A 57,671-nucleotide genomic window follows, 5' to 3' on the forward strand; every position below is an offset into this window, starting at 1 on the left:
AGCTACATTCTCCTGGTTTTTGGGTGCCATGCTAATACTTTCCCTGGTTTTCATCGGAGAGTATTTTGATGCGGCACAGCTTGATAGCAATAGTGCACTAATCAGCATTATGCTTTGTGCTTTAAGAAAGGGGGGATTCATAAAAAACGATAATATGTATTTGTATATATTTTATTTGATGGATCAAGTGAGGCGGCCTGTTTGTAATATTTAGTTGCTTCAGCTAAAAAGTGGTGTTGCTCAAGCAAGAAGCCCGACATAAAGGCGGTTTCGGCATCTGTGGTTTTTATTACCTGTTTGAGTATGCTGATTACCCGTTCGTTGTACGATTGTTTCTCAATAACTTCAAGGTAATTCAAACTGCCGCATTCTTTACCATCCGGATGGCACAATTGCCACAGGTATGAACCGGGTTCAAGCCTTGCAGCAACAGAGCCAAAAGGCAATGTTTTTTCAAGATTGATTGTCTTTTCAGTAACCTGCGCCAAGCTGTCGGCATAAAGCTTAAACAACAGTTTTTGCTCTTTCCAGTTAATATTGAGCGCTCCTGATGAATAGTAAATAGTATCAACAGGCAGTGCCAGTTCAACAGGTTGTTTGCCGCGTGCTACGGCTCCGGCTGTTTTCATGAACTTTTCAGGGTTGTCCTCTACTTTTTCATGATGGTGCGACATTTGGTGCCATATATAATGGAAGTACGCCGCGGTAAACGCCTCGCCGTCAGGTTTACATCTGCTTATCAGATTTTTCACCGCATAGCTGCCCGCAGTTACTTTTATCAAACTGTTTTGTGCGCACAGCAGCATCACTTCGCCGCCCTTGGCTACAGTTATTTTATCAGCCTGATAAAGGTTGTCAGATTTTTTTAACGCTGATATTTGACCTGCCTTGTTAAGCGTGCCTTTCCCCTTTACATAATACACCAGAAAGTGGGGCGAGGCGCTTTGCGCCATAGCGGCGGTATTCCACAAAACAAAAAATATGGCCAGGTATTTAGTGATGCGTTTCATGATGGAATATTGATTTATACCGTGTCTTAGTTTGAAGCCACACTACAAAAGCTTCGTAAAAGTATAATACATCTACAGCCAGCAGCACTACCGCGAGGGTAGGCGTCATGTTTATTTGGATATCGGCTTTAGCAAACAGCAGCAGGCCAAGGTAGATGAAGAATATAGTAAGTATAAGCTGTGCCGCCTTAGCTGCCAAATGAAACCAGATGTGCCTGTGGATATAGAAGTAAATAAATATAGCCATGTGCAGCCAGCAAAGAACAAATGCCAGCAGCCAGTTAAACCAGGCCGGCGGATGTGAAATGTAATTACCTTTGATAATCATCCGCACAATGTTTGCATGGATAAACACCCCGTTCATATCAGGTACGCCACGACCGGTTACTATGTTATTCGTAGGCGTGTAGTGCTTATCCAATATGTTATTCGGATCATTGGAAGTATAACCCACCAGTACTATTTTATTTGAAAAGACTTCGATATCGCTGTTGTTAAGCAGTTCGGCGCCGTCAATAACTAAAAAGTTTTCGGCTTTGCGGGAGTAGTTGATCACCTCAGCCTTATGATCGCGCCCGATTAATTCATTGTAAGCAACTTTATCAGCTTTTTTAACTATTTCCGAAGCAAACGACTCAACCTTCCGGCCGTCAAACTCCCTCTCAGGCACAAAATGACGCATCACGCCGTACTTTTCACCTGCGAAATTGGCAAAGCCCTGCGCAGTTGTTCCGGTAGCGAAATGGTTGGACTTATATTCTTCGTTATCCTCTTCACCTGTGAGGCGGCTGGCCAAAACGATATTATTGTTAGCTTTTATGACGCTTTGCAATAAGCTGTCAGCTTCCTGCCCGCGAGGTGCTTCAAGCAATACATCAAGACCTGCAACTTTTGGTTTACCGGCGCAAACTTTTGATAAGATGGCTGCAATTTCGGGCCTTGCGGCATCGCCGATATTTACTACAACAATATCTTTGTCAATACCTTGATTTTCTGCTTTGCCCATCTCCGACCATGCCAGATCATTATAATTAAAATCGCGCATGGCCATTTTAAACGGATCGAGTATGTGAAAATTAAGCGGTACAAATGCCAGCAGGCCCAGTACAACAAACACGGCGGTGGTTGCAAAAAAAGTGTCTTTATAAAATAAGTATTTCAGCATGATGTTCGGTTGCAATTAGTACCACAGCGTTTGCTGTACCAGTTTATCGTTTGTTGATAAGCCTATGCGCTTTTTAAAATAATTCTGTTCCTTTTGCGGATCGGCGCCTGCCCTTAGCAGTACCATATCGACAACGCCTGTCATGCCTGTAAGCCGTGCGGCAGTACCAACGTCGGCAAGGTTGGCAACGCGCCAAACCGATTCATATCCTTCGTCAAGCAATCCTATACCTACCACCTGGAAATTTCCGGCAGGAATAACCTGTGCACCACTGTTGCTCACAGTGCTGAACTGGCTTCCGTTTTGTTGCGCAGTTGTGGAAACCAAAAACTGGTTGGGTGCGTTTTTGTATGTAAAGCCACCCTGGTCAAGAAACGCTTTACCAATCCGTGCCGAGTTATCCTCATTAAGTACGCCGCCTTTTACTTTAACTTTGCTTACCTGTCCGCTCTTTATAAGCGTAAACTCGGTTTCTTTGCCGGGCGCTATTCTTTCAAATTCGCCTAAAGCTTCTTCAAGGCTACGTACAGGTTCACCGTTTATAGCTTTTAGTTGCGCGCCTTCAAAAGCTTTTAATGTGGCTGCAGGTCCGGCGGCATCAACGCTTTTAAGCAGGGGCAGATCATCGGTTTCATACATACGGGAATAATAGGCGTACTGCTGTGTCCCGGGTGGATAAGGCAGCTTCTTCTGTACCAGTTCGATGCCGAAATACGAACGGCTTATCAGTCCGTCGTTGGTTAAAATATCGTTTACCAAGCGGCTTGATAGCTGCGCCTCAAGCGCGAAGTTGATTTGCGGTTGCCATATGCTGCTGTTGCCCTGGTTAGCAAAAGCTATTTGTGAGTTAATACCTACTACCTTTCCATTCACATCAACCAGCGGACCGCCACTGTTGCCCCATATAACGGTTGCGGTACTTTGCAAAAATCCAAACTTGCCTGTCAGTCCGCCACGTACTCGGTTTTTAGCGCTGATGATGCCATCAGAAACAGAATAAGGATATTCGCCCAGCGGATTGCCCACCGCATAAACCGGCTCGCCTACGCGCGCAGGTTCAGCCCTGAACTCGATGGTATTTATCTCCTCGCTCGGCTTGTCAATAAACTCAAGCACGGCAATGTCGTAAAATGAATCACCGCCCATAACTTTTGCTTTATATTTCGAGCGGTTTATGCTGTACACATAAATGCTTCCGTCGGTATCGGCAGCCTGTTCAATAACATGGGCGTTGGTAACTACATATGGCTTGCCGTTATAAGTAATGATAAACCCAGATCCTGAGCCGCTTGCACCGCTTAGGTCGAGCATTTTGGCGTATGCCATTTCAGACGCGTTTCCTCTAAAGCCAAGCGATTTTTTTGCAGCGCCCGTTTCAAAAACACCTACTGTTACTACGGCGCTCAGTACATTTTCAAGCACATCAGGAGAAGCTTTTTGAGCGAGTGATGCAAAAGGCTTTGTTATTAAAATAAGCCCTAATACAATTGTGAGAAGTTTGGTTTTCATGTAATAAAGTCTGTGAAATACTGCCGTTACAGCGTGGTTAAACTATGCTCCTAAAGTATAACAATATGGCAAGGTTTAAAATACTCAGGAATAAGTATTTTTTTATGGCTAATCAGGCTATAGCTTTACATCGTGATAATGAGGCATGTTTCTGTGAAGCTGATAGTTAGGGAAGCTTATAGCCTGAGGATGTCGGGAAATAGCCTCGATTTTTAATAAAAAAATAATAAACAAAAAATACTCACAAGTGGGTATTCTTCAGGCTGTATAAATTAAATAGTTTAGTAAAATAATAAACCTCAAAACAAAATGAAAAAAGCAATTCTAACCTTATTTGCAAGTGCTGCGTTTGCGCTGCTTACCGTAACCAATGTTTCGGCGCAATCAGCTAAAAAGCAAGAAATTAAAACTAAAGCTTCTACCGAAAAATCTGAAGAAGTAGCAGCCCTTAAAAAACCTAAAAACGTAAAAGGTAAGCCGGCTGCTAAACGTGGCGACGAGTGCGGCGCCAGCTACAGTGATATTATTGTAAAAAATTATACCGGCTATTATCTGGATGTGTTTGTTGACGGCGAGTTCAGGGTATCTCTTGCGCCGGGCTATCAAACTACAACCTGTGCAGTACCCGGTACTACAAAGCTGTATGCTAAGGCATCGTTTGATGATGGCAGCTATCTTACATGGGGGCCTGTCTATCCAAAAACCGGTTATGTTTATACCTGGAGCCTGTGGCCATAACAGTTAATTAATTCTGCTAAGTTCCGGGAAGCAAACGCTTCCCGGTGCTGTTTTATACCATCCCCATTTAAGTTAAATGATGATCGTTAAACCTGCCTTTTATCATGAACCGCTTCAGACTTTACTGCACCCGCATTTTCAAGATAAGCTTTTGCATTTTTTTTCTAATAACTAACCTTATCACACCTTCCAGGGCACAAGAAGGTATCAAAGGGTTTGGAAATGCTAAAACAACAGGTGCCAATACATCTGTAAAAGGAAATACTTATGCTATAATAGCCGGAATTACACCTTATCCGTATATAAAGCCTCTTCAATATGGCGCTGAAGATGCCGAACTGTTCAGGGATTTTTTAATGTCGCCGGCGGGTGGTGGTCTTAAACTGAATGATAATATTTTTTTTAAAGAGAATGCCGAAGTAAAGTGGCTGCCATGGCTAACAGAGGCGCAAGGCTGGTTAAAGAAAAAAAATCTTACCGAAAACGACCGGCTTTTCATCTATTTTTCAGGTCATGGTGATGCTTATGAGGATGACTACTTTCTGCTGACGTATGACTGTAATCCGCAAAATGATCCTAACCTCTATAAGGCTACTGCCCTTAATATGGATTATCTTAAAAAAGGGCTTGTATTGCCACCATTACGCAAAGGGGTACAAGTTATACTGATACTTGATGCATGCCGCAGCAATGAACTCCCCGGAGGCGTTGCTGGTCTAAAAAAATTTGTTGAGCTGGCGGTTGAGCCAAATGCCATCTATCCGGGCGAACTGCAAATGCTTTCAACTGAAGCAGGTACCGAATCATATGAACATTCAAAAGTGGGTAATGGCCATGGCTTGTTCACATATTATTTAATAGATGCCTTGTATGGCGCTGCCGACATAGAAGGCGAGGCGGCTAACAACAACGGTAAAGTTGAGTTTGAAGAGTTGAGCAGTTGGGTGCGTAATAAAGTACGCAAGGATGCTATGCTGTACTTTAAAAAAGAACAGCGGCCTGTATTTAAACCGGTTGAAAAATACTCGGAGGTTATATCTGTTGTAGATAAAAACTCATACGAAGCATGGGTAAAAAATAAGGAGTTATCCAAACTTTCGGGCACAGGCGAAATGCTTGCTATAAATAAAAAATCCACTGGCGGTAAAGCCGGTGCTGCTGGTGCTAAAGTTGATACCGTGCTGCTGTCGGTATATAATAAGTTTATAGCGGCTATAAAGGCCGAAACGCTTATTGGTGAAAACTCCGCAGAAACATTTTACGACCAGATGCTGAAGCAATGGCCCAATAACACGATTACCGAAGATGCCCGGTATGATTTAGCTGGCGAACTGCTCGACTTTGGCCAGCAAAAAATCAACCTTTACCTGAGCGGTAAAGGATTTGCACAATTACATTCTTTGGAAGAGCGGATGAAAAAAGATAACATCAAGGGAGGTGAAGTAGATAAAGGAATATTGCCTGAAGGTGCCCGGCAGTTAAGCAAGATGAAGATGGTAGTGAATACCACTTTTAGTAAAGCAGCGCAAATGATGGAAAAAGCTACCACTTTACTGAAGGATGAACCGACATTGCTTGAAGCTGTATATCCTAAACTCTATTTTTTAAAGGCCGCTGCTGTTAATAACAGCGAAAACAAAACAAAACTTCGTGAAGGTGTAAAATACGCCCGTAAAGCAATGGCTCTTGATAAAAATGCGGCTTATAATTATAATATGATGGGAATGTTGTTGGCAGATTTGGATGATGATTCATGTGAATACTACTACAAAAAAGCTATACAACTTGCACCGAAATGGGCTTATCCGGTAAACGGGCTTGGCCTTTATTATTTTGATAATGGTAAAACCAATCTTGCCTTACAGTATTATACACAAGCTTTCGCGCTTGATACACTTAACAGCTTTGTAAGCCAAAATCTTGGAAGTGTACATCATACTTTAAATCATATTGATTCTGCAAAATACTATTATTATAAAGCTTTAAAAATTAACGACTGTGAAAGTACGGCTAATGGCAATTTGGGAAGCCTTTTTATCGATTCGATTGATTTGGGCAAGCCAACCGCTAAGCACTATACACAATTAGCTTTATCATACTTAAAAAAATCCCTTAAATGCAATATAAACAATACTTGGACATATAGAAGGCTTGCTTATTTATTTGCTAAGATAAATAAGCCTGACAGCGCCATTTTTTATCTGCAAAAAGGCGTTGAGGCTAACCCTGAAGTTGCGCTGGCGCACCGCAATCTGGCTGATGAGCTACTGCTGCAAAAAGATACTGTTGGAGCTGAAAAAGAGTATTTAGCAGCTTACAAGGCAGACCCTGATGATGTAGCCGGGCATTTATTGCTTGGTGATTTTTACAACAAAACGGGTAATAGAACTAAAGCAATGGATGTATTTACGGATGTGGCTAAAAAGCATCCTGAAGAAGCCGAAGCTTATAACTACATGGGTATTGCTTATCATAAAACAGACCTTAAAAAGGCACTGCAATATTACTTAAAAGCTGCTGAGATTGACCCCGGGCAAGCTTACATACAATCAAACATAGGTAATACATATTCCAGTTTGAAAGATACGGTACTAGCTAAAAAATATTACGCTAAAGCAATTGAAATTGATTCGGGATATATACCTGCATACCAGGGTTGGGGTAGTATGTATATCAAAAGTAATCAGTATAATAAAGCATTTCCATATTATATGAAGGCTTATAAATTGGATAAGGATAACCTTACAACAAATTACAACATTGGCCATATGTATCGAATGCAGGATATGTATGATGAGGCAATTCCATATTATGAGAAGACCATACAACTTGACCCCAATGATCCTGATCCTTATCATGCGATGGGTATGATATTTCATGGCAAAAAAGATCTTGATAAAGCCGCAATGTATTTTGAAAAAGCTGTTAAGTTAGATAGCATCGACTCAGATTATTATTGGCATTTAGCTAACGTAAATTATTCGAGGGGTTATCAGTCAGATAAAAAAGGCGATAAACAGACAGGAAATAAGTACTATGACCTGGCAATTGTACAGTTTACTAAGGGAAGTAAATTAACCACTACGCCCACCGACTATTTTGCCAAGGTAGGAGGTATATACTTTTATAAAGAGGGTGCTGAAAGAGCAGTGTTGTATTATACTGATTTGATAAAGCAATACCCGCAATACTCGGCTGAGATATATAACTACACAGGCAATATTTACCGGTCAATGGCTAATGATTATTTGCCTGCTATAACTTATTATAAAAAAGCATTGGAGTTTAAACAAACCGAAGAGATTTATACCGGTCTGGGTTATTCATATTTGTATTCAGGACAGATAGCGCCGGCTATCGGGGCGTTTAACAAATCAATTGATTTAATGCCTAACAGTGCCGATTGCTATTATAATCTTGCCTGCGCATATTCGATCCAAAAAAATGCCGTCAAGGTTATTCAAACTCTTGATATGGCATTTGCAAAAGGATATAAAAATTATGATCACTTTATGGAGGATAGCGACCTTACTTTTGCAAGGCAATTGGCCGAATTTGGGCCGCTTGTAAAAAAATATTTCCCCGGAAAATAGTAGCGGGACCGATAAAATACTCATTATCAGGTATTGGGTACGTTTATCAATAAGCGGAATATTATATAAAATATTTTAACGAAAATGAAACTGATTAAACTTATTAAACAAGCATTGGGTGCTATGCTGCTCATGCTTGTTGCCCACAGCAGCTTTGCTGAAGGCATTACCTTCCAGGAAAATAAAACCTGGAAAGAATTACTGACCATGGCCAAAAAAGAGCATAAAATTTTGTTTTTGGATGCTTATACCACCTGGTGCGGCCCTTGCAAATACCTGCAGCGAAATGTGTTCACTCATGGCGATGTAGCAACCTATTACAACGCCAACTTTATAAACGCGGCCATTGATATGGAAAAAGGTGAAGGCCCAACCATCGCCGAAAACTTTGGGGTTACTGCTTACCCTACACTGTTTTTTATTGACGGCGACGGTAAGTTACTGCACAAATCGGTAGGGGCCCTTGAGGCGCCTGAATTGATTGCGCTGGGTAAAGAAGCTGTTGATCCGGCCAAACAGTATTATACAGTTAAGGCAAAAGCGGCCGCAGGGCAGCTTTCCGCTTCTGCCCTGGCTGCATGGGCTGCTAAAGCTGAACAGATGGAAGATAAAGATGTTGAAAAGATTATTACTGATTATGTAAATAATCCGGCGCATAACTGGCTGAGCAAAGATGTATTAACACTTGTATTTGATTACGGCGGCGCCATACCTGACGAGAAAATGGCCTACCTGCTAAAAAATAAGGCACAGGTTAAAACCTTAATGCAATGGACCGATGAGGATTTTGATGCGGAGTTTAAGCGTAAGGCTACCTTGTTAGCGTTTGACAAGGCTTCAAAAGGCGAAACATTGGATTTCGATATTTATAAGTCAACGCTTACCAAATACATTCCTAAGGAAGCTGAACTGGAAACCCGGAAAGTAAAAGTTAAATATGCTTTTATCAACAAGAAAAATGAAAACGGTGTTAAAGAGTTTATATCGTTGGTGAATGATGGTACGGCGCTTAACCTTAAAATATACGATGTTGCCAGCATAGTAATTGACAATGCCGAAGGTATAGCACCCGAAGAGCAATCAACCGCTTTAATTGACAAGATAAAAGCATATAAGCTGATTGCTGATGATGCAGGTAAAGAATACTACCGCAATTTCGCCTTAATGGTACTGTATTATTATAAAGAAGATAAAGACACAGCGAAACAATACGCTGAAAAGATCAAAGCCGATCCTGACGCTCCTGAAAATTTAACCAACGTTGCCGACAAGGTGATTAACGGATAACCAACTGAGCATTATCATATCAAGGCTCCTCGTTTGAGGGGCCTTTTTTGTTGGCGAAATCAAGGGTTAAGCCTTTGTTAAACCAAAACCGGCGCCAACATCAATTACTTTAAGCGATATCATGCTGATACGTTTAACTTGGGTTTGGTGTATCATAGATTTGAATTGCTTGTGCAATCAATCTGAATTAATGGGAGTAAATCCGTCATTGAAAATATTAAACAAAAATTCCCTGCGGTTTGCCGCAGGGAATGTGATAAAGGAATAGGTAGAGAAAATATCTTAATGCGTTGTTTTAATCGGCACGCGCTTAATGTTCCAGGTGGCAGGAGTTTTTTTGAAGCTGCGTGTGCCCGCTGTATTACCCATATTCAGCAGGTCGGCAAGCGGGTTGTCGCCACCTTTTGAACCTTGCTTTATGTCCCTTACACCTTCCTGGTTAAACAGGTAAGCGTAGCCTTGTATAGGGTCGGCAGTAGCAAGCAGGTAAAGGTTATCGGTACCAACAGGCTCTTCTACGTCATAGCCAAAAAGCTCTATGTCGGTAGTATCGCTCGATGGTATCTTGTTTTCTACATTGCCGTTTCCTTCGCCCGGGTAAAACAAAAACATGCTGCCGTTTTTATCAATACCGAACACATACACATATTTTGGCGCGACGTTAATGCTGTTATAATTTTCGTCGGCTACCAAATGTACGCTCACCTCGTCGCCAACTTTGTAGATGCCCGTGGTGATCTTCTGCTTCGTCTTGGCGTTTATCACCTCCAGATGGAACGGGAAAGCGTTCCCCTTGCTGTCTGACGGTCCCGAAAGCTTCATCCACCCGTTTATTTTTGAAAGGCGCATGGCGTATTCCAGCAGGCTGTCGGCCACGTTAGCAGCGCCTGTTTTAATATTGAAGTTTTTAGTTTGCAGCGGCATGGCTTCAAGGCTGTCGCGGCTGGTTACCTGCGCACGCAAAAAGCCGTATGAAGGCGAGCCATCATCAGTAATAGTGCCGTACAGGATATAATTCGCCGAACTTGGATCGGTTACCACGCTGATACTTTTATTTGTTCCCAGCGATTTCTTAACAGCCGCAGTAAGCGCTGCTGACGCCGGCAGGTTAAAGAAAACGGTATCGTTTTTTGTAACTGCGGATGTTACAGCGGTAAGGTCACGTCCTTTAAGCTCGGCTATAGTGGTTCCGTTATTAGCTAAAAACTTATTGCCGCTGAAATACAGCGATACTGATGGCTCATACTCCTGCAGGTTGTTTATCCATTTTTTGGCCTTGCCAGATGATTTTAACTGGCTGTTGATTTTTGCGAGTTGCATTACATCAGCCTCAGTAAATGCGGTTTCGGGGATGTATATCTTCAATAGCGGCGCGTCAGACGATATCCAGTTGGACACCTCGAACATGGCGCCCGGCTTTATACCTTCAAGTTTTCCTTTTTTTACTGAGCATAATGCGGTGCTGATGCCCGTAACGGTTTCAACTCTTATTACAGTGTTAGTATCACCTAACAGAGTAAGCTCATGTTCACGGTACAAACCTTCAGCGAAGCCGCCGGAAATCTCTACCTGGCCTTTTTTAATACCGCGTACCGGTATTAGTGTTTTATCCTCAAGCTTGCTTTTATCCAAACCAAAAAGGGTTTGGCTTTGCCTGTGTTTTGAGCCAGCAATAACCGGTTCCTGCTTTTTGCCGTTACCTTTTAGTATGGCATGAGCGCTTTTAAATATGTTTATAGCCTGAGCGTTTACCGATTGCTGCTGCATAGCGCCAAGCAACGCCAGGGTGAAAGCGCCGTGCGGCATATTCTGATCATCCAACTGCTCTACTGCCGACTCAAAGTCCTGCGCGGCTGAGATCAGCAGGAAATCAAATGATTCCCTTAACTCAGGCGCTGCAGGATTTGAGGCATCCTTCGCGTCGTAATTGTTGGCTGCTATATAACGTTTACGCTCGTTACCAAATACCGGTCCACGCGACATGGAGCCGCTATGGCAGCAATCCAGTATAACGGTCAGCTTTACTCCCTTGTCAAGAAAAGCGTTGTAAATGGCTGCCTGTTCTTTGTCGCGTATATCTCCAATGCCCTCTTTCCAGGTATCTGAAGGCACCATTGACTCATCGCGCTTATCTTCTTCTTTTGATAACGAATTAACCTGCTGGCTACCATGGCCCGCATAATAAATGAATACGATATTGCCCTTTTGCGCTTTGGCAAGCAGCGCTTTCATGCTGCTTAGTATGCCTTCGCGGGTGGCTTTCTCGTCATACAGTTCGGTAATATTGTTCGCTTTGAAGCCATAACGCGTTTGTATGATGGATTTTATCGACATGGCGTCGTTACGGCAGCCCTGCAGGTCGGGAAAATCAGATCGTGTATTGCCTGTTATTTTAGTGCCTGCCGGCGGATTATATTTATCAACGCCGATAACCAGCGCATACTGCGTTTGAGCGAAAAGCTTTGCAGTATATAAGGTTAATGCGAAAAGGAAGGTTATTTTTTTCATTTGAAATGAGTTTTTTGGTTTCAAAAGTACAGTATCACAATAGTTTAACCCATACCTGATAGTGAGTATTTATTGGGGATAATCATTGATTTTTTACCATATCTGCCAGTCGAAACCGAGGTTTTCTTCACGGGTGGTAGGCTGCTGCCTGCCGCCGGTTTCTTTGGAAACCTTTTCGTAAACATACTGCCGCAGTTCAGACAGGCTGATGGTTTTATTATTATCCCTGTCAGCTTCACGGTTTTTTAATCCGCTGATAACCGAGTAGGTGAAAACACCATTGTTCCATTGCGGCGATTCAAGCGCAAAGCTGTCGCCTGCCGCAGCCGATATTACGACAGCACCCGAGCCTTCGTTTAGGTCCATAAACAGGTTCTGCATCAGCGAGAATGAATTTTGAACTCCCGTTTGTTTGGTCACTGTTTTGCCAAATCCTTTTGCACCTGGTGTAAGTGTTGACTTCACATTTGCCGCAAGCATTGTAGTTTCAGATTGATTTATTTTATCCGATTCGCCGCTATGGCAAGCATCTATCATCACCAGTTTTTTGCGCGCCGGTACGCCGTCAAGCAGCCATTCAATATCCTTATAGGCAAGGGCGGTCACGTCGGGGTTGGTAAAGTTGGTCTCATACGCGGCATAGAAGAAATCGCCTGAAGCATTAAGCAAACCATGCCCTGAAACGGATATAATAATAATATCATCAACGCCTGTTTGCATAAATTTTTGCTTAAGTAGCTTAATGTTAGCTACCGTAGCATCGGTGTTCAGCAAGTTTATGACATCCGCATCAGGATATCGGGCCTTAACCATATCTGATATATCCCTAATATCTTTATCGGCATATTTGAGGTTCATGCGGGTATCTTTATACGCTGATACGCCTATGCCTGCAAAGTAAACTTTAGGCTTAACAGGGGTGGTGGGTTCGTGAATTACTTCGATATTTTCCTTCAGTGATTGTGAACCTGTAGAGTTATATACCGAATAGCTGATGCGGTTAATGCCGCTCATCAGCTTAACTTCTATTTCGTTGGTATAGGTGCTCAGGTTATTACCCGGAATCCTGAAGCCTTTAATACCATAAACAGGCACATCATTCACGCTGATGCTTATCTTGTCGAGCGTACCCAACGGGGTGGTGCATTTGAGTTTCAGCGTTACGGTGCTGGCTGTGGTTTTAACCGGTATGGCAGAGCGGTTAAGCAGTTCGATAGTGGGCGGCTCGCTTTCATTGTTCACACCTTCTTCGGTAAAGTTCAAGCGCTGCAGGCGTTTAAGGTAGGCCTTACGGTATAAATCGATAAGCTGAGCAGGAGCATAGCCAAGCCGTTTAAGTACAATATCAGGACGGTTGTATTTCAGGTCAAATTGTTCAACGCTGTACACTTTCCCTTTTGTACGGAAACCGATATCGGTAAGCTTGCTGCTGGCATAGTAGTAGTTATCGGGCGTGTAGATGATGAACTTGTTGCCGGGTAATATCACAAGCGTAGCCATTAGGCTGCCGTTGGGTATGGCACGTATTTCAACCTCACCGGCGTATTGTACATATATTAGCTTATTATCACGACTAAAGGTTATATTGTTTACTTTGCTATATTTTAAAGGGAAATCAGCAACCGGTTTAAGCGTTTGTGTGTTAATGATAACCGCCCGGATAAATTCCTGATGAAATGTCCGCAGTGTATCATGCTCGTAAACAGCTGCGGCATACTTGTCATTGCTGAACAGGCCATCAGAGCTATATTCTGTGCCAAATCTCAATGCAGGTTTAGCTGAATTTACACTATCGAGCTTTTGGCTATTAAAATTATACCGGAATAGCTGCTTGTCAATAGCAAAAAGCGCGTTATCACCCGAAATAGTAAGCCTGTGGGCAGTCTTTAGCTCAGCAGGAACTGTTAGCCGTTTTATAGCGCTGGTTTTCATGTTATAACTATGGAATGATGCGGCGCTACCGGTCTGTGTACGGCCTTCATCATCAAACTGTGAATATGAAAACCTGGCATATAATACAGATGAATCAGAATTAAACGACCATTTATCCATTTCGAAGCGGTGCTTGCCTTTCAACGGAAAATCGTCAGGAAATTTCGCCTGCTTTACCTGTTTGCCATTCTCAAACCACTGTAATGTTTGGTCTTTTTCAAAGTAATAGCACAGGTTTTTCTTTCCTGCATATAGTAAATGCACGTCCGAAAATTCTAAACCACCATCTTTTGAAAAGAAGTTTTTGTTAACCGTTTCCTGTTTCGATTGCAGGTTTACGGTAACCAATTCGTTCGCGCTGTTTGTCAGCAGATTTTTATCGGGCAGGGTATAAATAAACTCTGTAGAATAACCGCTCCGGGTTAATGATAGCGCTTCGGCGGTGGCAAAATCGAAACGCATAAAATCCTGCCGAAGACCGTAGTTGATTGACGATCGTCTCGAATTTACAGTCATGGTGAGGCCGTCCATGTATTTATTGGCCTCAATAAGTTTGGGCATACGGCTGTCGCCGCCAAAGATGGCCGCCTGCTTTTCAAGCTTCAGATCCCACAGGTATAATGAGCCATCCTCGTTACCCGTCCACAGGTAATCGGTACCGGGTTGCATTTGGTTTGATACTACCGGACTGTTTCTTAGCGGTTGTTGGTAAGCAAAGGGTTCGCCAAGTTTTAGCGTTGATCTGTTAAAAGGAGTGGTTATAAAACCAACCTGTTTCATTAGCCGCTGCCGGGGAGTGGCAATTTCTATCGCAAATATAAATCCCGAATTATCAGGTTTTACCTTCACCATATGAAGCATGGGTATGTTTATCGGGTCTCCGCCATTAGGATTTAGCTCAAATGTGCCCATCGGCCTAATGGCAGCTTTTGATATTATTGCAGTTTGCCCGGAGGAGATATCAATATACATCATTTCCATATATTCGCTTACTATAATTGCCGAGCGTTCGTCGGGCGAAACATCAACCAGTACAATCTTTTGATTTGCTTTAACCGGTACTTTAAGCTCAATTTTGCCGTTAAGCAAATTAATTTTCAGAAGCTTGTTATTCTCGGTATCATAATAGTACTGATTATCGTAAAATACATTGGCGCCTAACATACCGCCCGTGCCAAACTCGGCATTAATATAAGTGTCTATTATCCTCTTCTGTGCAATATCGTACTTTAATAATGTGCCCGGCCGTGAATAAGTTGCCATAATTAAATACCGGCCATCGGTAGTAAAACGTAGTAGTTTGCAAAATCCGTCAATGGTTATTTTATCCAGTTCGTTGTCGTCAAAATCAAGTATGCTCACATAATCTTTAAAAAAGTTAACTGCAAATTTTCTTTGTGTTGGATGAATGGTTAGCTGCAGACGGCTATTTGAGGTAAATTTATTATCACCACTTCCTCCGAGGAATATTTTATTGTAGATAAGCTTGCTTTTGGCATCCCAAACGTTTACCCGGCCCGTTAAATCGCCTGATACCATCCAACTGCCGTCCTTGTTAAATGCTATGGCCGATGCCCTTAGGTTATGTGTATCTTGTAACACTATACCGGGCGGCTGTACGATTGTAGCTTGCGTTACAGCTGTGGGAGGTTTGTTTTGAATTGCCACTTCAGATAAGCTTATAACCCCAATGCTTATGGAATCTGATTGGTATTTAGTACCAAAAGCAAGCATTCGTTTTGTTGGATGCCATTGCATGTCAATGACTTCATTTGCCAGAGGTGAAGCGCTGTTAAAAGTAAACTGCTGTTCAATTTTTTTATTGAGGGAATTATAAATTATTAAATTTTTTTCGTTACCATAGTAAAATGCTAAAAGTCCGGTATTCGGTTGTACGCTGATGTTTTTGGCTATTTTGTAGTTTGTACCGGGTATAATATTTTCTAATCTTTGAACTCCTAAGCTATCAATAACCCAGCTTGTGCTGCTGCACGCATACAGTTTTTCATCAATTTTGGATGGAATCCAATCAATGATATAACCATTTATTTGATACTCCCGGATTATCTTTTCGGTACGAGGATTATAACACAATGCAAATGACTTTTGATCAGTAATCGATCCCCCTGTACCCATTAACCATAAGTAGCCTGAGGGCATAGCTTCAATTTGCAACGTTGTGTATTTCCCTGGAAGTTTAACGTGTTTTTCCGAAAGATCGTCGGTATTTATAATTTGTAATAACTGTGTAGTTGGATCAAATCCACCGTCTTTATGCATACATGTTTGATATATTTTTCCAGCGCTGTAGCTTAGGTTTCCATAATACAGGTAATCATTCTTAACATGTGGCTTTCGCTTAACTATACCTTTGTTTCTTTCATAAACATACATGGAATCAGCAGCAAGGCCAAATACAAGAGTTTTACTGATAAAACAAGCGTTATTAAACATAAGAGGTATCGAATCTACTTGTTTGCCGTTTTCATCCAATAGCGCTGTGTAGTTAGTTGTATAATGGCCGGGTGAAAGCTTTTTACCAGTGACATTTGTCAGCATTAGCTTTAACTGCTCGTCAGTACACAACAAAAAATTAGGTTCAGCTAACACAGCTTTATTTGTTTTACTTTTTTTGTCGAATTCAAAAAGGAACGACTTGTAGGTAGAATAATCTATTGCATGCTGAAAAATAAGCCCTTTGCCATCAGGTGTGAACTGCAGCCTGGTGTTGTACCTGTTTGCCCAACCATTAAAATTTAGCCCTTTGCGCAACATTTGAATGTCTTGTGCCTGGCAATGTCCAGCTGATACAAATAAAAGAATAAGTATAAACAATAGTTTACAAGGGATAAGGCGCATATGTATTTAATTAGGATTCGGCTTACAAAATACAAACTGCCACAGGTATTAAACAATACTTACTTTGCGGTATTTTACAGGGTTGAAGGCTGAAAAAGAAAAGGTTATATAATGCCTTGCTGGCGGGCGAAGTTCAATAGGGATCCGGTGTTTTTTACTTCGAGCTTAAGCAGTATGTTGCGCCGATGGGTGGTAACGGTATTTTCGGCTATAAACAGTTTTTCGCCAATTTCATTGCTGGTAAGGCCTTGGGCAATCAGTTTGATGATTTCTATCTCGCGGCGGGTAAGCTGGTATTTCTTTTTGAAATCGTCGGTGAATACCGATTTCTCTGCATCGTCTGCGGCTTCGCTTATACCGCTTTCAGGGAACCATGTGCCATCACCTGCTACTGCTTCAATAGCATTAAGCAGTTCGGTTTTAGAGCCGTTTTTTAACAGGTATCCTTTAGCGCCTTTTTTACGTGCATCGTTTATAAAATACGACTGATGATAGCTTGACAAGACGATAACTTTGAGGCGCGAATGGTCTTTTTGCAGAGCGTCAAGAGTGGCCATGCCATCCATTTTGGGCATGTTCAGGTCGAGCAGTAAAATATCAGGCTGCAGAAGGTGTACTTCCTGCAATAATATCTGGCTGTTGTTAGCCGTGCCAACAATCTCAATACCGGATACGGTGCTAAAAAAAGCCGATAGCCCGTCAATAAGTATCTGGTGATCATCAACTATGTATAAGCGCAGAGGTTCCAATCAGTAGTGCTTTTGCGCCTCAATATACGGCAATTTTACATCCTTCAAAAACTTCTGCGTTTAAATAGATAGCTTTAAATTTTAAGGTCGATTACAAACGTTGATCCCCCACCGTTACGGGTATCAATAGTAAGGCTGCCGCCATAATACTCAGCACGTTTACGCATCATTACAAGGCCGGCGCCGGTTAGCTTTTCTTCGGATATTACTCCAACACCGTCATCCTCAAAAATTATGTTTAGGCTGTCGGTGTGCTGCGCTACCTGTAAAAAGGCATGGCGCGCGTGGGCGTGTTTCAGCATGTTTTGAAAAAGTTCCTGCACCATGCGGTAGATGTTAATCTGCATATCATCAGGCAGGGCAGCGCTGTTTACATTCACAAATAGGGTTTCAACCCCAACCATACCAGTCTGGTTTATCTCTTTAGCAATTTCGTTGATGGCCGCTTCAAGCCCCATCTGCTTTAGGCCCAATGGCATAAGCCGATGGCTCATGTCGCGGATGGTTTGTGTGAGCCGTGCAAGTATGTCTGCTGCCACTCTGATTTGTTTGCCGTTTGCTGGTGTAGCCTGCCTTTCATCGGCCGACAGGTTAAGCCGCGCCACGGCCAGCATGGCTGCAACTTCACTGTGCAACGTTTCGGCTATGGCGGCGCGTTCTTCTTCCTGCGCTTTGGTAAGCGCTTTTGCCAATATAGCTTTGTGCTCATGTTCAAGCCGCAGCTTTTCGGCTTCGTGTGTTTTTCGGGCCTGTTTGCGGCGCCAGTTCATTAACAATATTATGCCCGCCGTTACTACAATAATAAGCGCAAGTATCAGTATATATAAAACATATTGCTGCCGCTGTTTCGCATGGATTATCGCCTGCAGTTGCTGCCGCTGTTTAAGCAGGGCGTTGTCCTGTTTTTCTTTAAGCACCTGGTACTGATATTCCAGTTCGCGTGTTGCCACTGATAAGCGGTTCTGATAAGCGGTATCTTGCTTTATCAATGGCGAAGTGTTGCCGCTTTTATATGCCGCTAAAGTTTGTCGGTAAAGCTTACCGGTTGGTGTCTGCAGCAATCCACCGGTAAGCTCCTTTTTTAATAGGTCGAAATAATATGAAGCTCTGTATGGCGCCGTTTTAACATACAAATTAGCCAGCCTGATCATGCCTTCAATGTTCGTTTGTGTAGGGCCATGTTGCTCGTAATCGGTAACAAGTTGGATGTATGCAGCTTCTGCATCTTTATTGATGCCGAGATATTCTTTGTATAAACCGGTGGCCAATAGACTTTCATTTTGTAACTCTTTGCCGGTTACCATATTGTTCAGCTTTTTAAGCCGGCTATAGTATTCTGTCAGTTTGCCAAATCTGCCTGCTTTTACCGAGTAAATAATAAGGCGGCTATACAGCTGTTTTGTTTGGGCAGCGGTAAAGCCGGTGTCTGATATAAGCGCATCAAGTACTTCAAACGCTTTGTTAGTATCTCCTGCCTGCAGAAAGCTTTCGGCGAATAGGTTGTTAACTCTATATAAGGGCTGGGCACCCGCTTTCCGGGCCATGTTTGCAGCGCCGTTGTAATCAAGCTGCAGCGCTTTATTATCGTTAAGCAATGCATTGGCTTGTGCGCGTGCGTGTATTGTAGATAGCCATTCATCTGAGAAGGTCACCCTGTCGCGTCCTCCCAATGCCGATTGTCTTAACAGGTTTGTGCCACGGTTTTTGTTGCCTGCCCTGATGTACAATGCCGCCAGTAGCGCCTGCGAATTGCTCACAGTACTTTCATTGTCGATATAACTTAATAACCCGACTGCTTTATTTATCTCAGTAATGGCAGCAATCGTGTCGGCGGCGTGAAGGTTTAATTCTGCTTTAATAATATACACTTTAGCCAGCATGGCAAATTGTTTATCCTGAACTGCCAATTGTTCTATCCATAAAAGCGATATATTAAATTGCCTTGTCTGCTTAAAAAAAGGCTCGTGTGCAATGCTAAATAAACTGTCGATGCGTTGCTGTGTATGCGGCGTTAACTGAGCAATGCAGTTTATACATACGCCAAGGCTAAACAATAAGAACAATTGTAAACGTCGCATCAAGTGGGTAAGGATATAATGCAGGTTACCTAATAATAGCATGATAAAGCTATGTTTATAAACCGGTTATTAAAATACCAACTTTTAAGTATTTATTTGCAGAGAATAGGTGTGCCTTAATACAGTGGTTGTGATAATGCATTAAGGCGTTATTAATTATTTATTAATGGCTTAGTGTTGATTTGTAGCTTGATTACATATCATAAACCAATTTTAATACAAATAAAATTTTAACTTAGTTTAGCACGATGCATATTGTGATAACAGTATGTTTAACATTTAAAAACAGCAATAAGGCTTAATAATTGGCTTTTTAACAATACATGTTTTGTAAACATAAATTGTTAAGATAGCAGACATTACGCTAAATTTGTTGCTGTTATAAATCTAATTCGGGCATACTTTACATGGGGCTTGTTTTGCTGGCATGTTTGCTGCCATAGGGCGGGTTTATTTGGTAACCGTTAACTTACTGATGAGATTGAGGCAATTTTTACTTTTTTTATATACGATACTTTCAAGTTGTTTTTTTTCAGAGACTGTTTGCGCACAATCTTACGGACTTGGTTTTTTCTCGCACGAAACAGTTCAGGATAAACGCACCGGGCTTGATCTTAGTCCGGCAAAGCCTTTGTGCTTTAAAGATAACTTTGAGCTGTCATTTGATTTTGCCTTTCTTCCCAACCGCGAAAACTATTTCGGCTACATTGTAAGATTAATTAATAACGACAAGCAAAACATTGACCTGCTATATGACAGGCGAACAGATAATAAACACTTCCGACTGATTATAGGCGATCAGTTTTCTAAAATATCTTTTAATCTTGATGAAAAGAAACTGCTTACCGACTGGACAAAATTTACATTCCGGTTTGATGTGCGCAAACAACAGCTTACCCTTATAGTAGGTAATTCATCGTTTACCCAGCCGGTAAAATTCAGCGATAATAATTGCTTCAAGGTGTTGTTCGGTTCTAATGACTACCTTGACTTTAAAACCAATGATGTGCCGCCCATGAAGCTGCGCAATATCTTGATAAAAGAAGGGCAGCGCGTTACTTACAACTGGTTGCTTGATGAATTAGACGGGAATGATGCTAAAGAGGAAATAAACGGCAACACCGCAAAAGTTGTTAACCCATTATGGATAAAAAAGCTGCATTGCAATTGGCAGCAACTGCAATCGTTTAACATTAAGGGCGCGGTAAGCGTGGCGTTTGATCCGGAAAAAGAAGTGGTTTATATTACCGGTAGTGATTCGGTGATCAGCTATTCGGTGCCTTCTTCAAAGTCGGTATCACAAGGTTATACATCGGGTAAACAGTTTTTAATAAGAGGCAACCAATCTTATTACAGTACCGACCTGAACAGGCTGTTCAATATTAATGTCGATCAAAAACAGGTAGCGTTTTATAATTTCAACACGTCAAGCTGGGATATTAAGCATAACAGCTCGGCGTTTGAAACCAACTACTGGCACATTAATAAATTTTACTCACCGGCCGATTCATCATTGTACATGATAGGCGGTTACGGGCAGTTTTCCTATAAAAATGATGTGCAGCGATATAATCTCAGTACTAAAAGCTGGGAAAAAATAAAAGTTGGTGGTGAAACCCTGGTGCCTCGATACCTTGCCTCACTTGGCGCAACAAAAAGTGGCGCTTATATTTTGGGTGGGTATGGTAGTACCACCGGTCAGCAAATTTTGAATCCGCGGAATTTATATGATCTGATCTATTTCGACGTAAAATCGAAAACATTTAAAAAAATATACGAGCTGAATATCAAAGGTGAGGATTTCGTTTTTGCCAATTCAATGGTGATCAATCAAAAGAACGACTCCTATTACGCCCTGATTTTCCCAAAACATAAATATAATTCAAGGTTACAGCTGATATCCGGTTCGCTTAACAAAGCAACTTTTACCAACTTGGGTAACAGCATACCTTACACCTTTCATGATATTAGCTCGTACGCCGACTTGTTTTACTGCCCGCAAAGCAAACGCTTTATAGCGGTAACCCTGCTGCTTGATGATAAAGGTCGACAAACCCGTGTAAACCTGTATTCGCTTTACGGTCCGCCTATTGCCGCGCGTGATACCGATGTTTTGGCCAAAGCCGGCGGAGAAAATGATTATATATGGTATATCATAGCAGGTGTAGTGGTTGCGGCTTTAGGAGTTGTTTGGTATAAACGAAGCAAGCGTAGTAACGTACTAAACCAGGCAGTAGCACCCATCGTTACAACTGTTACCGAAACACCCGGTGAAAACAGCACTACGGCAATGGATGATATTCCGGCTGAACCTGAAGTCATTAAAAATTCGATATTTCTTTTTGGCGATCTGCAGCTGTTTGATAATGAAGGTGCTGACATCACTAAAAATCTTACTCCTCTCACTAAGGAGCTGTTTCTCATCATATTATTATATACCATACGCTGGGGTAGGGGTATTACATCTGAAAAGCTTAAGGAAATACTTTGGTTTGATAAAACTGCCGAGAGCGCCCGTAATAACCGCTCGGTAAACATAGCTAAACTGAAAAACGTGCTCGACAGGTTATCATCCTGCCAGATAGTTAAGGAAAGCGGCCACTGGAAGATAGATATGAATCCTCAGCATGTTTATGTGGATTATAAAAAGTATCTTGACATTGTGAACGACAAGCGCAAGCTTGATAAACAGAAAATATCTGATCTGGCCAAAATTATTCAGCGTGGCAATTTCCTGGCCGATGTAGAATACGAGTGGCTGGATACCTTTAAGTCGGAAATATCCAATGAGATTATTGATACCTACCTTCATTTTGCCGGCTCAGTTAATATTAATGACGATCCTGAGTTTTTGATAAAACTGGCCAACTATATCTTCTACTTCGACCCGGTGAATGAAGAAGCGATGGTGCTTAAATGCAAATCACTCATCAGCCTGGGCAAACACTCGCTGGCCAAAAACGCGTACGATTCTTTTTGCCGTGAATACAAGATTATTTACGGTGAAAATTTCGAGAAAAATTTTAACGCCGTTTTGGAATAATTACACTTCCTCTTACTATAAAAATGCATTTTGATCTAAATTAATGCGGTTTAAACGGCCTTGTTAATGGGTTTGTTAAGCAATTATTAATGCCTGCATGACAATTTTGATTGAATTATAAACCCGCGTACATGCTTTGCAGATGACTTTAAATAATAGCATCCTGTATATACATGATACGTATAAAAGCATTTAACCCGTGATGAGATCAAGATCTATTATTGCGCTATTGATTCTTTTTACCGTATGCTCGGCGGTAGCGTATGCACAATCCAGGCACAGTCAGCAAACACAGTATCCAACCTACAAAGGGCTTATAATGGCCGGCTACCAGGGCTGGTTCAGGGCCGAGGGTGATGGTACTTCCGCGAAACGTTACGCCTATGGTAACGAAAGCCGCAGCGGTATTGATATGTGGCCTGATGTGAGTGAGTACGAAAAAACCTATAATACCCCTTGGAAGCTAAGCAACGGCCAGCCGGCAAAATTTTTCAGTTCGCACGATAAAAGCGCCGTTGATCTACATTTTAAGTGGATGCAGCAATATGGTGTTGACGGCGTTTTTATGCAACGGTTTTTTAGCAACGCGCGCGATAAGGATAAAGAATCGCTTACAATACTAAAAAACGCTTTTGAAGCTGCATCAAAATATGAGCGTGCCATTGCTATAATGTATGACCTTTCCGGCTTGCGCGGCAGTAATGAAGATTGCTCGGTTATAATAAATGATTGGAAGAAACTCGTTGACAGCCTTAAGGTAACTAACCAGGCAGGTAAAAAAACATATCTGCACCATAAAGGCAAACCGGTAGTAGCTATTTGGGGTATAGGTTTCCCAGACAGGCCATATAACATCCGCAATATCGGGCTGGAAAGACTTCTGGACTTTTTTAAGAATGACCCTGTTTACGGCAACTGTACCATTATGCTGGGCGTACCTACCGCGTGGCGTACTTTAAATGCCGATTGCATAAACGACCCATACCTGCACCAGATAATTAAAAAAGGTGATATAGTTTTGCCATGGGCAGTACAACGCTACAGTCCGCTGCTGCATAATGACATGGACAGGCTGCGCGATAATACCATTGAAGACATAAAATGGTGCGCTGAAAATAACCTTGATTATGTACCATGCGTTTACCCGGGTTTCAGCTGGCACAACCTGAGTCGTTACGAGTTTCCGGATGATGTAAAGCCCGTTGGCTCGATACCCCGTCAGGGCGGCAGGTTTTACTGGCAGCAAATAGTTACTACTATCAACGCAGGAGCTTCAATGCTTTACGTGGCGATGTTTGATGAGGTGAATGAAGGCACCGCTATTTTTAAAGGAAGTGATAACCCACCGGTAAGCAATGTAACTTCATTTATCAACATGGATGGTAAACCTTCCGACCATTATTTGTGGCTGACAGGGGAAGCCACTAAAATGCTGCGTAACCAAAAGCCGCTGGAATTGAAGATACCGGAAAGGAAATAGAATAAAATCTGCAATCGATTGCAAAAAAAATAAAAAACCATGTTTTCAAGCGAGTTTAAAGCGGAAATTAATGTTTTGTTAATTAATTATTATTTGCCGCAAGCTTTAATTGTACAAAATTATGAACCCGCAGCACCAGTCGGCCCTCATTAAGCCAGGTGTTAATACAACAACCATTTAATATCATGTATAATTATAAGCTTAACCCACCGTAGGTGTGGCAGAACCATGAAGCATATTACCCGCAAGGGTTATAGAACAATTTAAACTTAAATCCAAAAGAGAACAATATGAAAAAACTTAGATACTTATTTATTTTATTTTTTCTTTACCCGCTCAGTTTGCTTGCCCAGCAAACAGTTACTATAAGCGGTAAAGTAACAGATAAAGCCGACGGTACAGGCCTTCCGGGCGCTACTGTATCAGCAGGCGGCATTTCGGTTGGTACCGACGCTAACGGCGATTATAAGATAATAGTTCCGCAAAGCGCTACCCAATTAACTTTTAAGTTTGTTGGTATGGCTGATGTTGTTGAACAAATTAACAATCGCAGCGTAATAAATGTTAGCTTATCAACCACACAGGCGCAACTACAGGAAGTGGTTGTAGTAGGCTACGGTACCCAAAAAAGGGAAACCATTACAGGTTCGGTATCCACGTTAAAAAGCAAAGATATCGTAGTAACCAAAAATGAAAGCGTTGTTAACTCATTAACGGGCAAAATTCCGGGTTTACGTATTCAACAACGTACGTCTGAGCCGGGTGGTTATGCAAATGCCTTTAACATACGTGGCTACCGCGGCGCGGATCCGTTGATAGTTATTGACGGTGTTATAGCAGATGGCGGTCAGGAAATATTAGGAAGGATGGATCCGAACGAGATTGAAAACATTTCGGTGCTAAAGGATGCTGCCGCTTCAATATATGGTATAAGGGCCTCGGGTGGTGTAATCCTAGTAACTACAAAAAAAGGCGATAAAAATAACAAATTTGATATCAGTTATTCTATCAATCAGTCGTGGCAGCAATTTTTAGGTATGCCGGAAGGTGTTGGCGCTATCGACTATATGATGCTTACCAATGAAAAACGTAAGCACAATTTCGATAATAACTTCCTCAGCGTTCAGCCGCCTACATTTAACTATTCAGATTTTGAGCCATTCCTTAACGGTACCAGGCAAACTTCTGACTGGACCGGTATTGCTTTCAGAGAATTTGCCGGACAGCAGCAACATAACCTGAATGTGAACGGTGGTACCGAAAAGATAAGTTATTTCTTCAACTTTGGTTATCAGAAACAGGATGGTGTATTCAAATCAGGCGATGTAAATTACAACAAATACAACTTCCGTTCAAACGTAACGGTTGACATTGTTAAAGGTTTAAAAGCGCAAGTACTGGCATCAGGCTGGTTAGATAAGAAATACACTCCGTTTCAAAGTCAGTGGACTGTTTACAAATATGCCTGGAACACCATTCCACGTAATCCGATATTTGCAAACGATAACCCGCTTTACCCGGCTGTAATTAAAGATAACGTTAACCCTGCTGTTGTTACCGACGCCGAAAAAGGTGGTTGGAGAGATTACAGGAAGAACAACTTTACCGGCCAGCTTAATCTCCAATACGAAATTCCTGGTGTAAAGGGCTTAACAGCAAAGGCCTTGTATAACTACAGCTATGGTACCGATAATTTTACAGACAACCAAAGGGCATATGAGTTATATACATATGAACCTGAAACTGATACTTATATTCCGCAAACTGTTTCAAGCCCGTCAAGAATAACCCGTACTTATCGTAATCGTATTTATGCTCAAAGCCAGTTATCGTTAAATTATGTGAATACATTTTTTGATGATCACAATGTTTCAGCAACGTTAGTATATGAGCAAAGCCATCAAACCGGCGATAACTTCTATGCTGCAAAAGATTTATTAATACCTTCTGACTATCTTTTTGGTGGCGTACGTAATACAAATATGTTAGGTGATATGGATCAAGGCGGTCTGTATGATGTAGGATTCAGAAGCGTGATAGGCAGAGTGAATTATGACTATAAAGGCAAATATCTAGCCGAATTCAGCTTCCGCCGCGATGGTTCCAACAAGTATATGCCTGGGCCAGACCAATGGGGGTTTTTCCCAGCGGTGTCTATAGGCTGGGTATTAACCAAAGAATCTTTTTTCCGTAATATAGTATCAGAAAATATACTTACAAGTTTAAAGGTAAGAGGTTCTTGGGGCGAAACCGGTGATGAACAAGGTAATGGTTTTAACTATATTAATGGTTACACTTATCCGGTTAACCAATATATATTCGGTAGTTCTGCTGTCAATGGTTCGGTTCAAAAACTAGGTAACCCAGGCTTAAGTTGGACGATTAATACAAAAAAGAACATTGGTTTAGACTATACTTTACTTAATGGCAAAATTGATGGTACTATAGAGGTTTTTAGAAGTGACCGTACAGGTTTACCCACCACACCGGCTATAGCATTGCCTGGAACTGTTGGGGCGCCTGTACCGCAGATTAATTATGAGGCTGACAGAGTACAAGGTTTAGATTTCAATATCTCTTATCGTAACAAGTTTGGCGATGTTGGCCTAAACGTTAGTGCAAACATTGGAACCACTCGTGCACAAAGAACCAAAATATTGCAGGGTCCACAAGGTAATGCTTACCAAAACTGGAGAAATAACCAGTTGGATCGTTATAGTAACATCTGGTGGGGGCTTGAATATGCCGGACAGTTTACCAGTTATAACCAGATATATAATCATCCGGTAAACACAGGTGGTGGTAACCAGGGCGTTATACCTGGCGATTACTATTACCAGGATTGGAACGAAGATGGGGTTATTGACGGTAAAGACGAACGTCCTATAGCTACATATGATATACCGTTGTATAACTATGGTGCAAACATAAGTGTCAACTATAAAAATTTTGACATGACTGTATTATTACAGGGTGCGGCAGGCGTGTATGTGCAATACGGTGAGCAATTTGCATCGCCGCTAATGTATGATGGTAGCGCGTTAACCCGTTTCCTTGATAGTTGGCACACTGTAGATCCTGAAGCAAATATTTACGATCCAAATACACAGTGGGTACCAGGCTTTTATCCCGCCATGGGCTCGCCTGATGCAAGAGGAACAAAGGCAGTTCAAAATGCAAGCTATTTGCGTATCAAAACACTTGAGTTCGGATATAGCCTGCCTACTTCTTTCCTGCAAAAAATCGGTGTTAAAAGGTTTAGGGTATATGCAAACAGCTATAACTTCTTAACTTTTACCGGATTGAAAAACTATGATCCGGAACACCAGGGACCAGGACCAAATGATAACGGCTTTGGAGACGTAGCCTTAGGAGGGTACACTTATCCTATGAATAGAACTTTTAGTGTAGGTGCTAACATTTCCTTTTAATTTATTAAAATATGAAAAGTATACATAAAATAATTATAGCGGTAGCAATAAGTATCGGGGCATCAGTAACATCATGCCAGCGCCTTGATATACCGCCAACAAATATTGTAGGTGCTGATGTAATCTTTGGTAGCGAAGCAGGGGTTACCTCGTATGTAGCTAATCTTTACCGCGCACTGCCAATTGAGGATTTTAAATACAGGCCCGATGGAAATGGCGGCGACAACAACAACCCTCCGGGTTTTAAAAGAGGTGGTAATGATTGGGAAAACTTCTACAACTCGGCTTCGGCGATAGGTGAAGAGGTTGGTCCTTATGGTGGCTTTGACATAGGCGGAGGTTTTGGTTATTGGCCATATAATGATATTCGTGCTGTCAATATCCTGATTGAAGAACTGCCAAAGCACGTTACAGAATTAACACAACCAAGAGTTGACCAGTTGTTGGCCGAAGGACATTTTATCAGGGCTTATTTTTATTATGGTATGGCAAAACGCTATGGTGGCGTGCCTATTATTACCGTTCCTCAGGATCCGGCTTCACCGGTAAGCGAACTTCAGGTTCACCGTAATAAAGAAGAGGAAGTTTGGGATTTTATCAGCTCGGAACTTGATTTGGCTATAACCGGCATGTCTGAAACCAGCGAAAAAGGCCGCGCTAACAAGTATGTAGCCGCCGCTTTAAAATCAAGGGCTATGTTGTTTGCTGCATGTGTGGCTAAATATGGCTCTGAAAATTTTGTTGAAGGCCCTGCACGGTCACAAGGTTTTGTTGGTATACCTGCTGAAAAAGCACAGGAATATTTTCAACAAGCCTGGGACGCCGCAAAATTACTGGAAGGCAAGTTTGATCTTTACAACGCTAACCCTGATAAAGAGCAAAACTATGTTGATTTGTTCCTTAAATATGATGGCAATCCGGAGGTTATTTTTGTTAAACAATACTCGGTTGCTATTGGTACCGCACATAGTTGGGATGCTACCATGTCTCCGCGTTACTTTACCGCCAACGCGTTATCACGTTCATATCCAACCTTGGAAACTGTTGAGCGCTGGGGCGCTTTAAACGTAACCAATCCTGACGGCACACCAAAACGCTATAGCACACGTGCCGAAGTACAGGCAGGCCTTGAGCCAAGGTTGCTGGCAAGTATCTACTTCCCCGGGGATGTATTGCGCGGTAAAGAGTTTGATATGCAGCGCGGTATTTATCCGTCATTCAGCGGTACTGCTGCTAACGAGGTTGCCAAGCCCGCTAACACACGCAGCTATGTATTAGCTGGTGGTACCGATGTTTTGTACAATGGAAAACAAGTAATAGGTTTCACCGGTCCATTTACAGGTGGCGATGAGCTTACCCGTACCGGTTTCTATGTACGTAAGTATGTTGATTATAACAAAGCACAGGCAGCGGTTGATCTTAACAGGAGCGAGCAGCCATGGTATGATTTCCGTTATGGTGAAATCTTGCTTAACCGTGCTGAGGCCGCTATTGAACTGGGTAATACAAGCGACGCTTTAGAGTGTGTAAACAAGATCAGGTCAAGAGCAGGCGCATCAACACTTGGTTCAGTTGACCGTGACGCTGTACGTTTGGAAAGAACTAAAGAGCTGGTTTTCGAAAATCAATACTACTGGGACTTAAAACGCTGGAGAACTGCCGACGTAGTGTTGAACAACGCAAGGTTTAAAGGTTTAATGCCATACTACGTATTCAATGAAGATAAGTTCATCTTCCTGAAAGAACCTGAATTGTTTCAGCGTAACTATAACTTTGATAAGAGGTTTTATTATGAGCCAATTCCGGGCGGACAGTTAGCACTGAACCCTAACCTTTATCCTAACAACCCTAATTATTAATAATATAATTTTTAAGAGATGAAAAAACAGATAAGCAGATTATTATTGTTAGGCATAAGTGTACTGGCTGTATCTGCCTGTACAAAAACAGATAATTACGAAGGGCCAAACGCATCGTTTGAAGGCCGCATTATAGACGCTACCACGGGTGAAAACCTTCAAAGCGAAACAGGAAGTACACAAATACGGCTTGAACAGCAGGATTGGGAAACTACAGCGTCACCGCAAACCATCCCAAGCAAATACGATGGTACTTTTAAAGATACCAAGCTGTTTAAAGGCAAATACAAGGTAGTGCCTACCAATGGTGGTTTCTGGCCGGTTTATGATACCGCAACAGTAGATATCGGCAGTAACACCCAGCATAATTTTGAGGTTACACCTTACGCCAAAATTACAAACTTCAGTTCTGAACTTGTTGATGGTAACACTCTAAGATTAACATTTACAATAGATCCGCCGGTTACCGCCGGCTTGCCAACCCTGCGTACTATACAGCCATTGGTAAATATTACCAGTATGGTTGGTACAGGTGCAACTATTCGCGATTACTCGGTTACTGAAAGGTTGAATATGAATGGTAAGGCATTTGCCGAATTGCCGGATGTTTCAACGGATGTAGATGTAGCCGGTAAAACCATGACACTGGAAGTACCTAACCTGAAACGCGGTACCAAGTTTTATGTAAGGGTAGGCGTTCAGTGGAATGACAGTTTTGCTTCGTGGAACCTGTCGAACATATTGGAAGTACAGGTACCTAACGAATAATTATTACCGGTTATAAATGCCAAAACTTTACCCGGGAATTATTATGCTATAGTAAAATAGTTCCCGGGATAGTCTAACTGAAATATATTGATGAAAAAGCTTACGATATTATTTTTCTCCTTCTTTGCAGCAGTTGCTGTTGTTTCATGCGGAAGCAAAAAAAATGACCCGGCCCCCGGGCCTGATGATGAAAAGCCGGTAGTGACAAACCCGGGTAAAGTATATGATACTGTAGGCTTAAAATACAAATCATATACCGGGCTTGTAATGGCTGGTTATCAGGGATGGTTTGCAGCCGAAGGAGATGGTTCAGAACGCGGCTGGTACCATTACCAGGGTAACGGCGGATTTTATCCGGGCAATACCAATGTTGATTTCTGGCCTGATATCACCGAGTACACCAAAAAATATAAATCGCCATTCAAATTTGCCAATGGTGACGATGCTTATCTGTACAGTCCGTGGGACGAAGAAAGCGTTGACCTGCATTTCAAATGGATGAAAGACTATGGCCTTGATGGTGTACACATGCAACGTTTTGTGGGCGAAATAAAACCATCAAACGCAAAAGGAAAAAGGCATTTTAATAAGGTACTGGCCAATGCTTTAAAAGCCGCTAAAAAGTATGAAAGGGCCATAAGTGTAATGTATGACCTTAGCGGTAGCAACAGCGCCGATGTTGCCTACCTTGAACAGGACTGGAACGAATTGCAAACCATCTTTAAGCTGTTTGATAACAAAGAAAATCCAACCTATTTATACCATCGTGGCAAACCGCTGGTTACCATATGGGGCGTGGGCTTTAATGATAACAGAAACTATACTATTGAGGATGTTAGCAAACTGGTTGACAAGCTGAAAGGCCCCGACAATAAAGTTTCAATAATGCTTGGGGTACCGTTTTACTGGCGCACCTTTGGTAACGATACCGAGAAAGACCCTGCATTGCATGCATTGATAAAAAAGGTTGACATTATTATGCCATGGGCCGTAGGTCGCTTTAACTCAAGTGGATACACCGAGCAAAATGTACTTGCCGATATACAATGGTGCCATGCCAATAAGGTTGATTATGTGCCGCTGGTGTTTCCGGGTTTTACCTGGGGCAATATGCACAAAGATGCCAGCCTGTATTACCAGATACCCCGCCTGAAAGGCGACTTTTTATGGCAGCAGATATCAGGTGCAAAAGCCGTTGGCGCCAAATCATTGTACGTAGCCATGTTTGACGAGATTGATGAAGGTACGGCCATATTTAAAACCGCGCTTGAAAAAAATACGCCGCTTAACGGCGATGCAGGTTTGCGGTTTGTTGGAATTGAAAACGACCTGACGTCAGATTATTACCTGTGGCTAACTGGGCAGGGCGCAAAATGGTTTCATGGCGAGCCGGGATATTCAAGGTCAAAACCTGTACGAAAATAAATTATAAACGCCGATTCATTTATATCAATAAAAGAATTGCTGAGAGAACATAATTAATAACTTTTTAAACTTAAAAAGATATGAGAATTACAAAATTGATGATGGTACTATCCGTCTTCTCACTGTCATTAATGGTGGCAGGTTGTCAAAAAGAAAAATTTACTTCACGTGATACGAGTTCGTTAAAACCTCCTCCGCCGCCGGATGATCCGGACGAGCCGGAAGAACCTGTTGACCCGACCCTTGTGTTGTGGACAGGTGCAGACGCTGCCGATGGTTGGTCGACCGTTGGGGAAGTGAAAATTGAAACTGCAGGTAAAAAAGAAGGTACCGGCTTTATCCAGAATACCATAGCTAACGGCAGCGATTTTATGCAGTTTATATACAAACCGGCTGCCGCCTTTGATACAAAATTAACGCCTACAAATGGTCAGTTCACTTTTTGGTGGTACCTGTCTGATCCATCTTTGTTAAAAGCCGATGGCCAGATAGAGGTTAACAGCAGCGGTGACTTTGATAAAGAAGAGTACGGCTGGTCTATTGCAGCGCTGAAACCAACTCTTAAACCAGGTTGGAACGAAATCAAACTTAACTTTAGTCGTGCTGATAAAGCCGGCGGCGACTTTAATCCAAATGCGGTTAAACAATTCCGTGTGTTTTTCTGGACTGAAAGTACAGACCATGCCGAACTTGTTAGCGCTGTTGATGGCTTAATGTTCCGCCAAGCCCCACCTGCGCCTGCTGTTGTATTTAACAGTGTTGACGCTGCAGATGGCTGGGAAACTGTAGGATCACCAAACATTGTTACTGATGGTAAAAAAGAAGGTACAGGCTTTTTGCAAAACACCATTAAAAACGGAAGCGATTTTATGCAGTTTATCTATAAAAATGTTGATCATCCGGTTAACAGTACCTTCACTATTCAAGATGGTATGCTTACTTTCTGGTGGTATGTTGATGATCCTTCAATCATTAAAGCCGATGGCCAGATAGAACTGAACAGCAACGGCAACTTCGATAAGAATGAGATACACTGGAATGTTGCCGACATTATCCCAAAACTGAAGCCAGGTTGGAACGAACTTAAGCTTAAGTTTAGCGACGCGGTAGTAGAAGGTGGTGATATTGATCTTGCCTCTATCAAACAGTTCCGGATTTTCTTCTGGACTCAATCTGCTGATCATGCCGACCTGGTTACCGGTGTTGACGGTTTCAAATTTATCGAAGCACAATAAGCCCCTAATTCAATCTATATATGCAATGGCAGGATCAACCTGCCATTGCATTTTACAAACACAGTATAAATAATGATCGTTAAAGATTTTTTTAAAAAGACAGAAACGCGCAAAGTAGCAGCGGCCGTAGTATTGGGTATAAGCGCACTGTCATCAACCTTTTGTGCCGCGCAAACTAAAGACACTGTAGTAAAAGAAAACGGCAATCCGTTTATCCGACACATGTACACTGCCGATCCATCGGCACACGTATGGAAAGATGGCCGTTTGTATGTTTATGCTTCGCATGATATAGCGCCTCCGCGCGGTTGCGACCTGATGGACCAATACCACGTGTTTTCAACCAATGATATGGTACACTGGAAAGATCATGGTGAAATACTGCGTGCAAGCCAGGTAGAATGGGGCAGGCCAGAAGGCGGCTTTATGTGGGCCCCAGACTGTGCTTACAAAAATGGTACATACTATTTCTACTTCCCGCATCCAAGCGGCACCGAGTGGAACAAAACCTGGAAGATCGGCGTAGCCACAAGTAAAAACCCGGCAAGTGGCTTTAAATCGCAAGGATATATCAAAGGTTTGGAATCAATGATTGATCCTTCGGTATTTATTGATGACGACGGTCAGGCGTATTTTTACTATGGCGGCGGCGGTGTTTGTAAAGGCGGAAAGCTGAAAGATAGCATGGTTGAGATTGATGGTGAAATGAAAACCATGGAAGGTTTGGAAGATTTTCACGAAGCATCATGGGTACATAAAAAAGATGGTGTGTACTACCTGTCATACTCTGATAACCATGATGTTGACGGCAAACACAACCAGATGCGCTACGCTACCAGCAAGAGTCCGCTTGGCCCATGGAAATCGCAGGGTGTGTACATGGATCCGACAGATAGCTTTACCAACCACGGTTCAATAGTGAAATTCAAAGGTCAATGGTATGCTTTTTATCATAACAGCGCGCTTTCAAACCACGACTGGCTGCGTTCGATATGCGTTGATAAATTATACTATAACCCCGACGGTACTATTAAAAAAGTAGTGCAAACAGGCGCTATTAAAAAGTAATCAAATACAGGTTGCCGCTATACATGGTTAAGTGCAGGCAGCATTATGCATAATTGGATAAACTGTAAATACGACAAATCATTTTGTTAATATGATAATGTACAAAAACAAGGTTAATGCTTTGCTGCTGGCTTTGCTGGTAAGTTTAGCATGTAGCTGCTCAAAAAAAGGAACTTCAAAACCCGACCCTGATCTGGCGAAGCCTGAAGATGAGTCGCCGTTACAAAGTTTTAAAAACCCTTTTGTTACCGACATTTATACTGCCGATCCATCGGCGCATGTATGGGCCGACGGCCGTTTATATGTTTATGCTTCGCATGATATTGCACCGCCTCGCGGCTGCGACCTGATGGACCAGTACCATGTGTTTTCAACCGATGATATGAAACACTGGACAGATCATGGTGAGATACTGCGTGCCAGCCAGGTGCCATGGGGTCGTGCCGAGGGCGGTTTTATGTGGGCGCCCGATTGTGCTTATAAAAACGGTACCTACTACTTCTACTTCCCACATCCAAGCGGCGACGACTGGAACAACACCTGGAAAATAGGTATTGCCACCAGTAAAAAGCCTGCAAGCGATTTTGTGGTGCAGGGTTACATTGAAGGCCTTGAATCAATGATTGACCCATGTGTTTTTGTTGACGACGATGGCAAAGCTTACTTCTACTATGGTGGTGGCGGCACCTGCAAAGGCGGCAAGCTAAAAGACAACATGACCGAGATTGACGGCCAAATGAAGAAAATGGAAGGTCTTGCTGACTTTCACGAAGCGGCGTGGGTGCATAAAAAGGATGGCGTGTACTATCTGTCGTATGCCGATAACCATACCGAAGCCGGCAAAGACAACCGTATGCGTTATGCCACCAGCAACAATCCGCTGGGGCCATGGAAAGACGGCGGCGTATATATCGATCCTACCGACAGTTTTACCAACCATGGTTCAATAGTAAAATTTAAAGATAAATGGTATGCCTTTTACCATAACAGTTCACTGTCAAATAACGATTGGCTGCGCTCTATCTGTGTCGACGAACTGCGCTACAATGCCGACGGCAGTATCAGAAAAGTGATACAAACCAATAACGTGAATTAAGAACGTTGAAAACAAAGAAAAAAATAAACAAGAGTTCAGTAGTAATACTGATTTTATAAAGCCTATATGATTAAACTACCCAAAACCCGTACACTGGTGTTGCTTTCCTTAATGGTGTGCGGAACATATTTTCAGACTATCGCTCAAAATGAGGGCAGGGGCAACCTGAAATATATTGACCCTCAGGTTGGTAACGTGGGGCAACTGCTTGAGCCTACGCGCCCTACCGTACAGTTACCCAACCAAATGATGCGGATGTATCCTGTGCGTAAAGATTATCTTGACGACCAGATCAGCAGTTTTCCGCTTATTGTGGTTTCGCACCGCCTGGGTGAGGCATTCGCCTTGAAGCCATCCATACAAAAAATATCTGCCGAAAGCTACCGGCACCAGCTAACCTGGGATCACGACCTTGAAGTTACCCGCCCGTGGTATTATTCAACTTACCTGCTTGATGATGAAGTAACTGTTCAATATGTGCCCGGTAAAAAGGCAGGTATCTACCGCTTTCAGTTTCCGGGAAAGGGTGAAAAGAACTTACTGTTCGATTTGTATAACAGAGGCGAAGCTGAGTACAAGTTCAGTTCGGCCAATGAGTTAACCGGCGTTGAAACCTATCACGGCGACATAAAAGTTTACTTGTATGGCGTATTCAGTCAGAAAGGGAAATTTGGCACGGTAAATAAAGGAGCAATTTCAAACAATGCTTCTGTTGCCGGTAATGGCGTAAAAGCATGGATTGATTTCTCGGGCGCGCAGTCGAATGATGTGGAGTTCCGTTACGCGATATCATTTGTTAGCGCCGAGCAGGCAAAAAAGAATTTTAAGAACGAGTTGACAAACGTTTCTTTTGATCAGCTTAAACAAGCCGGAGAAGATGCGTGGTACAAAAAGTTCTCTCAAATAAATGTTAGCGGCGGTACCGAAGCGCAAAAACGCAGCTTTTACTCGGCGCTGTACCGTTGTTACGAACGCCCGGTTGATATAACCGAAGACGGTAAGTACTACAGTGGCTTCGACAAAAAAATACACACTACCGAGCGTACTTTTTATGTTGACGACTGGACGTGGGACACCTACCTGGCGCATCACCCGCTACGCACCATACTCGATCCTTCAACCGAGCAGGATATATTAAACTCATACATAAAAATGTATGAGCAAAGCGGCTGGCTGCCAACCTTCCCGGTGCTGTTTGGCGACCATGCGTGTATGAATGGTTTTCACTCGTCGGTAATGTTTTTGGATGGATACAATAAAGGCTTGCGTGGCTTTGATACGCTGAAAGCTTATGAGGCCATGCGCAAAAACTCAACCGATGCTACCATGCTGCCATGGCGTAACGGCCCGAAGGGAGCTCTTGAGGATTTTTATCATGAAAAAGGCTACTTCCCTGCGTTGCATCCGGGTGAGAAAGAAACCAACCCTATGGTTGACAATTTTGAGAAACGTCAGGCAGTAGCAGTAACCCTGGGTACAAGCTATGACGACTGGGCAGTGGCGCAGTTCGCTAAAAAGCTGAGCAAATCAGCCGACTATGAGAAATTCATGCGCTCATCAAAAAATTACAAAAACCTTTGGAGCAGTAAACAAATGCTGTTTATGCCGAAGGATGATAAAGGCGAATGGATAAACATCGACCCTAAGTTTGACGGCGGAATGGGTGGACGTGAGTATTACGACGAAAACAATGGTTGGACCTACATGTGGCAGGTGCAGCATGATATTCCGGCGCTTATCGACCTGATGTGCGGTAAACAAGGCTTTGAGAATAGGCTCGATCAGATGTTTCGCGAGCCTATTGGCCGCAGCAAATATGAACTGCATGCCAAATTTCCGGATTTTACCGGTATAGTTGGGCAGTACTCAATGGGCAACGAGCCAAGCTTCCACATTCCTTATCTGTATAACTTTACCGCTTCGCCATGGAAAACCCAAAGGCAGATACGCCTGCTGCTTGATGTCTGGTTTAAAGACAACATCTTCGGCATACCCGGCGATGAAGACGGCGGTGGTATGACGGCGTTTGTAGTATTCTCGTCAATGGGCTTTTACCCGGTTACTCCCGGCGTGCCGGTTTATACTATCGGCAGTCCGTTGTTTGCAAGCGTTAGTATCAATCTGCCAAATGGCAAGCAATTCAAGCTGACAGCCAAAAACTGTTCGGTACAAAATAAATACATACAAAGCGCCAAGCTGAACGGCAAAACGCTTGATACGCCTTGGTTCACGCATGAGCAACTGGTAAACGGTGCCGAGCTTGAACTGGAAATGGGGCCAAAGCCAAATAAGTTATGGGGTACTGGTAGTTTTAATGCGCCCGAACAGGCGTCAGCAGGAAGATAAATATCGAAACATTGAAAAAGATATCATTCATACTGCTAAGCGCCATGAGTATATTACTATATATACCGGCAAATGCACAGCAGTTAACCAATAAGTGGCTGCCATTGCTTACCAAAGATCTGCGGTACTGGGACGTGTTTATTGGCGTGCCGCATACCAGTTTGAACCTGAAGGATCAGCCGATGGGTGATGGCATGAACGGAACCCCACTGGGCTTGAATAATGATCCGCTGCATGTTTTCAGTGTGGAAATGATTGATGGGCAGCCAGTATTGCATATTTCAGGACAGGTATATGGCGGGTTAAGCACCAAAACAGAGTTTGAAAACTATCACTTTAAGGCTGAGTTTAAATGGGGCGAAAAAAAGTACGAACCCCGTTTAAAAGATAAGCGCGATAACGGCATATTGTATCATGCCACCGAACCGCATGGCCAGTTTTGGAACGTATGGATGCGCGCACATGAGTTTCAGGTGCAGGAAGGCGACTTTGGGGACTATTATTCGCTGGTAGGCGTTGGCATGGACATCCATGCGCGGGTAAAAGACAGCACCGCCAAACATCCTGATTGGGTATACGATCCGGCGGCTCCGGTGGTACAGTTTACATCGAACCGCACACCGGCCAGTACCTGCCGCCGCATTGCCGATTATGAAAAACCGCACGGCGAATGGAATACGCTTGAATTATACTGCTTTGGCACCACCAGCGTGCATGTGGTTAACGGGCATGTGGTAATGATACTGGAGAATTCGCGCATATCGCCCAAAACGGGTGATGAAACCACATTGAAAAAAGGTAAGATACAGATACAATCAGAAGCGGCCGAAGCATATTACCGGAACATATCTATACAAAAGCTGGATAAGATGCCGGTATTTAATTAAATATTAACCAATACAACCATAGATGAAGAAGCGGAATATAATTACAACGGCTGTGCTTGCACTAAGCATTTTAATTAGCAGCTGTTCGAGCAAGAAAAAAGATAATCCAGCGCCAACACCCGATGATGACGACGATGATACCGAAGTACCCGGCGGATATTCTCCTCCGGGAGATGTGGTGGGGAAGGTAATAGTAGGTTACCAGGGGTGGTTTGCTGCCATTGGCGACGGTTCGCCTATTGACAGGTACTGGCATTGGTCGCACACATGGGAGCTAAAGCCATCGCCAACCAACAACGCCATTAAATCATGGCCCGATGTAAAAGATTATACCGAGACCTTTCCTACAGATTATCCTGACTTGGGCAATGGCCAGCCTGCTAAAGTTTTCTCATCGTTTAGCGATCAAACCATTGACATGCAGTTTAAATGGATGAAAGACTATGGTATTGACGGCGCCGCGCTGCAACGCTTTAACCCAAGCGGACTGGAAGGCCCGGTGCGTGATGCCATGGCTGCCAAAACCAAAATTGCTGCCGAAAAGAATGGTGTTAAGTTTTACATTATGTATGATGTAAGCGGTTGGACAAACATGCAAACCGAACTTAAAACCGACTGGACAAATAAAATGAAGCAATATACTGCATCATCGGCCTATGCTAAACAAAACGGCAAGCCTGTTGTGTGTATATGGGGTTTTGGCTTTAACGATAACAACCACAATTTTACCGCTGCTGCCTGTATTGATGTGATCAACTGGTTTAAAGGCCAGGGCTGCTATGTAATTGGCGGCGTGCCTACAAACTGGCGTAAGCAGGAAAGTGATTCGCGCGCGAACTTTATTGAAGCCTATAAAGCGCTGGATATGATATCGCCGTGGATGGTGGGCCGTATTGGCAACGCCAACCAGTCGGACGGATTTTACGCTAATATAAACCGCGACGACCAGGAGTTTTGCCGCAGGTATGGCATGGATTATCAGCCATGCGTATTACCCGGAGACCTGCAGGAGCGCCAGCGGGCGCACGGCGACTTTATGTGGCGCCAGTTTTATAACATGACACGCTTAGGTTGCCAGGGTATTTATATTTCGATGTATGACGAGTATAACGAAGGCAACCAGATAGCAAAAACTGCCGAAACACAGGCCGACGTGCCTGCAGGTTCGGGTATATATGCGCTTGATGAAGACGGTACCAAATGCTCATCAGATTATTACCTGCGCCTTACCGGCGATGGCGCTAAAATGTTTAAAGGGCAAATAGCGTTAACGCAAACACGGCCAACCAAGCCAATGCCATAAAAGGTTCAGTTAATAAATTATACATAGCCCTGCGGAACCATTTTCGCGGGGTTTTTTATTTTGGGGCATGCAGTAAGGTATCCGGAAATTGCAGAGTGAATGTGGTGCCTTCATTTATCTTGCTTTTAGCATTAATGTTGCCTCCGAGACGCTCTGTTTGCATTTTTACCATAAACAATCCCATCCCTTTGCCTTCAACACTTTGATCGAAACGTTTATACAGACCAAACAAATGATGCGCATAACGGCACAGGTCGATACCGCGTCCGTTATCATTAAAGTGAATATAAACCATCCCGTCTTTTAATTCGCTATTGATAGTGATAACCGGCGGAATGTCAGGCATACGGTATTTAATACTGTTAACTATAAGATTTTGAAATATGCTGTGCAGGTAACCCTTTAACGTGAAAAGCTGTTCAAAGGCGCCAAAATCATATACAATTGAAGCTTCGTTTTTTTGTATCATTGACTGTATGCCAAGCTTAATTTCTTCAACAAGCTTGGGTAACGATACTTCTTCTATTTTATCATTGGCTTCGCTGCTTACCTGCAAAACATGGTTCAGGTCGAGTATTACATTATCAAGGTTTTTTACTGATAGGGCAAGCGCTTCAAGGGTAGCCGGCTGGTCGGGGTCGGCAGCGTCGGTATCGCGAAGCAAACTCGTTAATCCGGATATGTTAGCCACAGGCGCCCGCAGATTATGCGATACAATGTAGGTGAATTGCTCCAGGTCTTTATTGCGCTGCACCAGGTCGACAGTAATTTTATCACGTTCTATCTGCGCCTGTTTCTTTTCGGTAATGTCTCTAAAGTTGCAAACTATAGCATGGATGTTTTCATCGTGCAGCATATTGGTAAACACGCCTTCAACCCATATATAATGTCCTTGTTTATGCAGCATGCGAAAGGTAATTATAAACGGTTCAACCGGATTGTTTTTTACCTGATCAAACAGCGTTCTCATAAAAGGCATATCTTCCGGATGGATAAGCTCTTCGGCGTGACTATCCAGATTCTCGGTTTGTTCCCAGCCATTTATCCTTTCCGACGAGCTGCTGCGGTAACATACCTGCAGGTTCTCGTTAAGCAGGGTGATTCCCTCGTAACTGTTCTCAATCAGTTTACGAAAGCGCAGCTCATTGGCAATTATCTTTTCGGTGTTTTCGCGTACGCGGCGCTCAAGCTCGGCGTTTATTTCAGCTTTCCTTTCCTCATTACGTTTTTGCTCGGTTATATCGCGGGTTACTTTGGCAAAGCCAATAAGATGGCCGGCATCATTATAAATAGTCGTAAATACTACATGAGCCCAAAACATCGAGCCATCTTTACGCACACGCCATCCCTCACATTCATACGTTCCTTTACGTAAAGCCTGATTGAGGTTATTGCGTAAATGCAATTTTTCGCTGTCGTTTTTCAGGTAAAAAATAGAGATGTTTTTACCAATAACCTCTTCAGCACGATAACCTTTTATGTGTTCGGCACCCTGGTTCCAGCTTAGAATATAGCCATTGGGGTCGATAAGAAAAATGGAACAGTCTTTAACGCTGGCAACAAGCAGCCGGAAAAGCTTTTCATCAATGCTTTTGGTTAGTATGGTATCAGTACTCACAGGGTCAGTAAAATTACGTTAAGATATAAAACCCTAAGTAAAATTCTATTAATAGTTAAATATATTTAAAAATGAACAAAATGACCAGGGTGTTGACGGTGTTGACAGGTGTTGACGATGTTGACAAGTGTTTACCCTGTTGACGTCAACACCCACAAAAAAAGCCGGACATTGCCGGCTTTTTGTAATGATGCGCTCTTTAAAAGCGTATGCCTATAGCCAAGCCTAAACGTGCACTAATGCCGGTACCGCTAACATCTATGCGGACACCGTTATTATTAACCTGTGATTCCAGATCAATTAATGGCACATCAATATCATTTAGCTGGTCGCGGATTTCCTGTTGCTCCTGTTCATTAAGCGAGGCGGTACCGGTTACCTTGCCGCTTATGGAACCTATACCCGCTCCCAGCCACCAGTTTAAGTAAAACATGCCACCCAACTTGTGCTGCGAGCCAAACATCAGGCCGCCGGTAAAAACCTTTGTATTACCATCAGCAAAAATGGATCTTTCAAAGGTTGAGCCATCGCCAGAGTCTATACTGTCAAATTTGTAAGGCAGCTCATACGAGTTAGTTGTATAACGCACATAGGGAGCCAGGTAAAAGCCTTTGAGGGCGCTGTTGCCCATGTAAAAACGTACCTCGGGAGTTATGGAGAAGCTGCCTGTTTTAAGACCGCCTATCTGCCTTGATACCTCATCATCGTCGGCAATATCTTCAATGGTGCTTTTAAAAGGCAGCCCTGATTTGGGTGTTATGCCAAGGTTAAGCGCTACAGATATTTTTTTGCCTACGGCGCGTTCATACTGAAAAGAAATATTTTTTGAGGCAAGGCCAAGCACATTCCACTTAACTAAGCTTTTAGCTTCGCCATCGGTTTGCGCCATAACTGGGTTTACAAGCAATATGCACATAGCTGATAACACCATTATTGTGCAGAGCTTCCTGAATTGATTTGTCATGATACGGTGGTTAGAATTTATAATTGGTTAAAAGTATAACTTGCAGTTATGGAGTACAATAATTAAATGAAAAATACCCAAAAACCATTAGTTAAATAGTTAATTTAACAACAAATAGTTGTTGTTCATTCTGTTCATTAATTACAAAAAACCGCGTTTCTGACGTGTTGAGGCTATATTTAGACAAAATGCCTGTTCTTTGATTGAAATTTATACCGGTTCAGGCGACTTAAATAGCAACTAACACCTTAATATATATGAGCACATTACCAAACGATCCTCCCGGCAGCATACCGGTTGATATTGCTTCACAATGGACAGCCAACTGGCGTGAATTTATTGCTTCTTCAAATCAGGCCTTTAACATACTGGCATTTACAATACCCATTGAATGCATTAAAAATATGCTTTTATATAATGAGAATGCCGAGGGCATCAGGGCCTATATTGCTTTAGAAAATGCAGATGAAGTAAGTTCGGCTAAACTGGTGATGGTACCGGTTATAGGTAATGAAGATATTATAAACCAACCAGCAGATAATTCTAAAAGTAATGTATATGATAACACAGATGCATGCCCACCCGTATGTGCATTAAATAGCCCATTAAATTGATAAATTCTTACATTTTGCAATAAAGTGTTGCCTTAAATTATAATCTTTATAGCAAACTTTATTAAGTGGAGATTTTTGTTAGGTACGTTTCACCGTTAAGTGTATTGCTTCCTATAATTGCAGGGCTTGTTTACTATAAATACTTGGGTACAGCTCAAAAGATAATATTTTATTATGTTTTGTATTCGGCATTTTCAAATGGGACAAATATCTACATGGTAAGGGTGTTGCATAAAACATCGGTTATTCCGTTTGCTGTTGGATCCATTGGATGGGTAGCTTTGATTTCAAGTTTTTACGCTGTTGTGTTCAAGGGAAACTTATCAAGGGCCATTTATATAATTACTTTTTTATTCTCTGTGTTTGCCGTAACCAATGTACTTTATATACAAACGCATCATCAATTTAATACTTATACAGTAACCCTTAATGCCATTATTGTGCTGGTATATGCCATGATATATGTTTACAGGCAAAATGCTGTAGATATCGATGCAAGTTGGGGCAGTAACAGTTTAAACTGGATAAATACCGGTTTCCTGCTATATTATTCAACCGCGCTGATGATGTATATAACGTTCGCGTTAATAACATACGAAATAGCTAACATTACGTTTGCCATACATAACACAGCGCTTATAACCATGTATGTTTTGTTTGTTATAGGTTTTAAAAAATGCAAGGCATAACACCTAATATTTATGTATTGATATTAGGTGGGATGGTCACCGTTTTTTTTATGGTGCTAACATTTATAGCCTTAAACGTACGCGGACAAAATAAGCTGCTAAAACAGCGACAGGCTGCACAAAAGGCAGAAATTGCACATCAGAAAGAATTACTAAGCGCCGTTATAGAGTCGCAGGAAGCTGAACGCAAACGGGTTGGCCGCGATTTGCACGATGATGTTGGCACGGCGCTTTCAAGCCTTCGGCTAATCATTGAAATGTCTAAACCAACACCTGATGCCCTAAGTCACAACAATTTTGTTTCTTCAACAAAAGAGATTATTGATAAGGTAATTAAGGATGTACGCAGTATATCTCACAATCTTTCGCCAACTACATTGAATTATTATGGCCTTACGACGGCAGTAGAAGAACATTGCAACATTATAAATCAATCGGGCAAATTACGCGCTTTTCTTATTGACGATACCGTTTCGGCTATTAGTAAACTTAATGTATCATCAGCCACGGCTTTTTACCGGGTACTTGAAGAATTGTTGAACAACACAATAAAGCATGCTGAAGCAACAGAGACAAGTATTAAATTCTCTGAAAAAGAAGATACTCTTATACTTGAGTATCGGGACAACGGAAAAGGTATGGAGCCCAATTTCACTGCAAAAAAAGGTATGGGGCTGCAAAATATTGAAAGCCGGCTAAATAACATCAATGCCGGATATGAAATAATAACTGCCCCCGGCAAAGGCTTTAGCTTAAATATAAGTTACCAGATTTTGCGAAATACTTAAGTTTTATGCAGAAAATACGTATAGCAATAGTTGACGATCAGAACCTTTTTCGCCAAAGCTTGGCATTACTGATAAAATCAGTTGATGATTTTGAACTTGCAGCGGAAGCAAACAGCGCTGAAGCTTTTCTTGAGAGATTAAAAACATTGCCAGCTGATATAGATGTGGCGATTATTGATATGGACATGCCCGGCGGAATGAACGGAATAGAGCTGAATGACATATTGCATAAGCAATATCCGAATATAAAGGTTATGGTGCTTTCGGTTCACATGCACGAGCGGCTTATAACTCAAATGATAGATGCAGGCGCAGTAGGATATCTTGCAAAAAATTGTGATATGCATGAGCTAATCATGAGTATTAGGAGTGTCTATATCGCAGGCTTTTACTTTAATATCAGTGTGTTACAAGCTATTCAAAACAGCGGACGGCACAAATTTTCGGCAAATAAAACGATCAATAACCTGCCCGTTAATTTAACTGATCGTGAATTGCAGTTGTTGAAATTGATATGTAAAGAATACAGTAATGCAGAAATAGCCAAAGAACTTTATTTAAGTGTACGTACTGTAGAAGGACATCGTAATAACCTGATACAAAAGATAGGTTGTCGAAATACGGCAGGTATAGTCCTGTTTGCTGTAAAGCATAAATTGTTCAATACTATGTTTTAACAATTGTAACAGGTAAAAATACGCGGCTAACAATCAAGTATAATTACCTGCAATTGTCATTGGAAATGTAATTACATTAGTTTTTGTTTTAAAAAGCCAATTTTAGAAAACTGTACCCTATATTAATTATGTATATAGTAATATGCTAAAATAACCGGTTAGTATATTATAGAACTTATTAGAGAAAAGTCACGTACAACATACGTAAATCATAAACCTACGATTTTAATTTATTCATTTTATTCATTCCACAATGTTGTAAATCTTTGACAGCAAAGTGGACGTATTTTATTTTAAATTAATTGTTAATTATTATGATATAATTTCACTTTTTAATTTATTGTATTTACCTGTTAATAATATATATGGGGATCTTTTTACCGCATCATTTTGAAGAATTAAAAAATTGTGTTTTATCCGTTGCCGGCATTACACATATTACTCCTTGCGACTGCAAAACAATATCTGCACTTATATTAAATAAAACGCGTCAGCGCATTAGCGAAACAACCTTAAAAAGGGTGTTCGGATTTGCTTATAGTAAATTTAAACCGTCTTTTTTTACCATCGACGTTATGTCGCATTATTGCGGTTACAATGGATGGGACGACTTTTGCAATAAACATGGGAAAAAGCAAGAAAGTACAGTTGCAACATTAGGTTGGGATAAACTGAAGGTAAATGCACATAAAATAACAAGCTTTACGCTGCAGGCACTAAAAAACAGGGCTGGTATACCTTACTCACAAACTATCAGCAGGAGTTTTATAAACAATCATTTGGAGACTTTTTTGAACGGAGAATACTCTGCCACCCTTTTGTCAGCACCGGCCGGATATGGTAAAACAATCGGTCTTTGTCATTGGATAGAACAGCGGCTCGAACTAAACGCAAAAAACGAAACCGACGACGTTATTTTGTTTTTTAGCAGCAGTGCGCTGATAAATGTATTCTTAAGCGGTCGTGATATTAACGAGTGGTTTTTGGGTTTATTAGGATACTCAACCGACGATGATATTGCTTCGCTTCTTAATGAAGATTTTAATAAGTCGAAACGATTTTTCCTTGTGATTGACGGTTTTGACGAGCATATGTTTAAGCCCGAACAATACCGGATGCTGTTAAGCCAACTTACGGATATTTTCGCGCTTTACCAGTCGAAACAATGGTTTAAGTTGATAGTTACCATGCGGCAGGCATCATGGATAAACTATAGACATGATTTTGAAACAATGCCCGGGAAATGGTTTTTAGGTTTTACGACTGATAACAACTCAACATTAAACGTTCCGTTGTTCAGTGCTGCAGAAATAAAAGAGCTTTGCTTTAAAATTAATCCATTATTAAAAATAAGTATTGACACAAATTTAATTGACAAATTTAGCCACCCATTATATTTTCAGTTTTACTATAAAGGCCATAAAGACTGTTTTTCATTCAGTAACATTGATAACATTTGTATTTATGACCTGATATCGAATTTTATCCTTAACAAAGTTTATCTGGGTAACCACTCAACAGAAAAAATATTATTACTTAAAGAACTGGTTAGCGAGATGGATTTTAAAAACCGGGTATATAAGGTAAACAAATTAAAAATAAATCATTTACTAAGGCAGTATAATCAGGCTTACAATGAATTGTTAAGTATAGGTTTTTTACGTGAGCTGAATGAAAGCTCAGATATCGATTTTAACTCATATATACAATTTAGCAATGAAGACTTTTTAGATTATATCATTGCTAAAAACTTATTATACAACAATAATTACTCATTCAACCGACAACTGGTTGATAACCTTAACCGGCTTTTTGCACATGATGGTAAAAAGCTGCCGGTATTGAAATGGATTTTAATCTATGCTATAAAAAGTGATCAGGATGAAGGATTCAGGGCTTTACATGATGTAATACTGAGTACACAGGAAAGAGCGGATTTATTTGCCTTTATAGCCGAATTGTTTAACCGGGAATGTTTTGAGCCTGGCCATAAAGACTCCGTTAAATCATACGCCAAGCAAAGCACATTACGTGAATTGTTTGATAGCTTTTTAGGCGTTGAGCTTTTAAAGCCTGAGTATGAAAAAACACTACGTATTGTGCTAAAATTTGAATTAACTAACAAGCAGCGTATAATGGCTTATACAAGCATTGCCATGATAGCTATGATAAAGCTTGATGTAAGCTTGCTTGAAGAATGTGTAAATAAATTAAAGGGATTTGGTAACACCGACTATATAAGGTTCCCGATTAACCCGCTTACCTGTATTGATGGTATATTTTATTATTTGAAATATGGTATTCTGAAAAAGGAATTTTTAGCTGATATAACTAACTTTTATTTTAACCCGCCACCACCTAAGCACTTAAAGGTTACGCCGGTTAACGATGTGATTTTTATTTTGGCAGCGTATTGCTGTATTATTTCTGACAATCCACATAAGGGCATCCGCTTTATAAATACGCTTGAAAAGCATTATCAAAAAACAGATGACATTACGTCAAACTATGGTTTGTTTATGCGCATAATTAAGGCCGACCGTTATTTTGTATTGGGTAACGTTAAAAAAGCACTCGAAATTTATTTAACGGCAATGCTTGCTTTTGACAAATACGCGCAGGGATATACAGTGATAATGCGCCTTTTTTTCATGAGCCTGAAAGTGATGGCAAGCCTATATATTCAAAACCATCAGGAACTGGCCAGGCAAATTGGTAGTTACATAAAACTTGCCGAAGAAGCCGGCTTCAATGTGTCCAAAGCTTATAGCTTTACTTTCTTGCTAAAACACCGTGCACAATTTGCAGGGCAATATGAGTTTGAGAAAAAAGTATATAACGAACTAACCAAAACATTGCGCCAATGCGGGTTGCAAGCCGAAATATTTTTAAGTGATGCCGAACAGGTAAAAGCAGCTATCAGGCGTGCTTAAGTTGTAAAGCGCTTTACAATTTCGGTAAGTTCAACCACGTCAAAAGGTTTCATTAAATAGCCGTCGGCCTGCCCGGCTTCGGCTATTTCTTTTACGTTACTTACCGCCGAAATAATAATCACCGGTATATGGCTGGTTGCCGGGTTGGTTTTAAGTTGTTTGCTAATTTGCTGGCCGTTAGCGTCGCTTTTCCAGTCGCTTAACCAGTTATCAAGTAATATAATATCAGGCTTTTGGGTATCTATTGAGTTAAGCAGTTTAGAATTTTCAGAAGACAATACTTCATAACCTTCTTCTTCCAGTACATATACAATTGTTTCGCGTATATCCCTGTCATCCTCAATTACAAATACCTTTTTAGCCATCTTTAATTTAGTGATCTAAGTTGGTGTTGAAGCAAACGGTTATTATTAGCTTGATTGGTTCAACAATATCACTTATAACAATCAAATAGGGTGGTTTTGTTTTACAGGAGGCAGATTATTTCGGTATGTCAACTATTGTAACAACTGCGGCACCGGGGCTCATAAGTTTCGGTTTCGCCAAGCAGTATCTTTTCTTCGCCGGGTATCAGCCTGTACGAGTTAAGCGCCGGATTGCCGCAGCGTACACACACGGCATGCAGCTTGGTTACCGATTCGGCAATGGCCATCAGGGCAGGCATCGGCCCGAACGGGCGGCCCTTGAAATCCATATCAAGTCCCGCAATAATAACCCTTACGCCTTTATTGGCGAGTGTGTTGCAAACTTCCGGCAGGTCGGCATCAAAAAACTGGGCCTCGTCAATAGCCACTACGTGTTCATCATTATATAAAAGCAATATCGACGCCGAGTTATCAATAGACACACAGGGAAACGACTGCGAATTGTGGGAAACTATGGCATTTTCATCATACCGGATGTCGGTTTTAGGCTTAAATATTTGTACGCTAAGCTTGGCAATACGTGCACGGTTAAGCCTGCGCATCAGTTCTTCTGTTTTTCCCGAAAACATAGATCCGCACACCACTTCAATACTCCCGCCTGTTTCAGTAACCCGTTTAAAAATGTCCTCGTTAAACACCATTTGCCGTGTAATTGGAAACTAATATCACAATTTTATGTTACTTTTGATAAGTATTATTATAACCGGCTATGAAGCAACAGGATGTATTTAAAAGGATAGGTGCGATACTACAGGAACTTACCGAACAATATGACTATCTTGCTAAAAACCTTGACGAATTTGACGAAGTAGAACTGGAGCTTTTTATAGCAAGTTCGCATTTTTTGGCTGATCATGCCGAGATATTACGTAAATTAAAGCTGCACAAGACTTCTGAAAAGCAGCAGGAAGTGCCAAAGCCACTTCCGCCGGCACCACAGGTAAAAGAAATACCATTGGCTGTTGAAACACCCGCAGAGCCGGAACCGATAATAATACCTGAGCCGGTTGAAGAAGTAAAGCAACCTTCTGCAGAAACACCCGCCCCTGAAAAGCCCGCTGTTGTACACGAGCAAAAATTTTTTGAGCCGGTTGTGCAACAGTTAAAGCCGATATTACAGCCAACGCCTTTAAAGCCTGAGATCAATGAAGCGGAAACAACCGGACAATCGAGCGATTTACCGGATGTTGAAACGCATAATGCTACCGGAGAAAAAAGTGAACAGCCATCTGCAGAAGAGCCCGAAACCATCAGGCATGAATTGATAATTGATGATGCAGACCTATGGGAAGATGAGGACGAAGAAGGCGATCAGGAATTATATAGTCTGGATGCCATAGAAGAAATAGAGGAAGAAGAGGTACAGCCTATTGATGAAACCATAGCGCCGGTGCCTGTAGCCGAAACTGTGCACGAAGAGCCGGTATTTACGCCGGAACCCTTTAAAGAGGCTATTATTGAACCGGAAATTTCTGAAACACAAAAGCCTGAAGAGACTGTTGCGCCAAGCGTTGAATTTAAACCGGAACTATCGCCTTTACGCGAAGAATACAAGCCATTTGACGCGCAACCAGTAACCGAGGAAAAGAAAGAGCCGTTAACACTTCACCAACGCATTGCTGCTCAAAACAACGAGAAGGTTGAACCGGTACAAAAAATAAGTGACCTTAAAGCGGCCATAAATCTTAACGACAAACTACTGTATGTGAAAGATTTGTTTAACGGGTACAACCTGGCATACAGCGAGGCTATTGAGATACTGAACCGCTTTAACAGCTTCGAGGAAGCCGAACGCTTTTTAAATGCTAACTACGTTAACAAAAACAACTGGCAAAGTAAACCTGCAACTACCCAAAAGTTTTATGATCTGCTGAAACGCCGCTATGCTTAAGCGTAACCGGTACGGTTCGAGTCAAGCTTAAGCAGCACGAACAGCAATATGGTGAACGATATCAGTGATGAGCCCCCGTAGCTGATAAAAGGCAACGGTATGCCTATTACGGGCATCAGGCCGATAGTCATGGCGATATTTATAATCACATGGAAGAATAGTATAGAGGCCACGCCGTAGCCATAAATACGTGAGAAAACCATGTGCTGCCGTTCGGCTATAGCGATAATGCGCAGTAGTAAAAATAAAAACAGGCCCAATACTACAACAGAGCCGGCAAAACCCCATTCTTCACCTATGGTACAAAAAATAAAGTCGGTGCTTTGCTCGGGTACAAATGAGTATTTGGTTTGTGTGCCTTGTAAATAGCCTTTTCCCCAAAGCTGCCCTGAACCTATCGCAATTTTAGATTGGTTAACATTATAACCCGCTCCGCGCAGGTCGGTGGTGATGCCAAGTAATTCATCAATACGTGAGCGTTGGTGCTGCTTAAGTACATTGTTGTATAACGGTTTTACAGCAAGTACAAAGCCGATGCACAATATAAGCCCGGTTAGTATGGGCAACATTATTTTGCGATTGCGCAGGTTTAAAAATATAGTTAAACCTGCAAGTACAGCCAATACGGCAATCACAATCCACTGGTTATATAATAGCGAAGTGATAAATAATGTCGCGCTAACAGCGATAGTAATAAGCCACCAGGGCGACAAACCTTCACGGTACAGAACAAATATCAGCGAACAAAACACCAGCGTTGAACCTGCGTCGGGCTGCAGCATAATAAGTATCATAGGCAGAAGGATGATGCCGGCCGCTATAAAAAATGATTCCCTGTCGGTTATTTTAACATTTGTGCCACTAAGGTATCGCGCCAGCAAAAGGCACGTGGTTGATTTGGCAAACTCACTTGGCTGAAGCCTGAAACCGCCGCCTAATGGTATCCAGGCCTGGTTACCGCCCACATTCCGCCCGATCACCAGCACCAGTATCAGCAACAAAACGGTAATGATATAAACAGGTGGCGCCAGCGCACTAAAAAAACGGTAATCGAGCAGTAATATAACCGTGGCTATACACAACGATACCATAATAAAAATAAACTGCTTACCGTAATTCGTACTTGTATCAACAATGCTTGGGTGTGTTTCATCAAACACAGCGGCATGTATATTAAACCATCCAATAGTACACAGCGCCAGGTAAATTAGTATAGTAACCCAGTCTACGTTATAAAACAATCCGCGTTGATTATTCATCTTCCCTCCGTTTTGGTTGGTTGGCGTAATATACTGTATCCGGTTTCTTTTTCTTTTTTGCCGATGCCGATTTAAGCTCAGGCTTTACAATGCTGTCGGGTTTTGCTTTTTGTAGTGTGTCTGTCTTGCCGGGTTTCAGTTTGGGTTTGCTTCCCTTAGGCGGCGGCAGCAAATTAGCATTTAAAATGTAATCAATCTGTGCCTTTGGTTTACTAATAGTATCGCGCAGGTATTGCTCAACAATATAGCTGGCAATTGGCGCCGCCCATGATGAACCATAGCCCGCATTTTCAACCACTACCGCAATGGCAATCTTAGGGTTTTCGCGCGGAGCGAAGGCTACAAATATCGAGTGGTTTTTACCATGCGGATTTTGAACCGTACCTGTTTTACCACACATAATGATGCCCGGTATACGTGCGTTTGCCGCAGTTCCGCTTTCAACCACCTGCTGCATCCCATCAATTACCGGTTCAAAGTATTCGGCATCAATGCCTACATAATTTCTTTGGGTAAATTCTTTTTTTGTGATCTTTTTATCGCCGATAGCTTTTATAAGATGTGGTGTGTAATAGTAACCATGGTTGGCTATAGTACATTCAATATTTGCCAATTGCAAAGGCGTAGCCAGCAGCTCACCCTGACCAATAGCAAGCGAAATGATACTACTCGAACGCCAGCGGTTCTCGCCAAAAATTTTGTCATACCGTTCCGGGGCCGGTACGTTTCCCTTTTTCTCATTCGGCAAATCAACATTAAGCTTTACTCCAAAACCGAATTTGTTTACTTTTTCTTTCCAGTTGATGAATGTTTGGCGGGTATTTTTTGCGCCATTCCTGTTCATTAGCCTGTCGAACACGTTACAGAAATAAGTGTTGCATGACATGGCAATGCCTTTACGTAAATCGGTTACACCGTCAAAGTGCTCACATCCCACGCGGTGGTTACCCGCCATATAATAATGCGGGCAAAAGTAGGTGGTTTGCGGGTTGATGATGCCTTCCTGAAGTGCGATCAGACCATCTAATGGTTTAAACGATGAACCCGGAGGGTAATAAGCCTGTATAGGACGAATAAGCAGCGGGTTATACGGATCCTGGTACATCTTAGCCATATGGTTGCCGCGTTCACGGCCAACCAGCATGTTTGGATCATAGGTAGGGCTGCTTACAAATGCGAGTATTTCGCCCGTAGCAGGTTCAATAGCTACTATACTGCCTACCTTATTCTGCATCAGCTTTTCGCCAAGCTTTTGTATCCTACTGTCCAGTGATGATATCAACCTTTCGCCGGCTACAGCCGCAGTGTCATAAGCGCCATTGGCGTAGCGTCCTTGCGGCACGTTGCGTGAGTCGACCATAAGGTTTTGCACGCCCCGCTGCCCGCGAAGCACCTCTTCGTAAGCTTTCTCAACGCCGGTAACGCCAATGTAATCACCCGGACGATAATAGCTACCCGAATTTTCAATATCTTTATCCCTTACCTCACTAATGTAGCCTAGAAACTGCGCGGCTGACGAATCAGGATAACTGCGTACTGATCGTAACTGTCCGAAAAAGCCCGGAAAGTCAGATAAGCGTTCTTGCAATGAGCGATAAAACGCTACTGATAGTTGTTTTTCAAATATTGATGCCCTGTAAGGAGAATACTTTTTCGCCTTTTCAAAGCGCTTGTCAAAGCCTTCTTTGTCGATACCTATCAACTGGCAAAACTTAAGCGTATCAAATGGTTTTACCTGTTTGGGTATAACCATAAGGTCATACACAGGTTCGTTTTGTACAAGTATTTTTCCGTTACGGTCGAGTATTGGTCCGCGGGCCGGAAAGAGGATATTTTTGCGGACTACGTTATTGGCGGCGATATAAAAATAGCGGTCGTCAACAATTTGAATATAAAATAAACGTGCAAGCAGTATAGCTATAAAAGTTATAAAAATACCGGCAATAACATATCTGCGTGCAAAAAAACTATTCATTTACGCCTTTTTCCTTCTGAAGAACAGCAGTCCCGAAATTATGATCAAAAATACTGTAAATACAGTGCTTAACAAGAAACGGCTTAAGGTGTATTGTATTTCATTCCACGAAAAAACTTCGAGGTTGAAGAGCAAAAAATGATGGAACAACGTAAGTATTAAGGCATAAGTAAAAAACCATCTGAAACCCATACTGGCCAAAGTGGGCTGAGGGTCAGTGTCCAGGCCTTCTTTTTGTACAGTTACGTTAACAAACAATACCCTTACAAATGCCAGTAAAACGGTAGAAGCGGCGTGTAAACCCGGTGTATCATAAAAAGCATCCACACACAAGCCTATTAAAAATGCCAATGGAAACAGCACGATGTTAGGTGTTTCAAAGGGCAGCAACATTACAAACAAAATATAAAGGTAGGGGGTAGACAGCTCATACACCGTCATGTTCTTCAGCAAAAATGCCTGTATGAACACCAGCACTATAAAGCGCACAAAATTGGCGAAAAGGATTCTACTCATCTTCGGTTTTTTGCAGGGCCTCCAATCCCGTTTGTTCAGTGGCAAGTTTGTTGCTTATCACATATACATACTCCAATTTACTGAAATCAACCGCGAGGCGTACTTCCATATTCAGGAAAAAGCCTCCGGTTTTTGGCTTCAGGTTGCTTACTTTCCCTAATGGGATACCAATTGGGAAAAGCGAGTGCTGATCGGTCACCACCAGGTCGCCTAAGCGGGGCTGGGCATCGTTAGCCACATCATACAGTAAACCTTTACGCGGATCCATATCTTCGGCCCACATAAATGACCCGCCTTCTTTTGATGCTGCCAGCATAGCGCTTATGCGCGTGTCTTTATGCAACAGTGAACGTACAATGGAAAAGTGCTGAGAAGTTTGCACCACAATCCCCACTACTCCGGCATCGCTAACCACACCCATATCTTTAGCAATACCGTCATGGCTACCCTTGTTCAGGGTGATGTAGTTCATGCGGTGATTTACCGAGTTGTTTATCACGCGAGCTTCGATATATGAATACTGCTGTTTGTAAATGGTATCAACAACGCTACCCTTGCCTGTTGTATCGACGTATTGAGACGATTTTAACTGATTGCGTAAACGGGCGTTCTCTTTTGCCAGGCTGTCGTTAATCTCTTTCAGCGACAGGTAATCGTTGATATTATTAACCCGGCGGTACATATTACCGGTAACTTCATTCGCGGTATTAATAAAGGATGCCTTCTGAAAATTATTGTAGTTAATAAAGATGTAAAGCGCTATTGCCTCAAATATCAGGAACAAAAAAAATGCGCTATACTTTGTGATAAATATCAGAAGGTTACGCATTTGTATTAGAATTTAGAGTCAAGAATCAAGAACCAAGAAAAACAACTAAGTCTTGTCTCTTGATTCTTAATTCTTGGGTCTGCTTTACTGCATTAAAAACTTAAAGTTACCAATATTTTTAAGCGCTGTACCGGTACCGCGTACTACGGCGCGTAGTGGATCTTCGGCAACATGCACAGGCAGTTTGGTTTTAGCCGCAACTCGCTTATCTAAACCGCGAAGCAAAGCGCCGCCGCCGGTAAGGTAAATACCTGTTTGGTAAATATCTGCAGAAAGCTCAGGAGGGGTAATCTCCAACGCTTTTAATATCGCTTCTTCAATTTTTGAGATAGACTTGTCAAGACAGTGCGCAATCTCGGTATATGACACCATGATCTGTTTCGGCACCCCCGTCATCAGGTCGCGGCCCTGTACGGCAAAGTCAGCCGGTGGATCAGTCAGTTCAGGCAATGCCGCGCCAACTTCAATCTTGATCTTTTCGGCAGTACGCTCACCAATCATGATGTTATGCTGACGGCGAATATACTGAACAATGTCGGCATCGAAATTATCACCGGCCACACGTATTGACTGATCGCACACAATTCCCGACAGCGCGATAACCGCGATCTCGGTGGTACCACCGCCAATATCGATAATCATGTTACCCATCGGTTCTTCAACGTCGATACCAATACCTACCGCAGCAGCCATTGGTTCGTGTATCAGGTAAACCTCTTTGGCGCCGGCACGTTCGGCCGACTGATGTACCGCGCGTTTCTCCACCTCGGTAATACCCGAAGGAATGCAGATAACCATACGCAGTGACGGGAAAAACCAACCCTTACCTGAGTTGATCATTTTGATCATGCCGCGTATCATGTACTCGGCTGCGTCAAAGTCGGCTATTACACCGTCTTTAAGCGGACGAATTGTGCGTATATTATCGTGGGTTTTACCCTCCATTTGCATGGCCTGGCGCCCTATGGCTATTACTTTATTGGTTTTTCTGTCAAAAGCTACTATTGACGGTTCGTCAACCACCACTTTATCGTTATGTATAATCAGGGTATTCGCGGTGCCAAGATCGATGGCAATTTCCTGTGTAAAAAAGTTGAACAAACCCATTTGTTGTATCGTGTATTTAATTTGAGGGGATATAAAATTACACTTAAATATTAATTATTGTAATTAAAAGCGTCAAATTAAAAAGTTTATTGTGTTACGTTAATTAATGTTTGAAATGGCGTACACCGGTAGTCACCATAGCGATGTTTTTCTGATTGCTCATATCAATTGAATCCTGGTCTTTTATTGAGCCGCCCGGTTGTAAAACCGCTGTAATGCCTGCTTCGGCAGCAAGTTCAACACAGTCAGGAAACGGGAAGAATGCGTCAGATGCCATTACCGCGCCATTCAGGTCGAAACCAAAGCTGTGTGCTTTTAATACCGCCTGTCTCAGTGAATCAACACGTGATGTTTGGCCAACACCGCTTGCCATAAGCTGGTTGTTTTTAGCAAATACAATAGTGTTTGATTTGGTGTGCTTAACCACTTTATTGGCAAAAAACAGGTCTTTAAGCTCATGCTCGGTAGGCTTGCGAACGGTTACTGCCGTCATGTGTTCAGGGCCTTCAATCACCGCGTCTTTATCCTGCTCGATAACGCCGTTTAGTAAGGTTTTGAATTGCTTTACCGGCAGTTCAGTACGTTGGCGCACCAAAATGATACGGTTCTTTTTCGACTGCAAAATGTTTACTGCTTCATCTGTAAAAGCAGGAGCGATAAGCACCTCGTAAAATATTTTGTTGATCTCTTCAGCAGTAGCCGCGTCAATCTCGTCGTTAGCGATAATAACGCCACCAAAGGCCGATACAGGGTCGCAGGCAAGAGCGTCTATCCATGCTTCTTTTATAAAAGTACGGGTTGCTACGCCACAAGCGTTGGTATGTTTAAGTATGGCTATAGTTGGCTCGGTGAATTCATCAATCAGTGCAACGGCTGCGTCAACGTCAACCAGGTTGTTGTATGATAATTCTTTACCATGCAGTTTGGTGAACATGTCATCAAGATTACCATAAAAAACGCCTTTTTGATGCGGGTTTTCACCATAACGCAGGGTTTGACTGGTTTGTATGCTTTGTTTAAATACCGGGAGCGGGTCTTCTTCATTAAAATAGTTAAAGATCGCGGTATCGTAATGCGATGATATGTTGAATGCCTTGTGTGCGAATTTTTTACGCTGATCAATCGTAGTGCTGCCGTTCTGAGTTTTTAGTATTTCCTCAAGTGTACCATAATCATCTTTTGAGGCTACAATGACCACATCTTTAAAGTTTTTAGCTGCGGCCCGAATAAGCGATATGCCGCCAATGTCAATTTTTTCAATCACATCTTCCTGTCCTGCGCCTGATTTTACGGTTTCTTCAAAAGGATACAGGTCGACAATCACCAGGTCAATCTCAGGGATTTCATATTCAGCAAGTTGCTGTTCGTCGCTTTCAAAGCTTCTGCGGGCCAAAATGCCGCCAAATACTTTTGGATGCAATGTTTTTACACGGCCTCCAAGTATTGATGGATATGAGGTAAGGTTTTCAACGGCCACAACATTTACCCCCAGGTTACGAATGAAAGTTTCGGTACCGCCGGTAGAGTAAATGGTAACGCCAAGCCTGTTTAACTCATGAATAATAGGCTCAAGATTATCTTTGTAATAAACTGAAATTAAAGCGTTTTTTATTTGAACGGGATTGCTCATATGTACCTGAATTTTGAGCCGCAAAGGTAGTGATTTTAGGAAAGCATAATAAGAAAATAATCAAACAAAATTCAATCATTATTATTTTAATTTTTTAACTTAGATGTATGACTACGGTTATCCTAAAATCCGACTCGGAAAGTAAGATTCAACAACTGCTAAAACTTGCTGAAGAGTTAGGCGTATCGGCAGAAAAGCAGAACGATTTTGTGGAGCTTGATGCAAAGGCCCTGGCTTTTGGTATTGGTCGACCGGCTACGGACGAAGAGTGGGATGCATACTTTGCAAAACAAAAGCATACTAAATTCCTCGACTTAGATGAGGCTTTTTCTAAATATTTGGATCAAGAATAGTCTGTTTTGTGAGAGTTATAATAGCTGACCATGC

Annotated in this window: 41 protein-coding genes (2 of these 41 only partly in view); 23 read left to right on the forward strand and 18 right to left on the reverse strand. The window is 42.1% G+C overall.

Annotated elements, in window-relative coordinates:
- The 4 genes from EOD41_RS14285 to EOD41_RS14300 form a co-directional block, all read right to left on the reverse strand.
- Nucleotides 1-54: the start of a hypothetical protein gene (locus tag EOD41_RS14285; protein ID WP_127706077.1), read on the reverse strand. It extends 831 nt beyond the left edge of the window; the window shows 54 of its 885 coding nt (coding positions 1-54); the start codon lies at nt 52-54; the stop codon falls past the left edge of the window.
- An 83-nt stretch (nt 55-137) separates the two neighbouring features.
- Nucleotides 138-1,010 (reverse strand): hypothetical protein, encoded by an 873-nt coding sequence (locus EOD41_RS14290; protein WP_127706079.1) that lies wholly within the window; start codon nt 1,008-1,010, stop codon nt 138-140.
- Nucleotides 994-2,175 (reverse strand): CHASE2 domain-containing protein, encoded by a 1,182-nt coding sequence (locus tag EOD41_RS14295; protein ID WP_127706081.1) that lies wholly within the window; start codon nt 2,173-2,175, stop codon nt 994-996. The genes EOD41_RS14290 and EOD41_RS14295 overlap by 17 nt, the downstream gene beginning before the upstream one ends.
- A gap of 15 nt (nt 2,176-2,190) precedes the next feature.
- The gene (locus tag EOD41_RS14300; RefSeq protein ID WP_127706083.1) at nt 2,191-3,684 is read right to left on the reverse strand and encodes a S1C family serine protease; all 1,494 of its coding nucleotides are present in this window, start codon (nt 3,682-3,684) and stop codon (nt 2,191-2,193) included.
- Nucleotides 3,685-3,993: 309 nt separating this feature from the next.
- On the opposite strand from EOD41_RS14300, the gene EOD41_RS14305 reads away from it, so the two are divergent.
- The 3 genes from EOD41_RS14305 (at nt 3,994) to EOD41_RS14315 (ending at nt 9,302) form a co-directional block, all read left to right on the forward strand.
- A complete protein-coding gene (locus EOD41_RS14305) occupies nt 3,994-4,422 on the forward strand; it encodes a hypothetical protein (RefSeq protein WP_127706085.1) in 429 nt (142 codons plus the stop codon).
- A 104-nt stretch (nt 4,423-4,526) separates the two neighbouring features.
- A complete protein-coding gene (locus EOD41_RS14310) occupies nt 4,527-8,015 on the forward strand; it encodes a tetratricopeptide repeat protein (RefSeq protein WP_127706087.1) in 3,489 nt (1,162 codons plus the stop codon).
- Between the two features lie 84 nt (nt 8,016-8,099).
- Nucleotides 8,100-9,302 (forward strand): thioredoxin family protein, encoded by a 1,203-nt coding sequence (locus EOD41_RS14315; RefSeq protein ID WP_127706089.1) that lies wholly within the window; start codon nt 8,100-8,102, stop codon nt 9,300-9,302.
- Nucleotides 9,303-9,584: 282 nt separating this feature from the next.
- On the opposite strand, the gene EOD41_RS14320 is transcribed toward EOD41_RS14315, so the two are convergent.
- The 4 genes from EOD41_RS14320 to EOD41_RS14335 all read right to left on the reverse strand — a co-directional run bounded on the left by EOD41_RS14320 (nt 9,585) and on the right by EOD41_RS14335 (nt 19,470).
- Nucleotides 9,585-11,810 (reverse strand): caspase family protein, encoded by a 2,226-nt coding sequence (locus EOD41_RS14320; RefSeq protein WP_127706091.1) that lies wholly within the window; start codon nt 11,808-11,810, stop codon nt 9,585-9,587.
- 93 nt (nt 11,811-11,903) lie between these two features.
- Nucleotides 11,904-16,517 carry a caspase family protein gene (locus tag EOD41_RS14325; RefSeq protein WP_164849939.1) on the reverse strand — a complete coding sequence of 1,538 codons (4,614 nt, stop codon included), beginning with the start codon at nt 16,515-16,517 and terminating at the stop codon, nt 11,904-11,906.
- A 188-nt stretch (nt 16,518-16,705) separates the two neighbouring features.
- A complete protein-coding gene (locus tag EOD41_RS14330; RefSeq protein ID WP_127706096.1) occupies nt 16,706-17,350 on the reverse strand; it encodes a response regulator in 645 nt (214 codons plus the stop codon).
- A 74-nt stretch (nt 17,351-17,424) separates the two neighbouring features.
- On the reverse strand, nt 17,425-19,470 hold the full coding sequence (locus tag EOD41_RS14335) for a sensor histidine kinase (protein WP_127706098.1): 2,046 nt from the start codon (nt 19,468-19,470) through the stop codon (nt 17,425-17,427).
- A 433-nt stretch (nt 19,471-19,903) separates the two neighbouring features.
- Here EOD41_RS14335 and EOD41_RS14340 point away from each other — a divergent pair, with 433 nt between their 5' ends.
- From EOD41_RS14340 to EOD41_RS14395, 12 genes are all read left to right on the forward strand, one after another.
- Nucleotides 19,904-22,471: a kelch repeat-containing protein gene (locus EOD41_RS14340; RefSeq protein WP_127706100.1), complete on the forward strand. Its 2,568-nt coding sequence runs from the start codon at nt 19,904-19,906 to the stop codon at nt 22,469-22,471.
- A gap of 202 nt (nt 22,472-22,673) precedes the next feature.
- Nucleotides 22,674-23,951, forward strand: coding sequence for a glycoside hydrolase family 71/99-like protein (locus tag EOD41_RS14345; protein WP_127706102.1), 1,278 nt, complete (start codon nt 22,674-22,676; stop codon nt 23,949-23,951).
- Nucleotides 23,952-24,241: 290 nt separating this feature from the next.
- The gene (locus EOD41_RS14350) at nt 24,242-27,382 is read left to right on the forward strand and encodes a SusC/RagA family TonB-linked outer membrane protein (RefSeq protein ID WP_127706104.1); all 3,141 of its coding nucleotides are present in this window, start codon (nt 24,242-24,244) and stop codon (nt 27,380-27,382) included.
- An 11-nt stretch (nt 27,383-27,393) separates the two neighbouring features.
- The gene (locus tag EOD41_RS14355) at nt 27,394-29,241 is read left to right on the forward strand and encodes a RagB/SusD family nutrient uptake outer membrane protein (RefSeq protein WP_127706106.1); all 1,848 of its coding nucleotides are present in this window, start codon (nt 27,394-27,396) and stop codon (nt 29,239-29,241) included.
- Between the two features lie 18 nt (nt 29,242-29,259).
- Nucleotides 29,260-30,009 (forward strand): DUF3823 domain-containing protein, encoded by a 750-nt coding sequence (locus tag EOD41_RS14360; protein ID WP_127706108.1) that lies wholly within the window; start codon nt 29,260-29,262, stop codon nt 30,007-30,009.
- 90 nt (nt 30,010-30,099) lie between these two features.
- A complete protein-coding gene (locus EOD41_RS14365; RefSeq protein ID WP_127706110.1) occupies nt 30,100-31,434 on the forward strand; it encodes a glycoside hydrolase family 71/99-like protein in 1,335 nt (444 codons plus the stop codon).
- Between the two features lie 80 nt (nt 31,435-31,514).
- Nucleotides 31,515-32,669, forward strand: a complete 1,155-nt coding sequence (locus EOD41_RS14370) for a hypothetical protein (RefSeq protein ID WP_127706112.1) — start codon at nt 31,515-31,517, stop codon at nt 32,667-32,669.
- A 72-nt stretch (nt 32,670-32,741) separates the two neighbouring features.
- Entirely contained in the window at nt 32,742-33,737 is a 996-nt protein-coding gene (locus tag EOD41_RS14375) for a family 43 glycosylhydrolase (protein ID WP_127706114.1), read from the forward strand.
- A gap of 91 nt (nt 33,738-33,828) precedes the next feature.
- A complete protein-coding gene (locus EOD41_RS14380) occupies nt 33,829-34,833 on the forward strand; it encodes a family 43 glycosylhydrolase (protein WP_205780565.1) in 1,005 nt (334 codons plus the stop codon).
- Between the two features lie 66 nt (nt 34,834-34,899).
- On the forward strand, nt 34,900-37,179 hold the full coding sequence (locus EOD41_RS14385; RefSeq protein ID WP_127706117.1) for a GH92 family glycosyl hydrolase: 2,280 nt from the start codon (nt 34,900-34,902) through the stop codon (nt 37,177-37,179).
- Between the two features lie 11 nt (nt 37,180-37,190).
- Nucleotides 37,191-38,066 carry a 3-keto-disaccharide hydrolase gene (locus EOD41_RS14390; protein WP_205780566.1) on the forward strand — a complete coding sequence of 292 codons (876 nt, stop codon included), beginning with the start codon at nt 37,191-37,193 and terminating at the stop codon, nt 38,064-38,066.
- 22 nt (nt 38,067-38,088) lie between these two features.
- Nucleotides 38,089-39,369, forward strand: a complete 1,281-nt coding sequence (locus EOD41_RS14395) for a glycoside hydrolase family 71/99-like protein (RefSeq protein ID WP_127706119.1) — start codon at nt 38,089-38,091, stop codon at nt 39,367-39,369.
- Nucleotides 39,370-39,424: 55 nt separating this feature from the next.
- On the opposite strand, the gene EOD41_RS14400 is transcribed toward EOD41_RS14395, so the two are convergent.
- Entirely contained in the window at nt 39,425-40,987 is a 1,563-nt protein-coding gene (locus EOD41_RS14400; RefSeq protein WP_127706121.1) for a PAS domain S-box protein, read from the reverse strand.
- A gap of 199 nt (nt 40,988-41,186) precedes the next feature.
- Entirely contained in the window at nt 41,187-41,876 is a 690-nt protein-coding gene (locus tag EOD41_RS14405) for a DUF3575 domain-containing protein (protein WP_164849940.1), read from the reverse strand.
- A gap of 332 nt (nt 41,877-42,208) precedes the next feature.
- On the opposite strand from EOD41_RS14405, the gene EOD41_RS14410 reads away from it, so the two are divergent.
- The 5 genes from EOD41_RS14410 to EOD41_RS14430 all read left to right on the forward strand — a co-directional run bounded on the left by EOD41_RS14410 (nt 42,209) and on the right by EOD41_RS14430 (nt 47,652).
- Nucleotides 42,209-42,565, forward strand: a complete 357-nt coding sequence (locus tag EOD41_RS14410; RefSeq protein ID WP_127706125.1) for a hypothetical protein — start codon at nt 42,209-42,211, stop codon at nt 42,563-42,565.
- A gap of 65 nt (nt 42,566-42,630) precedes the next feature.
- Nucleotides 42,631-43,254 (forward strand): hypothetical protein, encoded by a 624-nt coding sequence (locus tag EOD41_RS14415; protein ID WP_127706127.1) that lies wholly within the window; start codon nt 42,631-42,633, stop codon nt 43,252-43,254.
- Complete coding sequence (locus EOD41_RS14420) at nt 43,242-44,042, forward strand: sensor histidine kinase (RefSeq protein ID WP_127706129.1); 801 nt, start codon at nt 43,242-43,244, stop codon at nt 44,040-44,042. Before EOD41_RS14415 ends, EOD41_RS14420 begins: the two co-directional genes overlap by 13 nt.
- A 5-nt stretch (nt 44,043-44,047) precedes the next feature.
- Nucleotides 44,048-44,719: a response regulator transcription factor gene (locus EOD41_RS14425; RefSeq protein ID WP_127706131.1), complete on the forward strand. Its 672-nt coding sequence runs from the start codon at nt 44,048-44,050 to the stop codon at nt 44,717-44,719.
- Nucleotides 44,720-45,294: 575 nt separating this feature from the next.
- A complete protein-coding gene (locus EOD41_RS14430) occupies nt 45,295-47,652 on the forward strand; it encodes an NACHT domain-containing protein (RefSeq protein ID WP_127706133.1) in 2,358 nt (785 codons plus the stop codon).
- Here the strand turns inward: EOD41_RS14430 and EOD41_RS14435 are convergent.
- Both EOD41_RS14435 and EOD41_RS14440 read right to left on the reverse strand, forming a co-directional pair.
- The gene (locus tag EOD41_RS14435) at nt 47,649-48,017 is read right to left on the reverse strand and encodes a response regulator (RefSeq protein ID WP_127706135.1); all 369 of its coding nucleotides are present in this window, start codon (nt 48,015-48,017) and stop codon (nt 47,649-47,651) included. The genes EOD41_RS14430 and EOD41_RS14435 overlap by 4 nt on opposite strands.
- Nucleotides 48,018-48,145: 128 nt before the next feature.
- The gene (locus EOD41_RS14440; protein ID WP_127706137.1) at nt 48,146-48,718 is read right to left on the reverse strand and encodes a thymidine kinase; all 573 of its coding nucleotides are present in this window, start codon (nt 48,716-48,718) and stop codon (nt 48,146-48,148) included.
- 68 nt (nt 48,719-48,786) lie between these two features.
- On the opposite strand from EOD41_RS14440, the gene EOD41_RS14445 reads away from it, so the two are divergent.
- Nucleotides 48,787-49,968, forward strand: a complete 1,182-nt coding sequence (locus EOD41_RS14445; RefSeq protein WP_127706139.1) for a hypothetical protein — start codon at nt 48,787-48,789, stop codon at nt 49,966-49,968.
- Here the strand turns inward: EOD41_RS14445 and rodA are convergent.
- From rodA to purH, 6 genes are all read right to left on the reverse strand, one after another.
- Nucleotides 49,965-51,227: a rod shape-determining protein RodA gene (gene rodA / locus EOD41_RS14450; protein ID WP_127706141.1), complete on the reverse strand. Its 1,263-nt coding sequence runs from the start codon at nt 51,225-51,227 to the stop codon at nt 49,965-49,967. The two genes, EOD41_RS14445 and rodA, sit on opposite strands and share 4 nt — an antisense overlap.
- The gene (gene mrdA / locus EOD41_RS14455) at nt 51,220-53,202 is read right to left on the reverse strand and encodes a penicillin-binding protein 2 (protein WP_127706143.1); all 1,983 of its coding nucleotides are present in this window, start codon (nt 53,200-53,202) and stop codon (nt 51,220-51,222) included. Before mrdA ends, rodA begins: the two co-directional genes overlap by 8 nt.
- Nucleotides 53,203-53,718, reverse strand: coding sequence for a rod shape-determining protein MreD (gene mreD, locus EOD41_RS14460; RefSeq protein WP_127706145.1), 516 nt, complete (start codon nt 53,716-53,718; stop codon nt 53,203-53,205). It lies immediately after the preceding gene.
- The gene (gene mreC / locus EOD41_RS14465; RefSeq protein WP_127706147.1) at nt 53,711-54,547 is read right to left on the reverse strand and encodes a rod shape-determining protein MreC; all 837 of its coding nucleotides are present in this window, start codon (nt 54,545-54,547) and stop codon (nt 53,711-53,713) included. The genes mreD and mreC overlap by 8 nt, the downstream gene beginning before the upstream one ends.
- A gap of 84 nt (nt 54,548-54,631) precedes the next feature.
- Nucleotides 54,632-55,654, reverse strand: a complete 1,023-nt coding sequence (locus tag EOD41_RS14470) for a rod shape-determining protein (protein ID WP_127706149.1) — start codon at nt 55,652-55,654, stop codon at nt 54,632-54,634.
- Nucleotides 55,655-55,757: 103 nt separating this feature from the next.
- A complete protein-coding gene (gene purH, locus EOD41_RS14475; RefSeq protein ID WP_127706151.1) occupies nt 55,758-57,284 on the reverse strand; it encodes a bifunctional phosphoribosylaminoimidazolecarboxamide formyltransferase/IMP cyclohydrolase in 1,527 nt (508 codons plus the stop codon).
- A gap of 107 nt (nt 57,285-57,391) precedes the next feature.
- Between purH and EOD41_RS14480 the strand changes: the two genes are divergently transcribed.
- Together EOD41_RS14480 and EOD41_RS14485 are read left to right on the forward strand one after the other, a co-directional pair.
- On the forward strand, nt 57,392-57,637 hold the full coding sequence (locus tag EOD41_RS14480; RefSeq protein WP_127706153.1) for a hypothetical protein: 246 nt from the start codon (nt 57,392-57,394) through the stop codon (nt 57,635-57,637).
- An 8-nt stretch (nt 57,638-57,645) separates the two neighbouring features.
- Nucleotides 57,646-57,671: the start of a hypothetical protein gene (locus EOD41_RS14485; protein ID WP_127706155.1), read on the forward strand. It continues 259 nt past the right edge of the window; 26 of the gene's 285 nt are visible here — the first part of the coding sequence; it begins with the start codon at nt 57,646-57,648; its stop codon lies off the right edge, out of view.

Origin of the sequence: Mucilaginibacter limnophilus, from assembly GCF_004005815.1 — a bacterium.
Lineage (GTDB): Bacteria > Bacteroidota > Bacteroidia > Sphingobacteriales > Sphingobacteriaceae > Mucilaginibacter > Mucilaginibacter limnophilus.

What these genes read in the sequence shown, in the direction of transcription:
- EOD41_RS14290 (WP_127706079.1), bottom strand. Translation starts at nt 1,010, where the DNA reads ATGAAACGCATCACTAAATACCTGGCCATATTTTTTGTTTTGTGGAAT.
- EOD41_RS14295 (WP_127706081.1), bottom strand. Translation starts at nt 2,175, where the DNA reads ATGCTGAAATACTTATTTTATAAAGACACTTTTTTTGCAACCACCGCC.
- EOD41_RS14300 (WP_127706083.1), bottom strand. Translation starts at nt 3,684, where the DNA reads ATGAAAACCAAACTTCTCACAATTGTATTAGGGCTTATTTTAATAACA.
- EOD41_RS14305 (WP_127706085.1), top strand. Translation starts at nt 3,994, where the DNA reads ATGAAAAAAGCAATTCTAACCTTATTTGCAAGTGCTGCGTTTGCGCTG.
- EOD41_RS14310 (WP_127706087.1), top strand. Translation starts at nt 4,527, where the DNA reads ATGAACCGCTTCAGACTTTACTGCACCCGCATTTTCAAGATAAGCTTT.
- EOD41_RS14315 (WP_127706089.1), top strand. Translation starts at nt 8,100, where the DNA reads ATGAAACTGATTAAACTTATTAAACAAGCATTGGGTGCTATGCTGCTC.
- EOD41_RS14320 (WP_127706091.1), bottom strand. Translation starts at nt 11,810, where the DNA reads ATGAAAAAAATAACCTTCCTTTTCGCATTAACCTTATATACTGCAAAG.
- EOD41_RS14325 (WP_164849939.1), bottom strand. Translation starts at nt 16,517, where the DNA reads ATGTTGCGCAAAGGGCTAAATTTTAATGGTTGGGCAAACAGGTACAAC.
- EOD41_RS14335 (WP_127706098.1), bottom strand. Translation starts at nt 19,470, where the DNA reads ATGCTATTATTAGGTAACCTGCATTATATCCTTACCCACTTGATGCGA.
- EOD41_RS14340 (WP_127706100.1), top strand. Translation starts at nt 19,904, where the DNA reads ATGAGATTGAGGCAATTTTTACTTTTTTTATATACGATACTTTCAAGT.
- EOD41_RS14345 (WP_127706102.1), top strand. Translation starts at nt 22,674, where the DNA reads ATGAGATCAAGATCTATTATTGCGCTATTGATTCTTTTTACCGTATGC.
- EOD41_RS14350 (WP_127706104.1), top strand. Translation starts at nt 24,242, where the DNA reads ATGAAAAAACTTAGATACTTATTTATTTTATTTTTTCTTTACCCGCTC.
- EOD41_RS14355 (WP_127706106.1), top strand. Translation starts at nt 27,394, where the DNA reads ATGAAAAGTATACATAAAATAATTATAGCGGTAGCAATAAGTATCGGG.
- EOD41_RS14360 (WP_127706108.1), top strand. Translation starts at nt 29,260, where the DNA reads ATGAAAAAACAGATAAGCAGATTATTATTGTTAGGCATAAGTGTACTG.
- EOD41_RS14365 (WP_127706110.1), top strand. Translation starts at nt 30,100, where the DNA reads ATGAAAAAGCTTACGATATTATTTTTCTCCTTCTTTGCAGCAGTTGCT.
- EOD41_RS14370 (WP_127706112.1), top strand. Translation starts at nt 31,515, where the DNA reads ATGAGAATTACAAAATTGATGATGGTACTATCCGTCTTCTCACTGTCA.
- EOD41_RS14375 (WP_127706114.1), top strand. Translation starts at nt 32,742, where the DNA reads ATGATCGTTAAAGATTTTTTTAAAAAGACAGAAACGCGCAAAGTAGCA.
- EOD41_RS14380 (WP_205780565.1), top strand. Translation starts at nt 33,829, where the DNA reads ATGATAATGTACAAAAACAAGGTTAATGCTTTGCTGCTGGCTTTGCTG.
- EOD41_RS14385 (WP_127706117.1), top strand. Translation starts at nt 34,900, where the DNA reads ATGATTAAACTACCCAAAACCCGTACACTGGTGTTGCTTTCCTTAATG.
- EOD41_RS14395 (WP_127706119.1), top strand. Translation starts at nt 38,089, where the DNA reads ATGAAGAAGCGGAATATAATTACAACGGCTGTGCTTGCACTAAGCATT.
- EOD41_RS14405 (WP_164849940.1), bottom strand. Translation starts at nt 41,876, where the DNA reads ATGGCGCAAACCGATGGCGAAGCTAAAAGCTTAGTTAAGTGGAATGTG.
- EOD41_RS14410 (WP_127706125.1), top strand. Translation starts at nt 42,209, where the DNA reads ATGAGCACATTACCAAACGATCCTCCCGGCAGCATACCGGTTGATATT.
- EOD41_RS14420 (WP_127706129.1), top strand. Translation starts at nt 43,242, where the DNA reads ATGCAAGGCATAACACCTAATATTTATGTATTGATATTAGGTGGGATG.
- EOD41_RS14425 (WP_127706131.1), top strand. Translation starts at nt 44,048, where the DNA reads ATGCAGAAAATACGTATAGCAATAGTTGACGATCAGAACCTTTTTCGC.
- EOD41_RS14430 (WP_127706133.1), top strand. Translation starts at nt 45,295, where the DNA reads ATGTCGCATTATTGCGGTTACAATGGATGGGACGACTTTTGCAATAAA.
- EOD41_RS14435 (WP_127706135.1), bottom strand. Translation starts at nt 48,017, where the DNA reads ATGGCTAAAAAGGTATTTGTAATTGAGGATGACAGGGATATACGCGAA.
- EOD41_RS14440 (WP_127706137.1), bottom strand. Translation starts at nt 48,718, where the DNA reads ATGGTGTTTAACGAGGACATTTTTAAACGGGTTACTGAAACAGGCGGG.
- EOD41_RS14445 (WP_127706139.1), top strand. Translation starts at nt 48,787, where the DNA reads ATGAAGCAACAGGATGTATTTAAAAGGATAGGTGCGATACTACAGGAA.
- rodA (WP_127706141.1), bottom strand. Translation starts at nt 51,227, where the DNA reads ATGAATAATCAACGCGGATTGTTTTATAACGTAGACTGGGTTACTATA.
- mrdA (WP_127706143.1), bottom strand. Translation starts at nt 53,202, where the DNA reads ATGAATAGTTTTTTTGCACGCAGATATGTTATTGCCGGTATTTTTATA.
- mreD (WP_127706145.1), bottom strand. Translation starts at nt 53,718, where the DNA reads ATGAGTAGAATCCTTTTCGCCAATTTTGTGCGCTTTATAGTGCTGGTG.
- mreC (WP_127706147.1), bottom strand. Translation starts at nt 54,547, where the DNA reads ATGCGTAACCTTCTGATATTTATCACAAAGTATAGCGCATTTTTTTTG.
- EOD41_RS14470 (WP_127706149.1), bottom strand. Translation starts at nt 55,654, where the DNA reads ATGGGTTTGTTCAACTTTTTTACACAGGAAATTGCCATCGATCTTGGC.
- purH (WP_127706151.1), bottom strand. Translation starts at nt 57,284, where the DNA reads ATGAGCAATCCCGTTCAAATAAAAAACGCTTTAATTTCAGTTTATTAC.
- EOD41_RS14480 (WP_127706153.1), top strand. Translation starts at nt 57,392, where the DNA reads ATGACTACGGTTATCCTAAAATCCGACTCGGAAAGTAAGATTCAACAA.